The following is a 57671-nucleotide window of genomic DNA, read 5'->3' as shown; positions in this document are numbered from 1 at the left end:
CAGGCCGCTGGTTGCCTGCACAATGCGCTCGGCGGCCAGCTTGCTTGCCCCGTAGTGGCTGAGGGGGTCGGGGATAGCGTCCTCGGTTAGCAGGGCTTCTTCGCCATTGAAGATAAAATCGGTGCTAAGGTGTGTGAGGTGAATACCGAGCTGCGCGCAGGCAGCAGCCAGGTGCGCTACGGCCGTCACGTTCTGCGCCCAGCAGGCGTCTTGGTGCTGCTCGCACTCGTCCACCTGCGTCATGGCGGCAGTGTGCAGGAGGTGGGTAGGGCGCTCGGCGGCCAGCACCTGCTGCACCTGGGCCGCATCCGTCACATCGAGCGGCACGAAGCGGAGCGTGGGGTATAGCTCCGCTAGGCGGTTGCCGCCGCGGGCGGTGGCTACCAGCTCCACCTCGGGCATCGGGTGCAGCAGGGCCACGAGCTTTTGCCCGAGCAAGCCGTTGGAGCCGGTGAGCAGAATCTTCATAAGCAGTTAGTAGATATAGCCGTACAGCTCCGTGATTTTCTTTTTCTTCAGCTTTTCCACTGTCATCGTCATTTTGACGTCGGCAATGGGCCGGTCGCGGCGGTCACGGGGTAAGGCGGCTATCTTATCAAGTACATCCAACCCACTGATTACCTGACCAAACACGGTATAGTCGCCATCGAGAAAATGCGTGCCCTGGTGGTTTTCCACCAAGTAAAACTGACTGGAATTGCTAGCCCGTTGCGGGTTCGCGAAGTCGGCCTGGCGGGCGGCGGCCAGGGCGCCGTAGTCGTGCCGGTGGCCCGCCGCCAGCTCGGCCGGAATTGTGGTATCGTTGGGCGGCCCCTGGCCATCGTTGGCCGGGTCGCTATCCTTGGAGTTGGGGTCGCCGCCCTGCACCATGAAGTTGGGTACGACCCGGTGAAAGGTAGTGCCGTTGTAGAAGCCATCTTGGGCTTTCTTCAGAAAATTGGCCCGGTGCAAAGGCGTGTCGCTGAACAAGATGAGTCGGATAACTCCCAGACTGGTCGTAATCGTCACCACCTCATCCTTCTTATTTTTCTGAGGACTTTCGGCGGCTTGGGCAGCCAGGCTCAGCAGCAGGCAACTTAAAAATAAGACGCGACGCCCGGCAAGTAACAGCTTCATACGCATAAAAGTCAAGGAAGAAAACCGACCCACTTACGAAATCCCTACCCCCTATAGTTCGCCCCGCTGCTCACGAATGCTGGCCAGAATGGCCTCGCCGCCGTGGCCCAGCACGTAGTCGGCCACGGCCATGCCGAGGCCCTCGGCCTGCGCGGCGGGGGCAGTTTGGGTAAAATCGACGTATTCCTCGCCGCTGAGGCTGATGAGGCCGCCGTGCAGGTGCAGGTCGCCGGCTTCGGTGAGGGTAGCCAGCGCAAACGACGGAATACTGCACCCGCCTTCCATGGTGCGCAAAAAGGCGCGCTCAGCCAGCAGGCAGCGGTGGGTATCGGGATGGTCGAGCGCCGCTTTTATCCTTTCTTTCAAGTCACTATCCAAAAACCGGGAGCACTCCACCGCGATGCTACCCTGGCCCACGGGCGGCACAAACTTGTTGCTGGGCAGCACGTGGCGGATAAGGCTGTCGTAGCCCATGCGGTGCACGCCGGCATAGGCCAGCACCAAGGCATCGTACTGGCCTTCTTCCAGCTTGCGCAGGCGCGTCTGGAGGTTGCCGCGCGCCTCGGCCGTGTTGGCCAGGGGGTAGAAGCGACGCAGTAGCGCCTTGCGGCGGGTGCTGCTCGTACCCAGCAGAATGCCAGCTTTTGTGATATCAAAGTCTTTTTGAAAGCTGATAACCACATCGTTGACCTGTTCGCGTTCCAGAAACGCCACCAGCTCCAAATCAGGGGGTAGGGAGCTTTGCACATCCTTGGCCGAGTGGATGGCCAGGTGGGTTTCGTTGCGGCGCAGGCTTTCTTCGAGCTCTTCGGTGAAGACGCCCTTGGCGCCGATTTTGGTCAGTGAGCGGTCCAGCACCTTGTCGCCGATGGTTTGCATGGGCACGATTTCGGTGGGTAGGCCGGCTTGGTTGAGCAGGCTGGCCACGTGCTCGGTTTGCCACAGGGCGAGGCGCGAGGCGCGGGTGGCAAGGCGGATGGGAGTTTCAGACATAAGAGCTATTTCGCACAGAGTGCACGGAGTTAAAAGAGTTTTTAACCTCTGTGAAGCTCGGTGAACTCTGTGCGAGAAAATTAAAATTAATCCTTAGCAACAACTAACGGGTGGAAGCGCAGGCCGCGCAGCCCACTGTATTCCAGGGAGGGGGTAGGGATTTTAAAGAACTGCCCGGCACTGACCAGCGGCTGCGCCAGGGTGCCGTTGAGGCCCGGCAGGCGGGCCAGGCTGATATCGGGCGACACGTAAAATTGCCGGTAGCGGGTGAATTTCACTTCCTTACCCTCAGCGTCGAAGTACGGCGGGTTGGCGTGGCCGCCGGTCATGCCGCTACCGCTGTAGCCCACATCCAGGTTGAGCCAGCGCGGAAACGATGGCCCTACCGGCAGCACCGACGCTATATTGAACGACAGCCAGTATTGCTGGCCATTATAATCCTTTAGCATTTGACTACCAATGCTATGCCCGAGTAAATTGGGCCGATATTGCGGGTAGATGCTCTGGCGCCAGCCGTAGCGCAGGCTCGCCTTTTGCTCGCCAAAACCATACTGCTGACCCATAAACAGGCCAATGCCGCTGAGGTTGGCCACCATGTCGCCCTTCGAAAAGCCCCAGCCCTCGGAGCGGCCATCAAACAGCTCAATAGTAGTCTGGTACAACAGCGCAATGAGGCTGCCTGTGAGCACGGAAGCCCGCTCATTAACGCCGCTCCAGCGAAACAGCTCGTACTCGCCCCGGCTGATGGCGTAGGCCGTGGTGGCGTGGCCCACCTTATCCATTTGCAGCCACTCGCCGTTGTCGTTGAAGGTATGAAACGGCACGCGCTTGGTGTACCAGGTTTTGCCTAAGAAGTAGGAAGTCAGGGCGTAAACCACCGTCGTGCCCACCACTACCCCAATGAAGCGCCCCTGGTGGATACCGACGTTCATGGTCGGGTCGGGGGGTAGGCTTGGCCCCACCTGCGCCCGCGCTGGGTTTAGTATAAGGAGCAGGACTAGGGCAAGCAAGCAGCGCATAGCACAAAGGTCGGCAGGAAGTAGCGCGAAGTTTCCTCTTCGTGCGTGCGCGCAGCGGGCATCGTCGTGCGCGCCGCTCGGTGCCGCCTGCTCGCTTTGCTCGCGCACGTAGTGGAAACTTCGCGCTACAATCAGGCGCGGCGCAGCTGCTGGCCCAGGCGCAGTGAGGCATCTACGAAAACCATGCGCGGGTTGGCGTTGCGCTCGATGTGGTAGTGGGCGGTATTCAGCTCCTCGGTAAGCTGGTCAGCGTTATTGGGGGTCACGAACTTGCTGAAACCCTGCACGAACTGCTGCTCGCCGCTGGGCAGGTGCGGCACCAGCTGCGGGTCGAGGCCGTAGAGCAGCACCTTGCGCAGCAGCCCCAGCGAGAAGCTGAGCTGCTCCTTCTGGTTCTCGCGGCCCATCTTCTGAAACTCGTCAGCCAGGGTCATTACGTCGGTCATTTTCAGCGAGAAGCACTTGCGCATCCACTTGATGAAAAAATCGGCGTAGTCGTGGTCAGCGCTTTGCTCGCGGCTGGCGATGGCCGCACCCAGGTTGCCCTCGGCCAGCTGCGCCACTTGCCGGGCTTTGGCTTCGGGCACGTGGTAGCGCGCCGTGAGGTACGCGGCAATATCATCTTCCGAAAAAGGGCGCACCGCCACCGGCTGCACCCGGCTGATGATGGTGGGCAGCAGCCGCTCGGGCTCGTTGCTGACCAGCAAAAACACCGTGGCGGGCGGCGGCTCTTCCAGCAGCTTGAGCACGGCGTTGGCGGCGGCCGGGTGCATCAGCTCGGGCAGCCAGATAATGACGAGCTTAAACCGCGCCTCAAACGCCTTGAGCGACACCAGCTTGAGTAGCTGGCCGGCTTCCTCCTTCGAGATGCTGCCCTGCTTGTTTTCGGCCCCGATGTGCTGCATCCAGTCGTTGAAGCCCTGGTAGGGGCTCTCGGCCAGGAAGGTGCGCCACTCGGCCATGAAACGGCCGCTGGTGGCATCCTTGGGTACCGCCTTGGTAGTGGTAGTGGGCAGAATAAAATTGAGGTCGGGGTGCGCCAGCTTGCTGATTTTCAGGCAGGCCGGGCAGTGGCCGCAGCTGTCCTGAGCATCATCGGCGCGGCCCTCGCAGTTGAGGTACTGCGCGTAGGCCAGCGCCAGGGGTAGGGCCGCTGAGCCCTCGGCCCCACGAAAGAGTTGGGCGTGCGCCACGTGCCCGCGCTGCACCGACTGGCGCAGCACGTCTTTGAGGACCATTTGGTTGGGGATGTTGGCGAAAGTCATTGTCTGAACCGCGGATTTATCGGATTCTCCGGATTAGTCGGATTTTGGTGGCGATTCTTTTTTTGGTGGCGATTCTTTATGGGTTGTTCTTTTGCTGGCTTTTGATGAAGCGTTTGAAGCGGAGGCTACGCTCGCCGAAATTGATGAGTAAGCCTACTTCAAGCTGGTAGGCTTCGAGGTAGTTTATGATTTGGGCGTAATGCGTTGGGGTAAGCTCGTGGAGTGCTTTCAACTCAACCAAAACCGAATTTCCCACCAGAAAATCTACTCGCCTGGAGCCCACATCAACCCCTTTATAAAACAACGGCATTTCTATTTCTCTGCCAAAAACTACCCCTGCCTTCTCCATCTCAACCGCAAGGCTCCGCTGATATATTACCTCCTGAAAGCCAGTTCCCAGCGTCCGATGCACTTCCATCGCGCAGCCAATAACTACCTCCGTCAGCTTACCGTGTCTATTATCAAGAATCATATACCAAAGTAACAATACTTATCGCCATCATCATCACCAAAATCCGACTAATCCGAAGAATCCGATAAACCCGCGGTTCAGACTTTCTCCCAGACTCGGTCACCGGCCGTCTGCTTGAAAACTTCTTCCATAATTCCTTCTTCCACCTCATCATACGCCAAGCCGCGCCGGCCCATCACGCGCTCGGCCACCTCGGCAAACTTGTTAAGCTTGAATGTTTCGAAGCCCGAAGTGCCGCCCCAGCTGAAGCTCGGGATAAACTGGCGTGGGAAGCCGGCGCCAAAAATATTGGCCCCTACCCCCACCACCGTGCCGGTATTGAACATGGTGTTGATGCCGGCCTTGCTGTGGTCGCCCATGAGCAGGCCGCAGAAGGTTTGACCGGTATCCACGAAGCGGTGGGCGGCGTGGCTCCACACTTTTACCGGGGCGTAGTTGTTTTTGAGGTTGCTCGTGTTGGTGTCGGCCCCGAGGTTGCACCACTCGCCGATAACCGAGTTGCCGAGGTAGCCGTCGTGGCCTTTGTTGCTGTAGGCCATGAGGATGCTATTGCCGATTTCGCCGCCCACTTTGCAAAATGGACCGATGGTATTGTCGCCGCGCAGCCGCACGGCGGCATTGAGCACCGCGCCCTCGCACACGGCCAGCGGGCCCTTCAGGATGGCCCCTTCCTGCACCTCCACGTTCTTGCCCAGGTAAATGGGGCCGCTCTCGGCATTAAGCACGGCGGCCCGAATCTTCACGCCCTCCTCAATGAAGATATTCTCCGCCCCATACACGATGGTGTGCGCGTCGCCCATCGGCTGCGACGTGCGCCCGGCGGTGAGCAGCGCAAAATCGAGCCGAATCTCGGCCCCATTGCGCAGAAACAGCTGCCACGGCCGGTCAATAACCGACACATCTTCCTGCGCCTGCCGCACCACTAGGCCATCCTGAATCAGCTCGACCACTTGGCTGGCGTCGGCGAGGTGGGCCGCCACCAGCAGCTCGCCGCAGTAGAGGCCGTGGCCGGGGGGTAGGGCCAGCACCTGGCGGACCAGCAGGTCGTCGGGGCATACGGCGCCGTTCACCACCAACGCGGCGCCGGTCACGAGGCCATCGGCGCACACCGGGAACTTGGCCTGCAAATAGGGCTGCGTGAGGTAGCCCACGGTGGGCGAAGCCAGCCGGCGCTGCCACTTTTCGGCGATGGTGAGAATGCCGCAGCGCAGTGCCGCCACCGGCCGCGTAAAGGTGAGCGGCAGCAAGTGCGGCCGAATAGCCGGGTCGTCGAACAGCAGTAGGTGCATTTTTTTGAGCTGTTAGCTACTAGCTATTAGCCGTTAGCTTTTTTGGGAGGGGTAGGGAAAGACAAATTTACGCCGGCTGGCAAAGGGCAGGCCATAAAAAAACTCCTTTTGGCGGGGCCAAAAGGAGTTTTTCAGAAAGCTAATGGCTAAAAGCTATCAGCTAATAGCTCAAAAAAGCTATTCTTTGCCCGCGCTGCTCTGCGTTTTGTTGGCGTAGCGGCTGCGGAATTTCTCCACGCGGCCAGCGGTGTCGATGAACATGTTTTTGCCGGTGTAGAAGGGGTGCGAAGCACTGCTTACTTCTATTTTGATGACCGGATAGGTGTTACCATCTTCCCACTGAATCGTCTCGGGCGAGGTCATCGTGGAGCGGGTGATAAACTTGAAGTCCGACGAGGTGTCTTGAAAAACTACCTGGCGGTACTCGGGGTGCGTGTCCTTTTTCATTATCGGGAGGGCCTAGTTACCTGTTAAACCCTGCCGGTTTTGCGGAAGGGATTGCAAAAGTACGGCATAGCCGCCACAAAGTCAACCCACAGCCGCAGACGCACTTGGCTGCGCGGGCTAGTAAGCTACGCCATTGGCCGATTGCCGCCCGTTCCTTCATGCGTTGGGCGTGTGACTTTGGTTTATATTTGATTACCTACCCTCGTGGTGGTAGGCTTTCGCTATGCCCTATCGTCGTCGCTTGTTCAGCATTTCCAGCTTTGGCCTCCGGCTGGGGCTGGGCCTGGCGGTGCTGCTCGGCAGCGCGGGGCTGGCGCTGGCTACTACGCTGCTGCTCTTTCTGGCTACCTACGATGGCACGGCGGCGCACGTAGAATGGGAGGTAGCCACCGAAACCGACCTGCACGGCTTCGACCTGAGCCGTAAAACGCCCGCCGACAGTGACTTCCAGCCACTCGCGACGCTCACGCCCACCGGCCGGCTGCGCTATACGTTTGTCGATAGCTGCCTGGTACAGGGCCGCTCGGGGCTACTGCCGGGGCCCGTACTATACCGCCTCACCCTGCGCGGCCCCGGCCCCGACCAGACCTACACCACTACCGTGGCCGGCACCATGAGCGTGGTGCAGCGCTCGTGGGGCAGCATCAAATTGATGTTCCACTAGCGAGTTGCCAGGGGTGGCGGTAGTGGCCTACCAAGAGTAACCGAGGGGGTAGGGAAGCCAGCCGAGCGGCCAAAAGCGGCGCTGGGCTGTTACTTTATTGAAAATTTTTCAACGACTACTACTATTTTTTCAAACGCTATGCGTCTGTGCTTCGCTTCTAATAATGCCCACAAGCTCGATGAAATTCGGCCGCTGCTGCCCGGCGTGCAGCTGTTGAGCTTGGCCGATATCGGCTGCCACGAAGAGCTGCCCGAAACCCAGCCTACCCTCGAAGGCAACGCCCGCCAAAAGGCGCAGTACGTGTGGGACCACTACGGCGTAGCCTGCTTCGCCGACGATACCGGCCTCGAAGTAGATGCCCTCGGCGGCGAGCCCGGCGTGTACTCGGCCCGCTACGCCGGCCCCGAGCGCGAGGCGGCCGCCAACGTGGCCAAGCTGCTGCACGAGCTCGGCGCCCAGCCCGACCGCCGGGCGCGCTTCCGCACGGTCATCTCCTTGGTAAGCGGCCCCGGCGACGCCCACGCATTCAGCGGCGAAGTGGGGGGTAGCATTGCGGCGGCACCCATCGGCCAGAGCGGCTTTGGCTACGACCCCGTGTTTGTGCCCAATGAAAGCGACGGCCGCACCTTCGCCGAAATGACGCTCGGCGAGAAAAATATGCTCAGCCACCGGGCGCGCGCCGTGGCCGGGCTGGTGGACTTTTTGAGTTTGGAATTAGGAATGGGAAGTTAAGAATTAGCCCGACAGCAATTCTTAATTCCCCATTCCTAATTCCAAATTCAAGAAACCTACCTTTGCCCTCCGTTATGCAGCATCCCTACCTAGTTGGTATCACGGGCGGCAGTGCATCGGGCAAAACTACGTTTTTGCGCCGTTTGCTGGCCGCTTTCCCCGAACGCGACATCTGTTTGATTTCGCAGGACAATTACTATCACCCTCGCCACGAGCAGCTGCGCGACGAGCAGGGGATAGAAAACTTCGACCTGCCCAGCAGCATCGACTCGGCCGCCTACGCCGCCGATGTGCGCCGGCTGCGCGAAGGCCACGAGGTGCGCCGCCAGGAGTACACCTTCAATAATTCTAGTGCCGTACCCGCCGACCTGGTGTTTCGGCCCGCGCCCATTGTAGTGGTCGAAGGCATTTTCGTCTTCTACTTCGAGGAAATCGCCAAGCTGCTCGACCTCAAGGTGTACATCGATGCCCAGGAGCACGTGAAGCTGCACCGCCGCATTGTGCGCGACCGCGACGAGCGCGGCTACGACCTGCAAGACGTACTCTACCGCTACACCAACCACGTGGCGCCCACCTACGAAAAATATATCCAACCCTTTAAGGCCGAGGCGGATATCATCATTCCCAACAACCGGCACTTCGAGAATGGCCTGGCCGTGCTCACCGGCTACCTGCGCGGCAAGGTGGCCGAGGGGGGGTAGGGTAGGGCAGCTTTCGCGGTCACTTGCGTAACTTAGTCTCCTACCCTTCCGGACGCCCTTTATGCCGACTACTTACGAGTTTCCCGAGCTGCCGGTATTGCACGGGGCCGCGCTGACGCGCCTCAGCGACGACGAGTTTTTCGAACTGTGCCAGGCCAATCCCGCGCTGAATTTTGAGCGCAATGCCCACCACGAAATCATCATTATGCCCCCCGCCGGCTCCGACTCCAGCGAATCAAGTTTGGAAAGCCAAGGCCAGTTGTGGCTGTGGAACCGCCGAACCCACTTAGGCCACGTCTACGAGTCGTCGGCGGGCTTCAAGCTGCCCGACCACTCGGTGCGCTCGCCCGATGTGGCGTGGCTGAGCCAAGGCAAATGGGCGCAGCTCACGCCCGAGCAGCGGCGCCGGTTTCCGCCGGTCTGCCCTGAGTTTATGATGGAGATTAAGTCGCCGTCGGATGACATAGCCCTGCTGCAAGCCAAGATGGCAGACTACTTGGCCAACGGGATGCAGCTGGGCTTTCTGCTTGATGTGGAGGCCGAAACGGCCTATGTGTACCGCGCCGGCCAGCCCGCCGAAACCGTGCAGGGCTACGACCGAGAGCTGAGCGGCGAGCCCGTGCTACCGGGCTTCCAACTCGATTTGCGCCCCCTGCGCCGGGCTGCCTAACTTTATCCTAACGTCTTGTATAGCAAAGCCGAAGCCTCCCAGCTCCGCCAGGCCTTCTGGACCACCTTTGGGCAATACATGGCCCCAGTGCTCTCGGCCGAAGGCCTGCCAGTAAGTTGGGTCAATTATAAAACGGGCCTGAAGGGCGTGCAATTCAAGCTGCACGCCGATAACCGGCGCGCCAGCATCGCCATCGAGCTCACGCAACCCGATGCGGGCGTGCGCGAGTTGTTTTTTGAGCAGTTTCTGGCTTTGAAAACGCTGCTGCACGAAGCGCTGGGCGAAACCTGGACCTGGGAGCCAGCCGCCACCAACGAGCACGGCCAGCCGCTAAGCCGTATCTATAAGGAGCTGGCGCCCGCCAACCTGTTCAGCCGCGACGACTGGCCGGCACTGATTTCGTTCTTCAAGCCCCGCCTCATTGCCCTCGATGAATTTTGGAACGACGCGAAATATGCCTTCGAGGAGCTGCGCGAATGGTAGGGGGTAGGGACGGGTGCGGGGCTAAGTCGCGCAGCGCGTTATATTTGTAGCCCTGTCCGAGTTATGCGCTATTCCTTTTCCCAGCTTAAGCAATTGTTGCGCGTGGTGCTTGTGGCACTGCCCGTGCTGCTGTTGCTGGGCCTGAATGGCCGGACGGTGAGCGTGTTGCGCCCTACCCCACCAGCCGGGACGCAAGCCAGCGCTGCGCCGCGCGCCACGGTTATTAAGCAAAAAGTACTGCTCGAAGCGGCCTCGCCGCTGGGCAGCTACGTGGCCCCGGCCTTGGCGCTGGGTTGGCTGCCCCCTACCCCCCTCGCGAGCTGGCAGCCGCGCTTGGTGCGCCGCGCCGTGGCCCTGGCCCCGGTGGGCGCGCCGGCCGCCTTTGTGGCGCAGCTGTGCCGCCAGCGGCTGCTGGTGGCGGCGCTGTCGCCGCAGGCCCCGTAGCGTAAGGCGTTGGCTGCCTTTGCTTTCATAAAAATTAGTACCTTCGCCCAGGGCGGGTTGCAACTAGTTAAGCTTACTTTTTGCCTGATGATGCTGTCTCGACTGCTGGGTATTTGCTGGGGAGGCTGGCTACTGGCTGGCCCATTGGGGACGGCGCTCGCGCAAACGGCCCCGCCGACCGATGCAGCGCTGCTGGCAGCCCACCACACGGTGGCCATCCTACCCTTTGGGGCTACGGTGCAGGTAATGCAGCTGCACGACTTGGTTTACGCCAACAGCACCGCCGCCGCCATTATGAATCCACAGGCGCCGCCACCCCTGGATGCGGCCCAGCAGCAACGGCAGTTGGAAGTAGCCTACCAAATGCAAGGACTCACGATGCAGCAGCTACAAAACCGGCAGCCCAAGCACGGCTACCGCGTGCAGTGGCAGCCGGTGGATGAAACCAACCGCCGCCTGCTGGCCGCCGGCATCACTTACGCCACGCTGGCCCAGCAGCCTCTGAGCCGCTTGCAGCAGGTGCTGGGGGTAGATGCCCTGCTGACGGGGCAAGTGCTGCTCTACCAGCCCATCCCGAAAAACCTGGCGTTAGCGCTGCGGGCGGTCAACCACGAGGGGCTACTTAATAGCTCGTCCAGCGTACCGCCCAGCCAGACGGAAGCCAGCCTAGCCCTCTACGACTGCATCAGCAGCCGCCTGGTGTGGCAGGTCGATTTTGGCCGTACGGGGGCCAATGCCCTCCCGCCAGGGCGCCTAGCCCCACGCCTAATAAAGGCGGCCCTACCCTCCCTACCCTACTGCCAACGATAAATAAATACTAGCTCAGCCGATTTTTCTACCCACGGCTGACTTTCATCTTGCCACTGCCCGCCCAAGCGCGCGCACCGGCTCTCACGCTTTACTTTTCTTTACCCCTTACCTCATGCGCTACAAAGGTCTCATTATCACGCTTACGGTCATCGTTTCGGTGCTGTGCGCGTACTTTTTGTTCTTCACCTACATTTCGCGTGGGGTGCAGGACAAGGCCGTGGCCTACGCCACGCACAACGGCAAGCTGGACGAAAGCCAGCGCCAGCACTACCTCGACTCGGTGTGGCGCGCGCCCGTATTCGGCTCCTACACCTACCGCGATGTGAAGCAGAGCGAGCTGGGCCTGGGCCTCGACCTGAAGGGCGGCATGCACGTGACGCTGGAAGTGTCGCCGGTGGAAATAGTGCGGGCCATGGCCGGCAATTCGAAAGACCCTGCCTTCAACAAAGCCATCGCGGTGGCCCAGGAGCGCCAGAAAACCAACTCGGGCACCGCCTTCACTACCCTCTTTTACCAGGCTTACCAGGAGGCGGCACCCGGCGTACCGCTGAACCGCATCTTCACCAACTCGGTAAATAAGGACCGCAAAATCGACCTCAACACCTCGGATAGCAAGGTGCTGTCGGCTATCAATAAGGAAGAGGAAGACGCCATCGGGCGCTCGTTCGACATCCTGCGCAAGCGCGTGGATAAGTTTGGCGTGAACCAGCCCAACATTCAGCGCGTGAAGGGCACCGGCCGCATTCAGGTGGAGCTGCCCGGCGTAGACAACCCCGAGCGCGTGCGCAAGCTGCTGCAAGGCCAGGCCAAGCTAGAATTTTACGAAGTGTGGGCCCAGAACGAAGTGGTGCCCTACCTCGGCCAGCTCGACCAGGTGCTGACGGCCAAGGAGAAGGCCAACGCTACCGGCCCGGTAGCCGCCGTAAACAAGGCTGACTCGACCATTGCTGCCGCCGCGGGTGATACGACTTCACTGGCCGCTCAGCTCGCCAAGAAAACTCCGGCCGCCAAGGCTAAGACCGACTCGACGGCCACCCAGAAAGGGGGCGTACTGGCCCGCCTGCTCACCATGCCCGGCTCGCTGGGCGTGAACCTGCGCGACACGGCGCAGTTCAACCGCGTGATGCACACCGAGGAAGCCCGCAGCATCCTACCCCCCAACATGGCGCTGCTCTACCTCAACAAGCCGATTGATGCCAACGGCCAGCAGTTTTTGCGCCTCGTGGCCGTGAAGAAGGACCGCACCGGCACCATTGCCGCGCCCATTAGCGGCGAGGTGGTGAGCGACGCCCGCCAGGACTACGACCAGACCGGCCGCCCCGAGGTGAGCATGAGCATGAACCCGACCGGCGCCCGCAAGTGGGGCAAAATGACTGCCGCCAACATCGGCAAGCAAGTGGCCGTGGTACTCGACGACGTGGTGTATTCGGACCCCGTAGTGCAGAGCGAAATCACGGGCGGCAACACCAGCATCTCGGGCAACTTCACCATTGATGAAGCCCAGGACCTGGCGCAGGTGCTCAAAGCCGGTAAGCTCCCCGCCCCTACCCGCATCGTGGAAGAGGCCGTAGTAGGCCCCTCGCTCGGCAAGGAAGCCATCAACCAGGGCCTGTACTCGTCGCTGGCTGGCTTGCTGATTATCATGGTCTTCATGGGCCTGTACTACGGCCGCGCCGGCCTCGTGGCCGATGCCGCGCTGCTCTTCAACATGTTCCTGATTCTGGGCGTGCTGGCGCAGTTCAGCACCGCGCTCACCCTACCCGGCATCGCGGGCCTGATTCTGGTAATTGCCTCGTCGGTAGACGCCAACGTGCTGATTTTCGAGCGAATCCGCGAAGAGCTTGACCACGGCCTATCACTGCACGACGCGGTGAACGCGGGCTACTCGCGCGCCTTCTCGGCCATTTTTGACTCGAACGTGACTACGATGCTCATCGCTATCATCCTGGCCTTCTTCGGCACGGGTCCGGTGCAGAGCTTTGCCGTGACGCTGGGCATTGGCGTACTCACCTCGTTCCTGTCGGCGGTGTACGTGTCGCGCCTCATCATCGAGGCGCTGATTAAGGGCAAGACCACGAGCAGCATCACGTTCTCGACCTTCCTCTCGCGCAACCTGTTCCAGAACCTGAACTTCGACATCGTGGGCAAGCGCAAAATCGCCTACGCGTTCTCGACCATCGTTATCGTGACCGGTTTCGTGCTGATGTACCTGCAAGGCGGCCCCAACCTGGGCGTTGACTTCCGCGGTGGCCGCGCCTACGTGGTCGATTTCAACAAGGACATGGTGGCTTCTGACGTGCGCACCTCGCTGGAGCCGGCTTTCAAAAACACGGGTCTAGAAGTGAAGCAGTACGGCCAGCCCAACCGCCTGCGCATCACCACCGGCTACCTGGCCGAAGATGAAAGCCAGACCGCCGACAAGACCGTAGCCGACGCCCTCAACCAGGGCCTGAGCAAGTACGCCGCCGAGTCGCCCACCATCAAATCGACCTCTAAAGTGGGCGCCACCATCGCCGACGACATCAAGCGGACTTCGTTCCTGAGCCTGGCACTCACGCTGGTGGGCATCTTCGTGTACGTGCTCTTCCGCTTCGAGAAGTGGCAGTATTCGATGGCGGCCGTTATCGCGCTCTTCCACGATGCGCTGCTGGTAATCGCTTCCTACCCCATCGCCCGCGCCTTCGGGGCCAACTACGAGATGGACCAGATTTTCGTGGCTGCCGTGCTCTCCATCATCGGCTTCTCGATGAACGACACGGTCGTAATTTATGACCGGGTGCGCGAATATCTGCGCGAAAACCCCAAGCTGACCTTCGCCCAGGTGGTAAACCCGGCCCTGAACTCGACCTTCTCGCGCACCATGATTACGTTCACCACGGTGTTTCTGGTGGTGCTGGTGCTCTACATCTTCGGCGGCGAAACGCTCCGCTCGTTCTCGTTTGCCATGATTATCGGCATCATCTTCGGCACCTACTCGTCGCTGTTTATCGCCACGCCCATCATCCTCGATACCTATGGTAAGAAGGAAGAGCGCGAGCGCAAAGCAGCTGGCGAAGACGTGTCGGGTCTGCCCGGCGATGCGCCCAAGCTGAGCACCGCTACGGTGTAGCGCTTCGCCCTACCCCCTGCTTGCAAGAAAATCCCGGCCCTAGCGGCCGGGATTTTTTTTGCTTGTTATCACCGACACTAGGCAGCCGGATAGAATTCCCTACCCCCCGCTGCGGTAGCCCAAGCGGCCAAACAAGTTGTGCGGGGCGCTTGGGTTGGCTACGCGGCAGTACGCCGTTGGTACCAGCCAGTCATTCAGCGAGGAAAAGGGAAAGCTGAGCAAAATTTATAGATTTTTCAGGGAGTTAAATCCTATTTTTGAGCTTTAGCGTAGGTTGCTCACGTCTTAAAATTTCCTGTGGTCAACCTTTTGATAATTATATTCATAAGGTCACTTTATAACAAAGTTCAATTAAATGTTAGAAGAATGCTTTTCATTATTAAAATTTCGTTATAACATCTTCCTAGTCAAGCTTGTATGACACTGTATTTTTCAGCATTTTTACCGTAAATTTCCCTAAAATTCATTTCATTATTAACACTCGCTTCTGTGAAATTATCTACTTTTTTACCATTCAGCCAGTGCTTCTTACTAGGACTGGTACTTGCTGGCACAATGCTACTTTCGGCCTGCTCCTATACCACTATTGAGCCGGACGCCTGCACCACAACTTACACGGCAGTAAGCTATAAAACTGATGTTGTGCCTGTATTCAAAGCTAATTGTTACCGGTGCCACGATGCGGCTCACTATCAGTTACCTTCTACGGGTGGCGGCTCTTCTGGAGCGATGAATATGGAATCATTCGCATCAGTAAGCACCTGGACATCATCTTCTACTGGAAGAGGTGGTGTTAGTTATATGGTCGGCTGCATCCGGCAAGATGGCGGCTTTATTGCCATGCCCTTCGACGGCGGCAAACTAAGCCCCTGTGACATTGCGCTCATAAAAGCTTGGGTTGACGCTGGAGCTAAAAACGACTAGATGAGAGTAGGAGTCCTTTCCTGCTATTGGCGTCATATTCCTTCTTTTATCTTACTTATTTGCCCATGAGCAAAACACTACTAAGCGTAGGACGAGCGGGCATAGTCCTGATTTGGACACTACTTGGGCTAGGCAGCTCCAGCCAAGCCTGGGCGCAGGGAAAGTACATGACCAGGGGTGGCCACATCTCGTTCTTTTCGGCCTCTATCATGGAAGATATTGAGGCCCGCAACGATAAGGTAGCCGCAGTCTTTGACGTGGTTACCGGCCAGATTGCCTTTTCGGTGCCGGTGCACGAGTTTCAGTTCAAGCGCACGCTGATGCAGGAGCACTTCAACGAGAACTACATGGAATCGGACAAGTATCCTAAAGCCACTTTCACGGGCCAGGTTTTGAATGCGGCGCAGGTGCTCAAGCAGCTCCCCGCTGCCGGCCAGAATGTGGAGGCCGAGGGCAACATGACCATGCACGGGGTCACGCACAAGATAATTGTGACGGGTACCCTGCAGCTGCGCGACGGCCAGCTGGTGGTGTTTGCCTACTTCAACATCGCGCCGGCCGACTACTCCATTGATATTCCGCTGCTGGTGCGCGAGCACATTGCCAAATCGGTGAGCGTACGCGTCAACCTTACCTGCGATGCGGTTAGCCCGACGCTGGTTTCACAGCCTTAATTTTTATCCCTACCCCCGCTTATAGTTTTATGAAAAAACTACTTACGCTTCTCACTCGCGCTTCTCTGCTAGGCTTGGTATTGACCTGGGCGGCCCCGGCGGCTCACGCGCAAGCCGACCTGCTGGGCCAGCTCGACCAGGAAACCAAAAAGGATGCGCCCAAAGAACTAGTGGATGCTACCTTCAAGAGCACCCGCCTCATCAACGGCCATACCGTGCAAACGCCCGGCGAGGGCACGCTGGTGTTTCTGATTTCGCACCGTATCGGGCCGTTCAACAGCGGGTCTTACGAATTTTTTGGCCTCGACCAGGCCAAGATGCGCCTTGCCCTGGAGTATGCCCTAACCGACCGCCTGGAGATTGGCGTGGGGCGCTCGACGCTCGATAAAACAGTGGATGGCTTCCTGAAGTACCGGGCCATCCGGCAGAGCACGGGCGCGCACGCCATGCCGGTTTCGGTGACGCTCTTCGGCTCGTCGGCCATTACTACCCTGCACTATAACGATAACATCAACCATACGATTGGGCTGCGCACTACCTATTCATACCAGGCCCTGATTGCACGCAAGTTCAGCTCCGACTTGTCGCTGCAATTAATGCCCACGCTTATTCACCGCAACTTGGTGATGAATGAGGGCCAGAAAAACGACGTTTACGCCATCGGAGCCGGCGGGCGCTACAAGCTCACCAAGCGCTTTTCACTCAATGCGGAGTATTACTGCGTGCTCGACAAGTACACGCAAGACCACTACCAAAACTCGCTCGCGGTGGGCGTGGATATTGAAACCGGCGGCCACATCTTCCAACTGCTACTCACCAATTCGATTGGTATGATTGAGAAGCAGTTTATCGCCGAAACAACTGATAACTTCTTCAAAGGCGGCATCTATTTTGGTTTCAACATCAACCGCAATTTCACCTTGAAGCAGCGACGCCTCCACTAAATCGGGCTGCCGGCACATATAGCGTTAGCTCCTACCCCACTTGTTACCCCGCCGCCTGGGCGGCTGCCCCGTTCGCTAGCGCTGGCGGGGTAGCTGCCTGGGCGGCGGGGTATTACAGTATTATACCATTTTGATTGGGTAGCAACGATTACTACTTACCGGCCAGCAGTGATGCATAATGCGCTTGCGGGTGGGCATATTTTAACCTTCGATTTGGGCTATTGATACTTTATTACCATTTTCTTAAATAATAGTGCCAGTTTTAGTAGATGGAGCATAGCAAATGCGGGAATAGTATTAATGCATGATTAAGTAGAAAAGTACCTTTACTGGCATCTTTCTCACCCATCCAGTACATACAATATGAAACCCGTTTTACTCACGGTGCTCTTGATGATGATGCTCTTGGTGCGGCCATTTGGGGCGGCCGCGCAGGAGCAATTAGTACAAGGCACAGTCAAAGACAGCCAGGGCCAGCCCATGATTGGGGCTACCGTCCGGGTGCAAAATGGCACGGCCGGTACCACGGTCGATGCCGATGGCAATTTTAAGCTGGCCGTGCCCAGCAGCCGCGCTACGCTGATAGTCAGCTTTACGGGCATGACTACCCAGGAAGTGCCGCTCAACGGCCAATCGAACGTGAATGTGGTACTGGCCGGCGCCGCCCAGAGCCTGAACGACGTAGTGGTTATCGGCTACGGCACGGCCCGCAAGAGCGACCTCACGGGCTCGGTAGCGTCGGTGACCAGCGCGCAGCTCACGCAGGTAGCTACCTCCGACCCCGTGCAGGCCATTCAGGGCCGCGTGGCGGGGGTAGAAGTTACTTCCAACAGCGGCCAGCCCGGCTCGGGCACTCGCATCCGGGTGCGGGGGGTAGGCACCATCAACAACAGCGACCCGCTGTACGTGGTCGACGGTATTCAAACGGGTGATATCAGCTTTTTGCTGCCCGCCGATATTGAGTCAACCGAGATTTTGAAGGATGCTTCGGCTACAGCCATCTACGGCTCGCGCGGCGCCAACGGGGTAGTGCTTATCACTACCAAGCATGGCAAGGCGGGTCAAACCCGCTTCACCCTGTTTGGCTACACTGGCTTCCAGGAAATCCGCAAGAAGCTACCCCTGACTAATGCCCAGCAGTACGCCACGCTGGTAACGGAAGCTTATGCCAACGGCGGAGGCGCTGTGCCGAGCGACTACTCGGCCCTGTTGCAAAGCGCCGCCACGGGTGGTCAGCCGGGTTTCAACTACCAGGACTTCGTGACGCAGAAAGGGTTGATTCAGAACTACAGCGTGTCGGCTTCGGGCGGCACCGAGCAAAACCGCTACTTGGTGAGCGGCAGCTATTTCCAGCAAGACGGTATTATTCAGGCCACCGGCCTGAAGAAGTACGTGGTACGCCTCAACGACGACGTGGTGCTGACTAAGCGCATCAAGGCCGGCGCCTCGGGCACCTTTACCACGGCTAACCTAACGGGCGCCGGCGACGGCACGGGCGGCGCATTCTACAGCACGGTGCTCCAAAATGCTATTCAGGCCAACCCCATCACGTCGCCTTACAACGCCGACGGCTCCTACTCCTACAACAACATCACGAGCTTCACGCCCAACCTGGCGCGCTACCTCACCGAACAGCAGCTCAACAAGACGCAGACGACGTCGCTGTTCTCGAATGCGTACCTCGATGTGACCTTGCTCAAGGGCCTGACTTTCCGCTCCACGTTTGGCATTACCTACAACAACAACCACCCCAAGCAGTACCAGCCGCAGTACTTTCTGGGTGCCAACGACCAGCGCTCGCAGAGCGCGCTCACCGAGACGCGCATTGAGAACGTGGCCTGGGTATGGTCGAACTACGTGAACTACAACCTGGACCTGGGCGAAAACAGCTCTTTCTCGGCTACGTTAGGTCAGGAATCGCAGCGCAGCTACAGCAATGGTATCGGTATCCGGGCCTTTAATGTGCCGGCCGATGCGTCGCTCCAGTATCTCAACTCGGCGCTCAGCCCTAATTACACGCTTACCACGCCGCTACCCTACGATGCGAGCCTGCTCTCGTACTTCGGCCGGGCCAACTACAACTACCGCGACCGCTACCTCGTGACGGGCACCCTGCGCTTCGACCAGACCTCGAAGTTTCTGCCGGGCAATCGCACGGGCACCTTCCCCTCGGTAGGCGTGGCCTGGAACATCTCCAATGAGGAATTTTTGAAGAGCGTGACGGCTATTTCGCAGCTCAAGCTGCGGGCGAGCTACGGCGCCGTGGGTAACCAGAACGCCGCGCCTAACTACGGCTACGCCTCCACGGCCGTCAACAACCAGAACTACGTGTTCGGGCCCGACAAGGCGAAGAATCCCGGCCTGGCCATCGCCACGCTCAACAACCCGAACCTGAAGTGGGAAACGGCCATTACCACCGACTTCGGTATCGACGCAGCTTTCCTAGATAACAAGCTGACCTTCACCGGCGACTACTTCGAGCGGCGCACCAAGGACATGATTGCCCTGCTGCCGCTGCCCAACTACGTGGGCCAGGCGCCGGCTGCTGCCAATGTGGCTTCGCTCCGCAACCGGGGGGTAGAGCTGGCCTTGAACTACCGCGATGCCATTGGCAAGCTCCAGTACAACCTGGGCGTGAACTTCACCAAGATTAACAACCTCATCACCGACCTGGGCGGAGCTAACCCCATCACAAGCGGCAACGTGCTGTCGCAAATCGGCAACACGACCCGCACCGATGTGGGCCACGAAGTAGCCTACTTCTACGGCCTGCAATCCACGGGCATCTTCCACTCGCAGGCTGATGTTGATAGCTACAAGAACGCGGCCGGCACGGCGCTGCAGCCCGGTGCCCAGCCCGGCGACGTACGCTACCAGGACGTGAACGGCGACGGCAAAATCGACTCTAATGACTACACCTACTTGGGTAGCGCTACCCCTACCTTCACCTACGGCGCGTCGCTGAACCTTACGTATAGCAACTTCGATTTCAAAATTCTGCTATATGGCGTGAAGGGTGCCGAAGCGGTTAATGCCGGCGCTTTCAACCTGTCGAAGTCGAGCAACTTCGCGGGCCTGTGGAACAACTTCTACGCCGACCGTATGGACCGCTGGACGCCCAGCAACCCCAACAGCGACCAGCCCCGCGTGACTTCTAAAGACACCAACAACGGTGGCGGCTACAACGACAAGTTTAGCAGCCGCTATGTGGAGGATGCCAGCTACTTGCGCGCCCGCAACATGGAGCTAGGCTACTCGCTGTCGCCCACGGTGCTCAACAAGATTCGCGTTACCGGCTTCCGGGTGTTTGCCTCGGTCGACAACGTGTTTACCATCACGAAGTACCGTGGCCTCGACCCCGAGATTTCGGCTACGGGTTACTACAACAACCCGCTGGCCTACGGCGTCGACTTCGGCAACTACCCCCAGCCGCGCACCTATCGCCTCGGCTTCAACGTTCAGTTTTAACACTATAACCAACCGCAACAGATGAAAACTGCACAAGCAGCTCGCCTCATAGCGCTTTCGGTAGGCCTGGTATTCGCCCAAGGGTGCAAACAAAGCTTCCTCGATAAACAACCACTGGGCACTATTACCCAAGGCAACCTCTTTAACGACCCCACCAATGCCGTGCAAGCGGTAAATGCCATCTACGACGTTGCTTCCTGGGACCAGGGCCCCAAGTTTGGGGTAGGCGACTACGTGGGCCAGACCTACGAGTGGATGTTTGGGGACATCATGAGCGATGACGCCGAAAAAGGCAGCACGCCCAGCGACTTCACGCCCCTCATCGAGCTAAAAACCTGGACAATGGGACCCGGTAACAGTCCACTCGGCACCCTGTGGGTACACAGCTTTACGGGGGTAGCGCGCGCCAATACGGTTATCAACAACATCGATGCCGGTACCATCGACGCCACCCTGAAGAACCGACTCAAGGGCGAGGCGCTGTTCCTGCGCGCTTATTTCTACTTCAACCTGGTGAAGTCGTTTGGCGGCGTGCCGCTGTTTGACCAAGCTGTGTTGCCGACTGCCGCCGCCGCCGTTACCCGCGCCAGCATTTCGGAGACCTACGCTTTCATCGAGAAAGACTTGAAAGCGGCCCTGGCCCTGCTGCCCGAGAAGAATGCCTACGCCAGCGTCGACCTCGGCCGCGCCACTAAAGGCGCAGCCAACGGCTACCTGGCCCGCGTTATCATGTATCAGCTTGGCACTGACAATACCAACAAGCACACCTGGCAGGAAGTGTACGACCTGACGAGTACCATCATCGCTTCGACCCAGTACAGCCTGCTGCCTAACTACGCCGCCATCCATCAAACACAGGGCGAGAACAGCAGTGAGTCGGTGTTTGAGATTCAGTTTGCTACCTCCAACGACACCTACGGCCCCATCATGACGGGCACGACCAACAACGTGTTCCAGAATAACCGCGTGGCGACCAAGGATGCCAGCGGAAAAAACATACCGGGTACCGGCTGGGGCTACGGCTTCAACAACCCCACTCAGAACCTGGTCAGCGAGTTTGAGGCCAATGACCCGCGCCTGGAGGCTACCGTGTATAAAAATAACGACATCGTACTCGGCATCCCGGAAACCATCGACTTGTCGCAAAATGACACGGGGTACCTGAACCGCAAAGTAGCTATTCTGGTGCCCACTGCCAATCAGGCCGGCCCTCAAAATATCCGTAAGATGCGCTACGCCGACATCCTGCTGATGAAGGCCGAAGCCGCCGCCCAGCTTGGTAAAAGCAGTGAGGCCGTTGTTTTGGTGAACCAGGTGCGCGCCCGTGCCCGCACCTCGACGCGGCCGCCGGGTGCCACCACGGTCGGCACCTCCGACAACTACGCGCCCACCAACGCCCCGGCCAATACCCTGCCCGATATCTCGGCTGGCTTGTCGGGCCAGGCGCTGCTAACTGCCATCTGGCACGAGCGCCGGGTTGAGCTGGCCGAGGAGTCGCTGCGCTTCTGGGACCTCGTGCGCACGGGCCGCTACTTCGGAACGCTGTCCGCCGACGTGGCCGGCCGCGCCCGCCTGCACAGCATCACGACCAACGTGGTGAACCCCATTCCGCTGCTGCCCATCGAGCTGAACGACGCCCAGACCTGGCACCTGCCGCAGAATCCTGGCTTCTAAATAGCTAAATCGGGAGTCCCTACCCCCTCAAAAGAAAGCGACCCGCCTGGCTAGGCGGGTCGCTTTCTTTTGAGGGGGTAAGCAGCTAATTATACCGTAATGCCTTCGGCCACTACTTCTTTCACTTCGGGTACCATGCGCTTGAGCAGGTTTTCAATACCCGACTTGAGCGTGACAGTGGCCGAGGGGCAGCCCGAGCACGAGCCTTGCAGGTTCACGGTCACGATGCCGTCGTGAAAGCTTTTGAAGGTGATGTTGCCGCCATCCTGCTCCACGGCAGGGCGCACGTAGTTGTCGAGCAGGTCGATGATTTTCTGGCTCGTGAAGCCATCCTGCTGGGTGGGGTCGCCGGCGCTGGCGGCCTGGGCAGCCTTCTGCTCGGCGGCGGGGTCCACGATAAACAACTCACCCCCAGCCTCTACGTAGCTCTTGATGAACTGGCGCAGCTCGGGGATAATGCTGGTCCAGCCCAGCTCAGGCTGCGTTTTGGAAACAGTGATGAAGTTTTGGGCAATGAACACCCGGCCCACGTAGTCGAAGTTGAACAGCTCCTGCGCGATGGGCGAGTTGGCCGCCGCCTCCAGGTTGGGGTAATCCACGCTCACGCCGTCGGGCAGCAGGGTAGAGTTGAGCACGAATTTCATGCTCTCGGGGTTTGGCGACGCCTCGGCGTAGATGGAGATGGTAGACATATCGTTGATTTTTAAGGAATTCGCAACAAGTAGCCGGAAGCCAGGCTGGGCAGGCATTCTGGATTCATTCTAAACTAGAACTCCTAACAAGAAATTCCGCACAAGGTTCTACAACTGGTTTGCGCGGGCACGCAGCAGCAGGTCGGCCAGCACGAGCTGGGTCATGGCCTCCACAATGGGTACGGCGCGGGGTAGCACGCAGGCATCGTGGCGGCCAACGCCGGCCAGCTCCACCGCCTCACCGGCCTGGTTGATGGTTTGCTGGGGTTGCAAAATAGTAGCTACCGGCTTGAACGCCACCCGGAAATACACATCCTGGCCGTTGCTGATGCCGCCCTGGCTGCCGCCGCTGTGGTTGGTGCGGGTGCGCACGCGGCCCGCCTCGTCGGTGTAAAACTGGTCGTTGTGCTCCGAGCCGGGCAGCTTGGTCCCGGAAAAGCCCGAGCCAAACTCGAAGCCCTTCACGGCATTGATGCTCAGAAGCGCGTGGCCCAGCACGGCGGGTAGCTTATCAAACACGGGCTCGCCGAGGCCGGCCGGCAGGCCGGTGGCCACGCCGGTTACTACCCCCCCCACCGTGTCGCGGGCGGCCTGGGCCGCGCGAATGCGGGCTTCCATGGCGGCGGCGGCTTCGGGGTCGGGGCAGCGCACGGGGTTGCTGTCGATGAGGCTCAGGTCGAGCGCTTCGTAGGTTTTGCCCACTTCCACCTCGCCCACGGCCGATACATAAGCTTTCACCTCAACCCCAAAATGCGCCAGCAGCGCGGCGGCCACGGCGCCAGCGGCCACGCGGGCGGCCGTTTCGCGGGCCGAGCTGCGGCCGCCGCCGCGGTGGTCGCGGCGGCCATACTTGGCATCGTAGGTATAGTCGGCGTGGCTGGGGCGGTAGGCAGCGGCAATGTGCGAGTAGTCGCCGGAGCGCTGGTCGGCGTTGGGGATAAACAGGCTGATGGGCGTGCCCGTGGTCAGCCCCTCAAACGTGCCTGACTGCACCTGCACGCGGTCGGCCTCCTGGCGGGGGGTAGTGAGGGCCGACTGCCCCGGCCGCCGCCTATCCAGCGCATGCTGAATGGCGGCCGGGTCGAGGGCCAGCCCCGCCGGGCAGCCATCAATGATTACCCCAATCCCTACCCCGTGCGATTCGCCGAAGGTGGTGATGCGAAAAAGTGTTCCGAAAGAATTAGACAAGGCAGCGTGGTAATGACAAGTGATTAATGACTAGAGACTAATGATAAGAGACTAATTGACCTGACGAATTAAAGTAGTCCCTGGTCATTAGTCCCTAGTCATTAAGCATTGCCCCAAAGTTACCCCGCCCGCCACCACCCTACCACGGCCACCACCAACAATGTAGCCAGCAGCACGGCGGCGTAGCGGCCCACCTGCGCATACACATCCAGCGGCTGCAGGCGGGCATCGGCGCGGGCCAGCGCCTGGCCGTAGAACGGGTCATCGGTGGCACTGGCGAGGGGGGTAGGGCGGTCGGCGCCGCTCACCACCAGCCGCAGTTCGGGGCGCAGGGTGTCGTAGCGGGCCGTCTGGGGGTTGAAAAAAGGCAATTGCCAGAGGCTGTCGAGCGCCAGCGGGCCGGGCCGGTGGGCCACCAGCCGGTAGCGAAAGCTCTTGCGGAAGCGCCCGTCGGGCAGGGTTTCGTCGCGAATATCGGGGCCAAATAGTTCGAGGCCAGCGCGGGGCCGCGCGAGCGGTGGGGCCAGCGTGGCTGGGTTGCCGGCGCCCTCTACCCCAAAGGTGTAAGTAAACGCCTCGCCCGTGCGGAAGCGCGTGCCGCTCACGCCTTCGTGCAGCACGTAGTCGCCCACGGGCACGCCGCCCGGTGCGGGCAGCGCGCGCACGGACACCCGCAGCGGGGCCGCCGCGTAGGTTTTATAGATGGCCAGGCGCTCATTATCGCCGGGCTCCGGCTTTTTGAGCAGCTTAAACTTGGTCATGGTCAGGCTCAGGGCCGGAAACTGCAAATCCTGCGCCGTGAGGGGGTAGTAGGTGCCGGCCGCCAGCCGAAAACGCAGCAGCACCTGGCCGCCCGCCTGGCGCACGGTATCGGGCAGGGCCGAGGGGTCGGGGGCGGGCACTTCCCAGGTAGTGGGCTGGCGTAGCTGCCGCAGCAGCTCGGTTAGCTGGTTGTTGAAATCGTAGAAGTTGAGCACTGCCTGGTCGGCCGGCTTCAGGTAGAAATACAGGCTCACGTGCACGCCCTGGCCCACGTACACCTGCTTGTGGTCGGCCTCCAGCACTAGGAAGGCCGCGTCGGGTGGCTCGTAGAAATACTTGGGCTTGGGCTTGCCCAGCAGCTGGTCGAGCACGCCCACGGAGGCGCCGGGCGGCGCGCCCGTCAGGTCGAGCGGCCCGGCGCCTACCTGCACCCGGCCGCCGGGGCTGCGCAGCACCTGCCCGTTTACGGTCAGGCTAAAGGCCGGCACCACGTAGTCGCCCTCGGTGTAGGGCAGGTATTGCTGCGTCACCGTCAGCTCGGTGCGCCGGACGCTGCCGGGCAGCAGGCGCGTCGTTTTGGTAGTAATCAGCTTGCCCTTTCGAAAGCCCTCAATATCCGGAAAGGCCGAGTGGCCGGCCAGCGGTACGCCTTGCAGCCGAAAAGCCAGCGTGAAGGGCTCGGCCAGCGCCACAGTGGCCGGCGGCGGCACCAGCGTGGCAACGCCCACCGCCTGGGCTGGGGCTGGGGCCGGCGCCTGGGCGGGCGGGCTGCCGGGCTGGCTATGCGCCACCAGCGCCAGGCTCAGTAGCCAGCCCAGCAGCAGCCCGCCCGCCCCGCCTATCCTCTTCCAAAAATGCCGCACTACCAATTTTTCGCTGACGTTAAAATCTACTCTTACCCCTGGATTCGTAGCTGGTGTTGCGCGGAGGCGTTGAGGCCTTGCCCATGCTCGTTAGTCATGCTCGTTCACCAGCTACTCTCTTTATACATAACGTTATTTTAGCGCTGCTACCCCGCAGCCGGCCCTGCCTTATCAAGCAGCCTATCTATATTTTTTATTTTATTGCCCAAAAAGCCGGCTTCCCTTGGAGGCCGGTTTTTTATTGGCCAGCGGGCAAGCTTACCCCTGAGGGCCGCCTACTCCTGTAACCGGATAATTGCTTCAGGCAGCTTCTTGAGCAGAGCGCCTGCACAGCGCCGGGCTCGCGGCCGGCGGCCTGGCGCGCTGGCAAGATACTGCCCCGGCTGCGCAGTAGCGCCGCCCCCTACCCCCTGCCGAGCGGCCAACCACGGCCAGCGGCTGATTGGATTGCAGCGGGTTGGCCATGCTTCTTACCCACGAGGTAACCAGTGGGCAAGGCCAATTGCCGGCGCGCCAGCCCAGGGCCTGACCCGCTTCCTGAGCTAAGCTCAACACTAGCCCATAGGCTTCAGGTTTTTACTAATTTTTTTGAATAATGTTAGCTCAGCTTTTCGCTTCAACCAGTTATTAATATTCAGCTTTTTACACGTTAAAACACTGTTATTCTACCCCTTGAAGCCTCTTTTTTTGCTCCACCCCACACGGTTTGGTTGCGTAGAGGGTGCGTGTAGCGGCTGGGAACACTTGAAGCTGTGCGCCTGCGATACGCCTTTTGGCCCTAGGCCTTTACCAGGTTTTTTCTCCTTTTCCACCTTTTCTTTTTTTATGCCCACCACCTTCCCTTCGGATGCTTCGTCGCGGCCAGCTACCTCAGACCAGCCCCTGCTGACGCCCATCAAGCGGCGCTCGTTTTTCATGTACGCTGGCGCCACGGCCGGTGCAACCGCCCTCGTACTGGCCGGCTGCAGCAAAAGCGATTCTTCGCCCGGCACCACCGATGTGGGTTCGGGCGATTTTGGGGTGCTTAACTACGCCTATGCGCTGGAGCAGCTCGAAGCCGCTTTCTATGCACAGGTATTAGCCGGCTCGTACTTCACTAACCTGCCGGCCGGCAGTGCCGAGAAGCAAATCTTCACGGACCTTGCCCTGCACGAAAAAATTCACGCCGACTTCCTGAAAACGGCGCTGGGCACCAACGCCATTAAGGCGCTGACCCCGGATTTTTCCTCCATCACCTTCAGCGACCGCCTGAGTGTGCTCAATGCCGCGCAGGCGTTTGAGGACCTGGGTGTGCAGGCCTACAACGGCGCGGGGCGCTACATCACGAGCGCCGACTACCTCACGCTGGCCGGCAAAATAGTATCGGTAGAAGCCCGCCACGCGGCGCTTATCCGCGACCTGATTTCCTACAACTCTTTTGTGGGCCCGGTGACCGGCGCAACCGTGACCAGCAACGCCGTTATCGACCCCAGCCTCACTTCTGCCACGGCCCGCATGGAGCAGTCCAAGTCGCCGACGGTAGTGCTGGCCACGGCCAATATGTTCCTGGCCCCCGGCTCGAAGCTGACCGCCAATAGCTTTATGTAAGTCCACTGTTCATTTTTATACCTCAACGCTTTAGATTTTAACATGGACTTCTTCCAGATTTTATCCGACATCGAGAAAGTAGACGCCGACGTGTACGCCCGCTTCGACACGCGGCGCCGGGTGTTTAAGCACATGGGTGGCCTGGGCAAAAAGATTACGGCCGCTACCCTACCCGCCGTGCTCAGCACCATGTTCACGAAGGCCTATGGCCAAACCACTGCCCTACCCCAGATTATTGTTGACACGCTGAACCTGGCGTTGAGCCTCGAATACCTGGAGTTTTACTTCTACTCGCAAGGGGTAACCAGCGGCTTGTTTACGGGCAACGACCTCAACGCCATCACCATCATTCGCGATGATGAGCAGGGCCACATTAATGCGCTAAAGGGCGTGTTGCAATCGGCGGCTATTGCTGACCCTACCGCGTTAGCTTACGACTACACTGCCGGTGGCAACCTGACGCCTTTTGCCAGCCCGGCCATGTTCCTGGCTACTTCCCAGGGCTTTGTCGATACGGGCGTGCGCGCCTACAAAGGTGGCGCAGTTAACCTGATGGGCAACAAGGATATCCTGACGGCCGCGCTCAACATTCACTCGGTGGAGGCGCGCCACTCGTCGCACATCCGCTCGATGCGTCGTGGCTACAGCACGGGCGTGGCCAACACCAACGGCACTACCATTGCGGGCCTAGACGGTGGCGGGGCCGGCGATGCGCTGCCCAAAAGCTGGCTGTCGCTGCAAGAAAATGGCGGCCCAAAACCAACCAAGACGGTGGCTAATACCGCCGGGCCGGCGGGTGGCCCCCTCACGGCTGCCGTGTACGCGGCAGGCACCGATGCCACCAAATATCCTGCTGATGATAACGTGATGCAGAGCACCGTAAATGTGCAGTCCAACACTACCCCCCCTACTGGCCTGACCGTCACGGCAGCCGCGGCCTCTGAGGCATTTGACGAGCCACTCGATGCGGCGGCGGTTAAAGCCATTGCCCGCAATTTTATTACGGCCCTGGGTGTGTCAAAGGGCTTGTTCAGTTAATTTTCAATAGTCCAAAATCCAGGCAAGCGCCACTTCCCGTATAGGGGAGTGGCGCTTTTGCATACCGGGACTTTTCTTTTAATTCATTCACAAATAGTAGTGGCAAAATATTTGCCAGCAAGAAATACCAGCAAAACTTCAATTAAGAAGTAACCTAAACAGTACCATCAATCGTAAGGAGCCCGGTAGCTCTGCTAACAGTTCAATTTTCCTTTTTTCCTCCTTTATGTCAACTAAAATAATCTCTAGTTCGCAGCCTCAGATGACTGACCTAGACCAGCCACTGTACACGCCCATCAAGCGGCGCTCGTTCTTCATGTACGCTGGCGCTACGGCTGGCGCTACGGCCCTCATATTGGCTGGTTGCAGCAAGAGTGACTCGGAACCTGGTATTGTTAGCTTGGGCAGTGGCAACCTCGGCGTGTTGAACTATGCTTATGCTCTAGAGCAGCTCGAAGCTGCTTTCTATGCGCAAGTGGTAAAGACGCCCGCCACTGATTTCCAGACTGGTGAGCTAACCTATTTCACGCAGGTAGCTATGCACGAAGCCATTCACCGCGATTTCCTGAAAGCAGCCATCATTAACGTAGCGAAAGCAACGCCAATCATGGACCTGACGCCAAACTTCAGCAGCATCACGTTTACCTCGCGTGCATCAGTACTTGGGGCTGCCAAAGCATTTGAAGACTTGGGAGTAGCCGCTTATAATGGTGCTGGTAAGCTCATTTCGGTCACTGACCCCAATGGCGCTACTTACTTGACGGTAGCCGGTAAAATTGTATCGGTGGAAGCTCGTCACGCGGCCTACATCCGCGACCTGATTACGCCCGGCTCCTTTGCGGCCGATGACCAGGTTGATGCCACCACGGGCCTTGACAAGTCGATGACTCCTGTAGACGTTATCATGACTGCTCAGACGTACATCACACAGAAGCTGGATGCTAGCTCGGTCGGTAAGTAATCTTTTTCCACTCGCAATTTATACATAGCCATGAATTTTCTAAATATTATCAATCAACTGGCCGAAGTTGACGCGGATGTACTTGACCGCCTCGATTCGCGCCGTGCCGTTTTCTCCTCCTTGGGCACTGTAGCCAAGCGCTCGGCCATGGCGGCTACCCCCATGCTGATAGCCTCTATGTTCCAGAAGGCCTACGCTGGCACGAATGCCGGTGACCCAGTAGAAATTTTCAACTACGCCCTGACGCTGGAATTGCTGGAAAACGACTTTTACAATAAAGTAAAAGCCTCTGCTTTCTACACGGCTGCTCCTGCAGCTTCGCAAGCGGCCATCACCCAAATCAGCAAGCACGAAGCTGCGCACGTAGCGCTATTGCAAAAAGTTATTACGGGCATTGGTGGAACGCCAGTAACCAACGTAACCTTTAAGGCATCGACTTTTGCTACGCTAACTTCCTTCGCCGCTCAGCTTCAAGTAGCTCAGCTACTGGAAGACACTGGGGTGCGTGCTTATAAAGGCCGCGCCACCGACCTGCAAGGCATTGGTGATGTAACCATTACGGGCGTAGGCACTATTAACCCGCTCGAATCGGCACTGCGCATTCACTCGGTAGAAGCCCGCCACGCGGCTCACATCCGCATTATGCGTGCCCAAACTCCTTGGATTAGCGGTAGCGGCGACTTGGATGGCGCTGACAACTATAAAGGAGCTACTCCCGAAAGCAACTTTACTCAGGCTGGCTATAACCTGACTACGGCGGGCGTAATTACTCCTGGCGTTACGTATTCGGCTACTGATGTAGCTGCTGCTTTCGACGAGATTCTAACTAAGGCAGAAGTGACAACATTGGTTACTCCCCTTATAGGAGCTTAACCAACCACTGAAGGGTTAACGGTTTTTGCTTAGTTTCGGCCTTGCACAAAGGCTAGGTAGTTAAAATCGCCAACCTGTTCTCGGTTAGCGGCACCTACTTCAATTAATCTTTGCCGGTAATCGCTTTAAGAAAGGCAGCCCCACCGGGCTGCCTTTTTTTGTATACCAGCCTGGTTGCGCCGCTCTAAGGGGGGTAGGGCGCCCTATCGGTTGTTCTTCGCAACGAGCGGGCCGGGCGGCTACACTTTGTTTCCGTGCCAACTTTGCAACCCACGTTTGCCGTAAGCGGGGTGACAGGCGTTGACGCTTTTGATATTGGTTGCTATGCTATTCTCTCGTGTGCTTACTACCGGTTCTGGCGGGCTGCCTTTGCTGGCCCCCATCAAGCGGCGCTCATTTTTGACGTATGCCGGGGCCACTACCCTGGCCCTGGCGGGCTGCCAGAAAAACGACGCTACCCCCGGCGCCACCGACGTAGGCAGCGGCAACATCGGGGTGCTGAATCTGGCGTATGCCCTGGAGCAAGTCGAGGCCACTTTTTATGCCAGCGTGCTGACGGGCGATTACTATACCAAACTGGCCCCTGCCTCGGCCGAGTACCAGATACTGAGCGACCTGGCTCGGCACGAGCAGGTGCACGTCGATTTCTTTCGCACTATTCTCTCCACCAATGCCCTTAAGCAGTTGAACCTGACGCTGAGCGATACCATCAACTTCAACGAGCGCACCACGCCCACCGGCTCCGGCAAGCTGGGCGTGCTCAACGCCGCCCGCCAGCTCGAAGACCTCGGCGTAGGCCTCTACAACGGCGCGGCCCCGTTCCTGCTCTCGGCCGATTACCTCACCGTGCTAGGCAAAATAGTGTCGGTAGAGGCCCGGCACGCGGCCCTGCTACGCGACCTGCTGGCTACCAATGGCTTCGTGGGCACTGATGTGGTAGATGCCACCTCGCGCCAGGAAATTAGCCTCTCCCCCACCGCCGCGCTCGCTCAGCTCAACACGTACCTGGCCGCCGACTCCCAGCTCACCGCCACCAAGCTAACCTAGCTAGCCGCTGCTTATCAATAGCTTATGAACCTCTTCAACTTATTCGCCGACCTAGAGCGGGTAGACCCGGACGTGTACGGGCGGTTCGACTCGCGGCGGCAGGTATTTCGCCACGTCGGCACCGCCGGCAAGGCAATATCGAGCGCCATGCTGCCGGGCCTGCTTAGCGGCCTGTTTCAAAGAGCCTACGGCCAAACGGGCTTATCCGGCGATATCATTGCCGTGCTAAACCTGGCGCTGAGCCTGGAATACCTGGAGGCGTATTACTACCAGGCTGCCTTGAGCGCGAACATTTTGGGCATAGATGACAAGGCTGCCTTCACCACCATTCTGCAAGATGAGCAGGGCCACATTGCCGCCCTCAGGGCCACACTGAGTACCGCCGCCATCGCCGACCCTACACCGGCCGCTTTCGACTTCACGGCGGCCGGCCGGGTAAGCCCCGCGCCCACGGCCAGCCTGGCCAGCTTTCTGGCGGTGGCCCAGGCACTTGAAGACCTCGGCGTGCGCGCCTACAAGGGGGGCCTGGCCGCGCTGCTACCTAGCAAGGACGTGCTCAAAATAGCCCTCGGCATTCATTCGGTGGAGGCGCGCCATGCCTCGCACGTCCGTACGCTGCGCCGCGGGGGGGTAGGCGTGGCCGGCGCCGACGGTGGCGGCCCCAACAACAGCCTGCCCAAAAGCTGGGTATCGCTGCGTGAAAACAATGGCCCGTTGCCGGCCCTCACTACCGCCATCTACGCCGCCGGCACCACCGTCGATAGCCCCGCGGAAGACAATATGGTGCAGGTCAAGCTCAACGTGCAGACCAACTCCGACCCGCCCGGCGCCAACCTGCGCTTGCCCGCCGCCACCAGCGAAGCCTTCGACGAGCCTCTCGATGCTGCCCGCGTCAAAACCATTGCCCTCAACTTTGTGGCGACTGGCAATCCCAAGGGGCTTTTCCTATAGGAGCTAGGGCGCAAGCAATCCTTGCTACGTGCAAAATTTTGGCCTCCACTTTTCGGTTTGCCAAGGTAAATTGAGCCCAAACAGTGCCCCACGAACCCAGAAGCTCACATTCCTTATTTTGCGGGCAGTAGGCAGGGTGCTAAACGACTTATCCGGCAACGTTTGCGGAATTTTTAGTAGTTACTTAGTATACAGAAAGCCATCGGCTTACTTCTTTTACGGATGAGTAGGCGCTAGTTAGGCCGGAGAGTAGCGCCATCAAAAGCCGACTCAAATCGCCTTTTTCTCGTATAAGGATGCCGATTGGTTGCCCCTACTCTCCTTTCCATCTCCCACCCGCTATGCTAGACTACGTAAAATTAATTTTGCTGAAGGTGAGCTTCAGTAAAAAACTCTTCGAGAAAGAGTTGCGCAAAGCCTTGCAGCTGATTAAGCCTGCCGAGCTACTCGAATTCAAAACGTGGTGCTACCAACAGTTTGCCCGCGTATATCGCCGCGTGCTGAAACGGGTTTTTATCCAATATAGCGTCCTACCCCGCCTAACCGCCTAAGTCGAGCTGGCTTTGCCCGGTCACGAACCGGATATTGCGCAGCAGCCCCTCATAGCCGGTGCGCTTAAGCGCCGACTGCTTGAACAACGCCTGAAAGACTTCGTGGGTAATCTCCTGCCAATCGCTGGCCGACAGTTCTTTCAGCCCCGGATGAGGCTGAAACTGCGCCTCTTGCGTGGGCTTGGAAAAGCGGTTCCAGGGGCATACGTCCTGGCAGATGTCGCAGCCAAATACCCAGTTGCCAAACTGCCCGGCCACGTCTTGCGGAATCAGCTGGTCCTTGAGCTCGATGGTGAAGTAGCTGATGCACTTGCTGCCATCGACTACGTAGGGCTCGGTGATGGCCTGCGTGGGGCAAGCGTCGAGGCACTTGGTGCAGGTGCCGCAGTAGTCGCGGATGGCCCCGTCATACTCCAGCTCTACGTCCACAATCAGCTCGGCGATGAAGTAGAACGAGCCCGCGCCCGGAGTGATGAGGTTGCTGTTTTTCCCTACCCACCCCAGGCCGCTCTTTTTGGCCCAGGCCTTGTCGAGTACCGGCGCCGAATCGACAAAGCACCGCCCGCCTACCTCGCCTATGTGGGCCTGCATGTCGGCCAGCAGCGTCTTGAGCTTGTCCTTGATGACGAAGTGGTAGTCGCGCCCGTAGGCATACTTGCTGATTTTTAGCGTATCATCAGGCTGTTGCTGCTCGGCAGGGGGGTAGTAATTGAGGAGTAATGAAATCACCGACTTGGCGCCATCCACGAGCAGGCGCGGGTCGAGGCGCTTGTCGAAGTGGTTTTCCATCCAGCTCATTTTGCCATGCATGCCTTTTTTAAGCCAGTTTTCGAGGCGCGGCGCTTCTTCCTCCAAAAACTCCGCTCTGGAAATACCGCAGGCCATAAAGCCCAGCTCAGCGGCGCGGCGCTTGATGTAAGGAGTCCATTCGGCGTGCAGTAGCATATTTTTCGGTCAATTGAACCACGAAGAAACAAAGAACGCGCCGCTAGAGGCGGCGCGTTCAGGGTATGTAAAACGGAGTGGCACTCCGTTTACGCTCAGAAGTGACCCTAACGGAAACGGAGTGGCACTCCGTTTTACAGGCAACACTTACGACGTAATCTCGCTGAATAAGTCGCCGTTATTGCCGCGCAAGTGGTTGGGCAGCAGGCGGCCAAGGTGCTGGTAGGCCGCCTCGGTGGCCTCCCTACCCCGCGCCGTGCGCTTGATGTAGCCCTCTTGGATGAGGAAGGGCTCATACACTTCCTCGATGGTTTCGCCCTCTTCGCCGCAGGCCGTGGCGATGGTGCTGATACCCACCGGGCCACCCTTAAACTTGTCGATGATGGTGGTGAGGATACGCTTGTCCATATCGTCGAGGCCGCGGGCGTCCACGTCGAGGGCGTTGAGGGCAAACTGCGCAATCTCGACCGTAATGGTGCCATCGCCCTTAATCTGGGCAAAGTCGCGGGTGCGGCGCAGCAGGTTGTTGGCGATGCGGGGCGTACCGCGCGAGCGGCGGGCAATCTCGTAAGAGGCGTCTTCGTGAATGGGCGTGTGCAGAATATCGGCCGAGCGCTGGACAATGGTAGTTAGCAGCTTAGAGTCGTAATATTCCAGCCGGGCCGCGATGCCGAAGCGCGCCCGCAGCGGTGCCGTGAGCATACCCGAGCGCGTAGTAGCCCCAATGAGCGTAAAGGGCGAGAGCGAAATTTGCACCGAGCGGGCATTGGGACCCGAGTCGAGCATAATATCGATGCGGTAGTCCTCCATCGCCGAATACAGGTACTCTTCCACCACCGGGTTGAGGCGGTGAATTTCGTCGATAAAGAGCACGTCATGCGGCTCCAGGTTGGTGAGCAAGCCGGCGAGGTCGCTGGGCTTGTCGAGCACCGGGCCGCTGGTCATCTTAATGCCCGCGCCCAACTCGTTGGCGATGATGTGCGAGAGCGTGGTTTTGCCCAGGCCGGGAGGACCGTGCAGCAACACGTGGTCGAGGGCATCGCCGCGCTGCTTGGCCGCGGCCACGAAGACCTTGAGATTGTCAAGAATTTTATCCTGGCCCGTGAAGTCGTCGAAACTTAACGGGCGCAGGGCTTTGTCGATGTCCTTATCGGTGGCATCAAAGTTTTCGTTGCCGCCGGTGAGATAGGCTTCGCGCATGGTCTTAGGTTAATAGTTGCTCGTTGTCAGTTGCTCGTCGGGAACGGGCTATTAGCTAACCAATTTAGTTAGCAAAAAGCTCCCGGCCGGCCACGCATCCGCAACTTTATTAGCGGGGTAGCAACACTTCTATTTCGAGGTGCAGCCACTCCTCCTCCCAAGCTTTGTGGGCCAGGCGAGCGCTGAGGGGGTAGCCCGCGTCGAGCAGGCGGGCTACGGTTTCGTTGCGGGTTTCGGGCAGGTAGCCCAGCCAATAGCTGGCTTTATCGTCGGCCGCGGCCGAGTGCACTTTCACGGCCCAGTCGTCGTATTTGCTATCAGGCTCGCGCTCCAGGCGCAGCGTCTGGCCCACTTTCAGGTTTTTCTCCTGCGTGGGCAATTCGGGGCGGTGGGAAGTGCCGGCAACCAGGCACTCCAGCAACACGAGGGGCTGGTCCATGGAGCCAGCGGCAGCAGGTTTCTTCATGGGGGCAAATTACGGCGTAGGCAGCATGTTTGGCCAGACTAGCCCCGAGCTTTTTGGGTAAAGCGCTTGCGCAGGGGTAGGGAAGCATCCTTCTTCAACTGGCTAACTACGCAACCTCAACCGAGGGCCTATTCTACGCTTAGTTCAATTTACAGGTAGTATATTATCTCCTGGCAGGCTAACTAGAAAAGCGTGTGACTACGGCTGATTGCGCTGCGAAAAGAGGATGATTAAAAACTAATAAGGTAAAGAGGGTAAAAAAATCGATTTACTACCCATAATTATAATTTTTCTTCCGAAATAACAAGTAAGATTAAGTGTCCAAAACTCCATGCAAAATTGTCTAGGTGTTATTCAAATAATAAAGGTGATTTTTGAAACATTTTTAGTTATTAACAAAATTTAAATGATTACACGGAGGCTATATTTTTTTTATATTTACTTGCTGGTAAATGTATTAATTGCATAACTATTTTCAATTTTCTTCTACTCACTCTCATTGAAACTATTCAACATTCGCTGGTTACAAGCGCTTGTTTACTTTCACAGCAAAGTGAGTTATCGTTCTACTTATTGCTATGCCAAACGCCACTATACTGAATCTATATTTAACAAAAAAATGCAAATTAGCGCCTGTCGGTAGCCTCGCCCTTGTGAGTGGGAGCCGACAGCTCACTTACGCGCAGCTAAACGAGCAGGTAAGTCAGCTCAGCGCGACGCTTTGCCAGCAAGATGGCGATAGCTCATTGGTTGGTATTAGTACAACTCGCGGCCTGGAAACCATCGTGGGTGTGCTGGCAATTTTGCGGGCGGGCAAGGCTTATGTGCCGCTCGACCCCGCCTACCCCACCGGCCGCCTGCGCCAGATGGTGGCCAACGCGGGCCTCACCTACTGCGTGGCGCCGGCCAGCCAGGCGCGCTTGTTTGAAGACCTGGGGCTGCAACTGTTAGTTGCTGACCCCGAGCACAGCCCAGCCAAGGCAATGGCTTCAGAGCCCGCAGCCACTGCCCAGTCTGAGCTAGGCTACGTGCTTTATACTTCCGGCTCGACGGGCGAGCCCAAGGGCGTGTGCATGGGCCAGGCGGCGCTGGTGAACCTGCTGCGCTGGCAAAACGCGCACTCGGCGGCGGGGCCGGGCACCCGCACGCTGCAATTTGCGCCCCTAAGCTTCGACGTTTCGTTTCAAGAAATATTCGCGACGCTCAGTACCGGCGGCACGCTGGTTTTGCTGGATGAGGAACAACGGCTCGACCTCGGGGCGCTGCTTGATTTCATAGAGCAAGAGCAGATTAACCGGATTTTTCTGCCTTTCGTAGCCTTGCAGCACCTGGCCGAGCTGGCCGTGAGCCGCCAGCAGTTTCCGCAGAGCCTAACGGAAATAATGACGGCCGGCGAGCAGCTGAAAATAACGCCCCAGCTGGCAGCATTTTGCGCGGCCCTACCCGCCTGCACGCTGCACAACCAGTACGGGCCCACCGAAACGCACGTCGTGACCCAGCTCACGCTGACCGGCGACCCACATACCTGGGACCGCCTGCCGTCCATCGGCCGGGCCATTGATAACACCACGATTCACCTGCTGGCCCCCGATGGGCAGGCCGCGGTGCCCGGCGAGGTAGGCGAGCTGTGCGTGAGCGGCGCGTGCCTGGCCGAGGGCTACCTCAACCAACCAGCCCGCACGGCCGAAAAATTTGGCGACTGGACCACGCCCGGCGGCGAGGTGGTGCGCCTATACCGCACCGGCGACCTGGCCCGCCAGCTGCCCGATGGCAACCTGGAGTTTTTGGGCCGGCAAGACGACCAGGTAAAAATCCGGGGCCACCGCGTGGAGCTGGGCGAAGTAGAGGCGGTTTTGGCCACGCTGCCGGGGGTAGGGCAAGTAGCCGTGGCGGCGTGGCAAGAAGCCGCCGGCCTCAAAGAGCTGGTAGCTTATATCATACCAAGCGGCACCGCCCCCCTGGCGCCGGCCGCCCTGCGCCAAGAAGCCGCCCAGCTGCTACCCGACTACATGCTGCCCGCCGCCTTCGTGCTGCTCACCGAATTTCCCAAAACGAGCAGCGGCAAAATCAACCGGCAGGCGCTGCCGGCCCCGGCTACGCAGCAGCGCGCGGCGCTGGGCATGCCCTACCAGGCGCCCCGCACGGCCATCGAGCGCGAGCTGGCGGCCGTGTGGGCCCCGCTGCTGCGGCTCGATAAGGTGGGCGCTACCGATAATTTCTTTGAGCTGGGCGGCACCTCGCTGCTGGCCCAAAAGTGCGTAGCGCAGATACTGGCCCAGTTTGGCCACCGGCTGCCCGTCACGAAGCTGTACCAATACCCGACCGTGGCGGCGGCGGCGGCGTACCTGGCGCAGCCGGCCGGCGCGGCCCCTACCCCCCTACTCGAAGTTCAAGCTCTTGGCAGCCAGCCTATGGAAGCTACCGGCGGCGATGTGGCCATTATCGGCATGGCAGGCCGCTTTCCGGGGGCTAATACGGTGGAGGAGCTGTGGGATGTGCTGCGCGAAGGCCGCGAAACCACCCGCTTTTTCAGCGATGATGAGCTGGATGCCAGCATTCCGGCCGCCGTGCGCCACGACCCGCTCTACGTGCGGGCGCGGGGCGTTATCGACCACGCCCAGGACTTTGACCCGGCTTTTTTTGGGCTGAACGCCAAGCTGGCGGTGGCCATGGACCCGCAGCAGCGCGTGTTTTTGGAGGTGGCCTGGGAAACGCTGGAGCAAGCGGGCCACCTGCCGGCGCACTACACGGGCCGGGTGGGCGTGTTTGCGGGCACGGGCAACAACTCGTACTTCATTCAAAATGTGCTGCCCAATAAGGCCGCCGTGGACCAACTGGGTGATTTCCAGGTGATGACGGTGAACGAGAAGGACTACCTGGCCTTGCGCGTGGCTTATACGCTGGATTTGCGCGGGCCCACGGTGAGCGTGTATTCGGCCTGCTCGACCTCGCTGCTGGCCATTGCGCAGGCCGTGCAAAGCCTGCGGGCCGGGCAGTGCGAAGTGGCCCTGGCGGGCGGGGCCAGCATTACGGCTCCCATGCACAGCGGCTATTTATATCAGGAAGGTGCCATGCTGAGCCCCGACGGCCACTGCCGACCATTTGATGCGCAGGCGCAGGGCACGGTATTCAGCGATGGCGCGGGTGCGGTATTACTCAAAAGCCTGACCGCCGCCCAGCGCGACGGCGACGTGATTTACGGCGTTATCAAGGGGGTAGGGATTGCGAACGACGGGCGCGACAAAGGCAGCTTTTCGGCGCCCAGCGCCAAGGGGCAGGCCGCCGCCATTGGCCAGGCGCTGGCCGATGGGCGGGTGGCCCCGGCCACCATCAGCTACGTAGAAGCGCACGGCACCGCTACCCCCCTCGGCGACCCCATCGAGCTCGATGGGCTGCGGCTGGCCTTCGGAGCCGCGGCCGGGCGCGGCACCTGCGCGCTGGGCTCCATTAAGAGCAACCTGGGCCACCTCACGGCGGCGGCGGGCGTGGCGGGCCTCATCAAAACCGTGTTGGCTATGCAGCACCGGCAGCTGCCGGCCTCACTGCATTATACCCAACCTAACCCGCTTCTCGACCTGGAAAGCAGTCCATTCTTCGTGAATACGGCGCTGCGCGACTGGCCGGTGGCGGGCAGCGCGCGGCGCCGGGCGGGCATCAGCTCGTTTGGCGTGGGCGGCACCAACGTGCACGTGGTGGTGGAGGAAGCCCCTACCCCCCTCGAAAACGTCCAAGCCGGCCCCGCGCTGGGCCGGCCCATGCAGCTTGCGGCGTGGTCGGCGCGCACGGCCAGCAGCAGCGCGGCCTATGCCCAGCGCCTGGCGGGCTGGCTGGCGAATACTCCGGCCCCGGCGCTGGGCGATGTGGCGTTTACGCTGCATACAACCCGCGCGCCCTTGGCCGAGCGGCGCTTCGTGGTGGCCGCTTCAACGCCCGAGCTGCGGGCGGCGCTGGTGCCGGAAGGTGCGGCGCTGGCGGCTGTTGCTGCCCGCACGGTGACGGAAGTGCCGGCTACCGTGGCCTTCCTATTTCCCGGACAAGGCGCGCAATACGTGGGCATGGGCCGGGAATTGTATGAGCACGAGCTGGCTTTTCGGGCAGCCGTGGCCGAGTGCGCCGAGCTGCTGGGCGAATGGCTGGATGTGGATATTCGCCAGCTTATCTACCCCGACCCAACGCCAGAAGCCGCCGCGCAGGCCGCGGCCCGCCTGCAAAATACGCGCTACGCCCAGCCGGCGCTGTTCGTGACCGAGTACGCGCTGGCCCGGCTATGGCAAAGCTGGGGCGTGCAGCCCACTGCCCTGTGTGGGCACAGCATTGGCGAGCTGGTGGCGGCCTGCCTGGCGGGCGTGTTTACCCTACCCGATGCTCTGCGACTGGTGGCCGAGCGCGGCCGGCTAGTGAGCGAGCTGCCCGCGGGCCAGATGCTGGCCGTGCGCGCTAGCGCCGCCCAAGTTGCCGCCTTGCTACCCCCCACGCTCGACGTGGCCGCCGTGAACGGCCCCAAAGCGGTAGTAGTGGCGGGCACGGCCGAGGATATTGCCGCATTTGCCGACCTGCTGGGCGCGCAGAATATCCCGTGCCGGGTGCTGGCTACCAGCCACGCGTTTCACTCGCGGCAGCTGGAGCCGGCGGTGGCCGCGTTTGCGCAAGTGGTGGCGCAAGTGCCGCTGGCGGCCCCGCAAGTGCCCATCGTTTCAACCATGACGGGCACTTGGCTAACGAATGCGCAGGCCACTGACCCGGCCTACTGGGCCGCGCAGTTGCGGCAACCAGTGCAGTTTGCGGCGGCGCTGGCTACCCTGCTGGCCGAGCCCGGCGCGCTGCTGCTGGAGGTAGGGCCGGGTGCTACCCTCACGGCGCTGGCCCGCCCGACGGGCGGCGCGGCGCACAGCGCACTCGCCAGCCTACCGGTAGCCGATAGCGGGCAGACTGATTATCAAGCTATTTTAACTACCCTTGGCCAGATTTGGCTGCGGGGCATAGAGCCAGATTGGCACGCTTTTTACGCGGGCCAGTCGCGGCAAAAGCTGCGGCTGCCGAGCTACTGCTTCGACCGCCAGCGCTGCTGGCTTGAGCCAGTGCCACCGGCCGTTAATACTACTATGACTATCGCCTCAGCGGCGCTGGCCCCGATTGAAATTATACCTACGCTACCTCCTCCGCTTCTATCTAGCTATCCTATGCGTCAATCTTTACTGCTGCAAAAAATCCTGGCCATCGTGACCGATGCTGCCGATGTGGACGTGACGGCCGACCAGGCTGGCCAGAGCTTCCTGGAATTGGGCCTCGATTCGCTGCTGCTTACGCAGCTGGCGCTCACGCTCAAAAAAGCATTCAATGTGCCCGTTACTTTCCGGCAGCTGAACGAAACGCTGGCCACGCCCGCCGCCCTGGCCGCCTACCTCGATGCGCAGCTGCCTGCCGAGGCCGCGCCGCAACCGGCTCCCGCGCCCAGCGCTGCACCGGCCGCTATCTCGCCGTTCGCTACTGCCCTACCCCCCCTTGAAGGCCCGGCCGCCGACTCGGCGCTGGGTTTGCTCGCGGCGCAGCTGCAGCTGCTGACGCGGCAAGTAGCCCTATTACAAGGTACCAGCGGCGGCGCGCTCACCAGCGCAATGTTGCCGCCGGCGGCTCCGGCCCTACCCCCCGCCTCCGCGCCGAAGCCGACCCTAACGGCGGCCGAGGCCGTGGAGCACGCCAAGCCGTTTGGGGCCACGGCGCGCATCGAGCGGCAGGTGGCGGCCATGCTCACGCCCCGGCAGCAGGAGTTCCTTAACCAGTTTACCCGGCGCTACACCCAGAAAACGGCCGCCAGCAAGGCTTATGCCCAGGAACACCGGCCGCACATGGCCGACCCGCGCGTGGTGTCGGGCTTCACGCCGCTGCTGAAGGAGCTGACGTACCCGCTGGTAGTGGACCGCTCGGCCGGCAGTCGGCTCTGGGATTTGGATGGCAACGAGTACGTGGACGCGCTCAATGGCTTTGGCTCGTCGATGTTTGGCTATCAGCCCGAATTTATTAAAACGGCCTTGCACGCCCAAATTGAGCGCGGCTACGAAGTGGGCCCGCAGCACGTGCTGGCCGGCGAGGTGTGCCGCCTGATTTGTGAGCTGACGGGCCACCAGCGGGCGGCCCTCTGCAACACCGGCTCGGAGGCCGTGCTGGGGGCGCTGCGCGTGGCACGCACCGTCACGGGCCGCTCGCTGGTGGTGGCGTTCACGGGCTCGTATCATGGCATTAACGACGAAGTTATTGTGCGGGTCACTAAGCAGTTGCAGGCCCGGCCGGCGGCACCCGGCATTATGCCCGAGGCGGTGCAAAACATGCTCATTCTGGACTACGGCACCGACGAGAGCCTGCGCATTATCGCGGAGCGGGCCCACGAGCTGGCCGCCGTGCTGGTGGAGCCGGTGCAGAGCCGCCGACCCGATTTTCAGCCGGCGGCGTTCCTGCGCGAGCTGCGCCGCGTGACGGCCGCCGCGGGCACGACCCTCATTTTTGACGAGGTTATCACCGGTTTCCGGCTGCACCAGGGCGGCGCGCAGGCCGTGTTTGGCGTGCACGCCGATCTGGCTACTTATGGCAAAGTCATTGGCGGCGGGCTGCCCATCGGGGCCATCGCGGGCAGCAGTGCCTTTATGGATGCGCTCGACGGCGGCTTCTGGCAGTACGGCGACCGCTCGGTGCCCGAAGTGGGCGTGACGTATTTCGCGGGCACTTTTGTGCGCCACCCGCTGGCGCTGGCGGCGGCCAAGGCCTCGCTGCGCCACATGCAAGCCGAAGGACCAGCCTTGCAGGAGCATTTGAACGCCCAAACGGCGCGCCTGGCCGCCGAGCTGAACTCGGCCGCCCGGCAGCGCCAGGTGCCGCTGGAAGTCGTGTACTTCGGCTCACTTTGGAAAATAAAATTCACGACTGAGCTACCGTACGGCACCTTGTTATTCACGCTGATGCGGGAGAAAGGCGTGCACATCTGGGACAACTTCCCGTGCTTTCTCACCGAAGCCCACTCGGCGGCCGACGTGCAGCTGATAGTAACGGCTTTCACGGATAGCCTGGCCGAGCTTGCCGCCGATTTCCTACCCCCCACTACTCCGCTCAAGCCGACCGAGCAGCCTGCCACTACCCTCCAGACCCTAAACCGGCCGCCCGCACCGGGCGCCCGGCTGGGCCGCGATGCCGCCGGCAACCCCGCCTGGTTTATGAGCGACCCCGTGCGGCCAGGGCGGTACGTGCAACTTTCCCAAGCGTAATCTATCATGGCCGTAGCTGTTCTTTCGCCACCTGCCCAGGTGGTTGACTTCGACCCTTTTGCCCAATCCGAGATTGCCCTGCTGGTGCCGCTCACGGCGTCGCAGGCCGAAATATGGCTGGCCTGCCAGTTGGGGGGCGACGATGCCAGCCGAGCTTATAATGAATCGGTGTCGCTGCACCTGCGCGGGGCGTTGGAGATAGCGGCCCTACGCGGGGCGCTGACGGCGCTGACCCAGCGCCACGAGGCCCTGCGCGCTACGTGCAGCGCCGATGGCACGGTGCTGTGCATAGCGGAGGAGCTGGCCGTAGACCTGGCATACATTGACCTGGCGGCCGCCGCCGAGCCCGGTGACTACTGGCATACCGAAGCCCTGAGCTACTACGCGGCCCAGCAGGCGCGGCACGTGTTCGACCTAGTGCAGGGGCCGCTGTGGCAGGCTAGTCTGTTAAAATTAGCCGACGGCGAATTTCACTTTACCCTCACGGCCCACCACATTATCTGCGATGGGTGGTCGCTGGGTATGCTGCTGCAAGACCTGGGGCAGCTGTACTCGGCGGCGGTGGGGGGTAGGGCGTCGGGGCTGCCGGCCGCCACGCCCTTCAGCCAGTATGCCGAGCAAGAAGCTGATTTTCAAGCCAGCGCCGCCTACCGCCAGACCGAGCAATACTGGCACGCGGTGTTTCGCAACGGTACCCCAACGTTGCACTTACCCACTGATTTTGAGCGGCCTGCCGAGCGCACCTACCAGAGCCGCCGCCTCGACTACCCCCTCGACCCGGCCCTGGTGGCGGGCTTGCGCACGGTGGGCCGGCAAGTGGGCACCAGCTTCGTAACCACGCTACTGGCGGTGTTTGAAGTAGTGCTGCACAAGCTGACCGGGCAGGATGACCTGGTGGTGGGCCTGCCGGCGGCCGGGCAGTCGGCGGCCGGCCTGGGCACGGTGGTGGGCCACTGCGTGAACCTGCTGCCCCTGCGCAGCCGTCCCAGCGGCCCCAGCCGCTTCGACGACTATCTGCGCACCCGCAAAACGGAGCTCTTTGATGCGCTGGAGCACCAGCAGCTCACCTTTGGCCACCTACTGACCCAGCTGCCGGTGCGGCGCGAGGCTGGCCACCTGCCGCTGGTGGCCGTGCTGTTCAACGTGGACCTGGGCTTTGATGATGGGGTAGCCTTGGCGGGCCTCACCCACGAGCTGGTCAGCAACCCGCGGGCCTTCGAGAACTTTGAGCTGTCGTTGAATGCCAGCGGGAAAGGCGACCAGCTGGTGCTGGAATGCTCGTACAACGTAGCCCTGTTTCGACCCGAGCGCATCGAGCGGCTGCTGGCCGGCTTCACGCGCCTGGCCGAGCAGATTATTGCCAACCCGACCACCCAACTGGCCAACCTGCACCTGGCCGCGCCTACTCTGCCCGAGGCCTACCAACGGCTGAACGCCACCCAGGCGCCCTACCCCGCCACCGCCACGCTGCCGGCCCTCATCGCGGCCCAGGCGCTGGCTACTCCCACCAAAACTGCCGTCAAGTTTGGCAGCGCCGAGCTGTCGTATGCCGAGCTGGACCGCCAGGCCAACCAGCTAGCCGCCTACCTGAAACCCCGGTTGCAACTCGGCGACATCGTGGCCGTGGCTCTGGAGCGTACGCCCAGCCTGCTCGTGGCGCTGCTGGCAGTGCTCAAGTGCGGCGCGGCCTACCTGCCCCTCGACCCCGCGTACCCAACTGAGCGGCTGGAGTTTATGCTAAGTGACTCGGGCGCCCGGCTGCTGCTGACTTCGGCGGGCAACCTCCCGGCCTTACCCGGTGGCCCACCCCGGCTGTTGCTGAATGAGGCCCTAGCGGCAGCCGCCACGCTGACGGGCGCGGCCCCTACCCCCCTTGCCAGCCCCGACGACCTGTGCTACGTGCTCTACACGTCGGGCTCAACGGGCCAGCCCAAGGGCGTGGCCATTACCCACCGCAACGTGGTCAACTTCCTAACCAGTATGCAGCAGGCGCCCGGCATTACGGCAGCTGATAAGCTACTGGCCATCACGACTATCTCGTTTGACATTGCCGGGCTGGAGTTATTCCTGCCACTGGTGAGCGGGGCCACGGTGGTGCTGGCCGATGCCTACTCGGCCCGCGATGGGCGCGCGCTGCTGCACCTGCTTGAAGCGGAGCAGATTACCATGCTACAGGCTACCCCCTCGACCTGGCAGCTGCTGCTGGCCGCGGGCTGGGAAAAGCCCCTGCCCCTGGTAGCGCTGTGCGGCGGCGAGCCCCTCCCCCTGGCCCTGGCCCGCAGCCTTCAGGCCAAGTGCCTGGCGCTGTGGAATATGTATGGCCCCACGGAAACCACCATTTGGTCGTCGGTGCAGCGCATCGAGCCCAACGCGGCTATCATTACGGTGGGCCAGCCCATTGCCAATACGCAGCTTTACGTGCTGGATGCGCAGGGTGAGCCCGTGCCGCCCGGCACGGCCGGCGAGCTCTACATTGGCGGCGTGGGCGTGGCGCGCGGCTACTGGCAGCGGCCGGCTCTCACGTCCGAACGCTTTGTGGCCGACCCATTTACCACCGAAAGCGGCGCTACTATGTACCGCACCGGCGACGCGGCCGTGCTGCTTGCCAACGGCGAAGTGCAGCTGCAAGGCCGCCTCGACGAGCAGCTGAAGCTGCGCGGCCACCGCATCGAGCCCGGCGAGATTGAAGCCCACCTCACCCGGCTCGATGGCGTTCGGCAGGCAGTGGTGGTGGCGCAGGAGCGCACCGCCGGCGACGAGCGCCTAGTGGCTTATCTTATACTTGAGGGTCCGGCGGCTTCTGAGGGGCTGGCGGCCCGGCGTGCCAGCTGGCAGTTGGCTTTGCACGCGCACCTGCCTACTTATTTGGTACCCAGCGAGTTTGTGGTGCTGGATGCCCTACCCCTGCTGCCCAATGGCAAGACCAACCGCCCTGCCCTACGGCAACGGGCTGCCGCACCCACGGCCACGATTACGGCGGCGGTGGGTTTTGTAGCCCCCCGCACCAACGTGGAGCAGCTGGTGGCCGACAGCTGGCGCGAAGCCTTGAAAATCAGCAAAATCGGCGTTTTTGACGACTTCTTTGACCTGGGAGGGCACTCGCTCATTGCCGTGCAGGTGATGGCGCGCCTCGAAAAAGTAACGGGCAAGCGCCTACCCCTGGCGGCACTGTTTAGCCACCCCACGGTGGCCGCACTGGCCCTGCTGATACAGCGCGACGGCAGCAAAGCCATCACCTGGGACTCACTGGTGCCCATAAAGCCCAAGGGCAGCAAAACGCCCCTCTACATTGTGCACGGCGCAGGCATGAACGTGCTACTATTCAATGCGCTGGCGCGAAATATGGACGCCGAGCAGCCCGTTTACGGCTTGCAGGCGCGGGGCCTGAATGGCGTAGACGAGCCGCTGGACCGCATCGAGGACATAGCTGCGCACTACCTGGCGGCCATTCGGGCGCAGAATCCCGACGGGCCCTACGCGCTGGCCGGCTTCTCGTTTGGCGGCCTCATTGCCTTCGAAATGGCCCGGCAGCTGCTGGCGATGGGCAAAGAGGTGCAGTTTCTGGCCATGTTCGACACCTATGCCTATCAGTCGAACTACCACCTACCCTACCTGGAGCGCTTGGCCAAGAATGGCTTTACTACGCTCAAGAAAGGGGTGTATACGCTAGGGCTGCTGGCCAAACAGCCCGGCCGCACCCTGGCCTACCAGCGCGAGCAGCTGCGGTTTAAGCTGGGCGGGCTACTGGGCCGGCTGGGACTCATTGGCAAGTGGCAGCCCAATTTTGGCTACCCCCCCCTGGTCGATTGGATGAATGAGCTGGCCTGGCGGCGCTATACCCTGGCACCGGCCCCCATAGCCATTGAGCTGTTTCGGGCCAGCCGGCGTACTTTCTATATGCCTGATTTTGAGTTCCTGGGCTGGCGGCCGTTTGCGCTGAACGGCATCACCATTCACGAGATGCCCGGCGAGCACAGCTTCATGTTTGCCCCACCCTATGACCAGAAGTTTGCCACTGTTTTACAAGCCCGTTTAAACGCTACCGCTCGCTAATTTGATGCTATCGCTACCCCCTACCCCCCTCTTTGCTACCAATGTGCACGCTGGCTACCAAGCTCCGCAGCTGGCCAATACGCTGGTAGTTTATCGCATTTCGGTGGCCGACTTTACCGAGCGCGAGGCCGCCCTGACCGCCCTACTAACGCCTGCCGAGCAACAGCACGCGGCGCGCTATACCCGCCTCGCCGACCAGCTGCGCTTTCGGGTGGGGCGCGCCTGCCTGCGCTACTTGCTGGGGCAGCGCCTGGGGCAGCCGCCAGCCACCATTGCGCTGCGAGTTGGCAGCTACGGCAAGCCGCAGCTGGCCGAGCCGGCCAGCGTGCATTTCAACGTGGCGCACTCGGGCGACTGGGTGGTGGTGGCGTTGGCGGCCCGCGAGGTTGGCATCGACCTAGAGCAGCTAGTGGCTGATTTTGACTTTAGCGACGTGGCTGCCCAGCGCTTCAGCGACCCCGAGCGGCGCCTATTGTCCCTGAGCCACGAACCGCACATCACCTTCTACCACATCTGGACGCAGCTCGAAGCACGGGCCAAAGCCAGCGGCGTTGGACTAGGCGACGCGGAGCTGCGGCCCGCCGCCAGCGGCTACCCCGCCGCCCAGTGGACCGTGCAAAACTTTGGCCTGATTCCGGGCCACCCCGGCGCACTCGCCTACCCGGCCGACTGGCAGCCGGTCATTCAGTTTCGCAGCCTAGACGCCCGCCTCATCGGCTGATTTGTTGCTAGGCAAGCACAACGCCGCCCCGCCACCTGGTAGTTGGCGGGGCGGCGTTTTTGTTTGGTGCCTGCCGCAACCCGGCGAGCATCTCTGGCCGCTGCTACCAATGGCGGCGGAAGAACGAGTGGCGCGCACGACGAGCGGACAGCTGGCGAAAAGCCGGCAGCCCGCCCCAGCCAATTTGCACAGGGATTTGGAAGCCGCTCTAACTATATGGGGAAGTGACGCAAGATGTTGGCCAGCCACTGCCGAGCTTTTTACGTTATATTACTTCATCATAAGTTCATCTTGAAGCCCATGAAAAGAATCCTCCTTTTTGGCGCCCTCTGCTTGGCTACGGCCGGCTCCTGGGCCTTCTACCCCCACAACACGGCACCCGAAGGCTACATGATGGTAGTGGGCAGCGGCCGGCCGGGCACCACTTCTTCGGTGCCGGAAATCACGGTCATTCAACCCGACGGCCAGCGTCAGGTGCAGCGCCTACCCAAGATAAAAATCGGCACGGAGCGCAACAGTACGGCCGCCGCCACGGAAATACACCGATTTGAGCTCTTGAAAGTCAATAGCTTATTAGCGCAGGGCTGGCGCGTGGCGCACGTTACGCAGAGCACGGTAGGCGTGGGCGCCACCACCGAAACAGTGTATCTGCTGGAGCGACCCTGAGGCCGCTACCGGCTGTATATTAGCCTTATGCTACGCACCGACCTCATTACCATCGACCCGGAAATCACGGGTGGCACGCGGGTGCCTATCCAGGCATTATTCGATTACCTAGGAGGTGATGAGCCGCTCACGATGTTTCTTTACGACTTGTGAGCTGTGAGCAAGCCGCAGGTGTGCTGAAGGCAGCGCAAGAAGTACTGCTACCACCAGCGTTTCACGTGGTGCCCGCGCAGATTGACTTCTCATTCGCTGACAAAGTTCCGCCCCGTGAAGCTGTTGCTTGATAAGCAACTGCCTCGGCGGCTTTCGCATCGTCTGGTGCCAGCCCATGGCCGCTTATCGATATACTGATTACAAAGCGCTGATTTATTGGCATGTATTTATCTTGCTACAGATTTACCATCAACCTAATTGCTCTCTAATCGCTCATGTCTAAGATTCTGTTTGCCTCTGCTCTCACATTGGTTACTCTTGGCTTATGGTCTTTCAATTCTAAAGACGCTAAGCCGGCCCAATACCTAATGATTATCAGGGATATGGAGCGCACGGGTTACAGTGACCAGCCCCGCCCGGCACTAACTGTGATTGAGCCTGATGGCACATTTAAAACAGAAGAGTTGCCGGTTATTAGCTACAATTTTCCGCGCGAAAGCATTAAGGCCACTATTGTTAAGAGTAGCGCTACCGATTCAACTTCCACACGCCTGCGTCGGTTTCGCTACGCTCGCAACTACCTCTACCAGGCTGAAATACGCAAGCTCAATGAGTTAAGCGCTGCTGGCTGGGTGCTTATAAATACCACGCAAGAAACCGGAGCCACGCGCTACTTACTCCGCAAGGATTAATAGCAGGAATTTCGCACGCGAGCAACTTACACAAGTGTTACTTAAACGCCTGAATACCTGTAATATCCGCCCCCGTGATGAGCAGGTGAATATCGTGCGTGCCCTCGTACGTCACCACCGATTCGAGGTTCATCATATGGCGCATGATGGGGTACTCGCCCGTAATGCCCATGCCGCCGTGAATCTGGCGGGCCTCGCGGGCTACGTGCAGGGCCATTTCGACTGAGTTGCGCTTGGCCATCGAGATTTGGGCGCTGGTGGCTTTGCCCTCGTTTTTCAGCACGCCCAGGCGCCAGGCCAGCAGCTGGGCCTTGGTGATTTCGGTAATCATTTCGGCCAATTTCTTTTGCTGGAGCTGGAAGCTGGCGATGGGCTTGCCGAACTGCTCGCGCTGGAGCGAGTATTTCAGGGCCGACTCGTAGCAGTCGATGGCCGCGCCGATGGCGCCCCAGGCAATGCCGAAGCGGGCCGAGTCGAGGCAGCTGAGCGGGCCCTTCAGGCCTTCGACATTGGGTAGGATATTCTCCTTCGGGATGACCACGTTATCGAACACCAGCTCGCCGGTGATGCTGGCGCGCAGGCTCCACTTGTTGTGAATTTCGGGGGTAGTGAAGCCTTCCATGCCGCGCTCCACGAGCACGCCCTTGATGCGGCCCTGCTCATTTTTGGCCCAGACCACGGCCACCTGGCACTCGGGCGAGTTCGATATCCAGAGCTTGGCGCCGTTGAGCACGTAGTGGTCGCCCTCGGTGCAGATGTTGGTGGTCATGCCGCCGGGGTTCGAGCCGTGGTCGGGCTCGGTGAGGCCGAAGCAGCCCAGCCACTCGCCGCTAGCCAGCTTGGGCAGAAACTTCTGGCGCTGTTCCTCCGAGCCGTATTGGTAGATGGGGAACATCACCAGCGAGCCTTGCACGGAGGCCGTGGAGCGCATGCCCGAGTCGCCGCGCTCAATCTCCTGCATAATGAGGCCGTAGCTGATGTAGTCGAGCCCGCCGCCGCCATACTCCTGCGGAATGGTAGGGCCAAATGCGCCCACGTCGCCAAACTTGCGCACGATTTCCGAAGGAAAATGTGCGTCCTGCGCCCACTTCTCGATGTTAGGCGAAATCTCCTTTTTCACGAAATCGCGGATGCTCTGGCGCACCAGGATATTCTCCTCGGTGAGCAGGCCGTCGAGGTCGAAGTAGTCGGTGAAGCCGTTGGCGTTGGTGCTGCCTTTTTGGGCGGTGTGGGCTTTAGCTTCGGGCGAAAGGACGTCGGCAATGGAAGACATGGGCGGGGCGGGGTAGGGTTTAAGCAAAGATACTTCGCGGGGTAGCGCGGGCGCGACCAGGGCCGGAAACCGGCTGCCGCCGCTGGTACAAGAACCCAACCGCGTGCTTTTTAACTCCCGTTTATTTCAACTCTCTCTCCCCAAAAGGGCTATCTTTCCCGTAAACCATCTACACGCTTTTCATTCTACCCTCATCCGCATTTCCCTATGGCCCACGACAAGAAACTCAACGAACTTGAAGCAACGGCCATTTGCGGCAACGATATTTCCTCTTCCTGCCTCTACGTATCGGCCCTGTCCATTGGCTACGCGGGGCAATATGCCTGGGTGGCGCTGCTGCTGGTGGCGGGCCTGCTGTACCTGTTTCGCAAGATTTATGGCGAGGTGGTGGGCGCCCTACCCCTCAACGGCGGGGCCTACAACGTGCTGCTGAACACCACTAGCAAGAGCAACGCCTCCATCGCGGCCTGCCTCACCATCCTGTCCTACATGGCCACGGCGGTGCTGAGCGCGGGCGAGGCCATGAACTACCTCTACCTCATTGCGCCCATTCCGCACGTGCCGGTGCTGTGGGCCACGGCGGGGCTACTCACGTTTTTTCTGCTGCTGACGTCGGCCGGCATGTCGGAATCGGCGATTGTGGCGGTGGTCATTTTTGTGGCGCACCTGGCGGCGCTCACGCTGCTGGTGGGCTCCGGGGCGTGGTTTGTGGCCCAGCACGGGCTTACCACGCTGCACCTCAACTACGCGCAGCCGGTGGTGGGGGGTAGCCTGGCGGTGGCGCTGTTTCTGGGGTTTAGCGCGGCCATGCTGGGCATTTCGGGCTTCGAAAGCTCGGCCAACTTCGTGGAGGAGCAGGCGCCCGGTGTGTTTCAGAAAACGCTGCGCAATATGTGGCTGGTGGTCAGCTTTTTCAATCCTGTTATTGCGCTGCTGGCGGTGGCGGTGGTGCCGCTGGCCACGGTGGGAGAGCACCAGGAAACCCTGCTCTCGTACCTGGGCCAGCAAACCGGCGGTCCCTGGCTGGCCACCGTCATCTCCGTCGATGCCGTGACGGTGCTCAGCGGGGCGGTGCTCACGAGCTTCGTGGGCGTGAGCGGCCTCATCAAGCGCATGGCCCTGGACCGCATCTGGCCGCAGTTTTTTCTGAAGGAAAACCGGCGCGGGGCCAACTACATCATCCTGGCCATTTTCTTCGGGCTGAGCTTGTCCATCCTGGTCATTACGCAGGGCGAGCTGGAAACGCTGGCGGGCGTGTACACCATCTCGTTTTTATCAGTAATGGCGTTTTTTGCCATCGGCAACTTCCTGCTGAAAGTGAAGCGCGGCAAGCTGCCGCGGCCGGTATACGCGGGCGTATTCAGCGTATTTCTGGCCCTGATTGGCGTGCTGGCGGGCCTCTACGGCAACGTGCAGAAGAACCCCGGCTACCTGGTGGTATTCCTGCAATATTTCATTCCGGCGGCGCTCATCGTGTACGCCATGCTGGAGCGCATTGCCATTCTAAACCTGGTGCTGGCAGGTGCCACGTCGTTTTATGAGCAGTTTCGGCGGCTGGCCATTCGCAGCCAGGTCAGTATTCGCCGCCTGGTGCACGAGCTCAATAAACAGGAGTTTGTGTACTTCACCAAGGGCGATAATGTGGCCAACCTCAACAAGGTGATGACCTACGTGGAGGAAAACGAGTTTACCAACCGCCTCAAAATAGTGATGCTGCTGCACGCCGACCAAATCGTGCCCGACGAGCTGCTCACCGACCTGCGCGTGCTCGACCGCGCCTACCCCAACATTCACCTGGAGTTCGTGTCGCGCCCCGGCACTTTCGGCCCCGAAACAATAACGAGCCTGTCGGAGGAGTGGCAAATCCCCAAAAACTTCATGTTTATCGGCTCACCCGGCGACAAATTTCCCTACCAGATTTCGGAGCTGGGCGGCGTCCGGCTGATTATCTGAGGCGCAGGCGCTCACCTCACCCCCTAGCCCCCTCTCCCGTGGAGAGGGGGGACTAGTTTTTAGTTCTAGCTCTATATGCTATGACTAGCGCTAATTCCCCCTCTCCACGGGAGAGGGGGCTAGGGGGTGAGGTGAGCGCCTGCGCCATTAGCCCTCCCCTACCGCAACCGTCAGCGCAATTTCGGCCCCTACCCCCCCCGCGTAACCCGAAGGGGCCGCTACTTCTACCTCGGCGCCGCCGGGCAGCTGCACGCGCAGCCGCCCGGCCGGCAGCACGGCCAGCACGCGGCCGGCCACGGTGGCGGGGGTAGGCGGCGCGGCAGGCAGCCCTACCCCCACCACGCGGCCCAGATCCAGGGTTAGCACGCGATGGGCAAGGCGGGCTATTTCGGCTGGGTCGTGGCTGATGAGGATGGTGGTGAGCGCGAAGCGCCGATGCACGTCGGCCAGCACCTGCTGGAGGCGCAGGCGGGTGGGCAGGTCAAGGGCCGACAGGGGCTCGTCGAGCAACAGCAGGCGCGGGCGGCGGGCCAGGGCGCGGGCCAGCGCCACCCGCTGCTGCTGCCCGCCCGAGAGCAGCGCTGGCCGGCGCGCGGCCAATTCGCCCAGCTCCAGCAGCTCCAGCAGCTCGTTGACCCATTGATTTTTATCAGATTGACCTTCGGCGGCGAAGGCTAGGTTTTCGCGCACCGTCATATTGGGAAACAGCGCGTAGTCCTGAAACACGAAGCCCAGCGGGCGGCGCTGCGGCGGCAGCCACTGGCGGCGTGGGCCGTCGTACCACGTTTGCTCCTCGCAGCGCACGAAGCCCGCGTCGGGCCGGTCGAGGCCGGCCAGCAGGCGCAGCAGCGTGGTTTTGCCGGCGCCCGAGGGGCCGCTGAGGGCCAGCAGCTCGCCGGGGGGTAGGGCCAGGGCCACGTCGAGGGTGCGCGGGCCGGCGGCGGTGTGCAGGGCTTTGGTGAGGTGAAAATCGAGCACGGCAGTTACGACAGGCGGGCGTCGCGCTTACTAAACCAATACAACGCCACCAGAATGGCAAAAGCTACCACCAGCAGCGTAAGTGCGTAGGCATTGGCCTGACCATAATTCAGGCTTTCGACCTCGTCATAAATAGCGATGGAGGCCACGCGGGTGCGGCCCGGCAGGTTGCCGCCAATCATCAGCACCACCCCAAACTCGCCCAGCGTGTGGGCGAAGGTGAGCACCGCGCCGTTGAGCAGGGCGGGCTTCATATTGGGCAGCAGCACGCGCCAGAGCGTGGTGCCGCGCGACTTGCCCAGCGTGGCCGCTGCCTCGGCCAGCGAGCGCGGCAGCTGCCGAAACCCCGCCTGCAACGGCTGCACCATAAACGGCAGGCTATACACCAGCGACCCCGCCAGGATGCCCGCAAATGTGAAGTTCAAGCTCAGCCCCAGTTGGTTAATCAAAAACCGCCCCAGCGCCGTGCTGTCGCTGAAAGCCAGCAGCAAGTAAAACCCGATGACCGTGGGCGGCAGCACCAGCGGCAGGCTCACCACCGCCTCCAGCAGCGGCCGCAGCCGGCTGCGCGAGCGCGCCAGCCCGTAGGCCAGGGGTAGGCCCAGCAGCAGCAGCAGCACCGTGGTGCAGGCCGCCAGCGCCAGCGTGAGGCGCAGGGTTTGCCAGTAGTCAGAGGGCAAGGGGGTAGGGATTATAGGTTACTAAACGGCTGTCCTTGTGAGCGAAGCGCGGCAATCGCACCTGAACGACATCCGCACGATTCTGTTCTGGTGCGATTGCCGCGCTTCGCTCACAAGAACGGATGGCATTTTTTACAACCCGAAACCATACTTCTTCAACGCCTGCTTGGCGGCCGGGCTGGCCATAAAGGTCGCAAACGCCGCGGCCGTAGCGTTGCCGCTGGCGCGCTTCAGCACCACGAAGCTTTGCTGCAAGGGCGAGTGCGCGGCGACCGGAATCAGGTAGAACCGGCCCGCCCGGCGCAACTCGGGGCTGAGGGCCAGCGCGTAGGCCAGCAGGCCCGCATCGGCGGCGCCGGTGGCGGCGTACTGAGCAGCCTGGCCAATATTTTCGCCCAGTACCAGCTTGGGTTTTACCTGGTCGTAGAGGCGGTAGTGGCGCAGTACCTCTTCGGCGAGGCGGCCGTAGGGCGCGTGGGCGGGGTTGGCTACGGCCACGTGCTGCACCTGGGGGGCCAGCAGGGTGTTGATACCTTTGGCGCTGGGGTTCAGCTTCTTGCTCCACAGCACCAGCCGGCCCAGGGCGTAGGGCGTGGGCGCGCCAGTCGTGAGGCCCGCCTGCTGCAAGCGCCGGGGGTAGTCGCTATCGGCCGAGAAGAAGATATCGAACGGCGCGCCGTGGCTCAGCTGCTCGTAGAACTTGCCCGACGAGCCGTACACCGCCGTGACCCTGGCCTGCGGGTGCTGGCGGTTGAAAATCGTGACCAATGAATCGAGCACGTACTTCAAGTCGGCCGCGGCGGCGATGGTGACGCCGGGCGCGGCGGGGGGGGTAGGGGCGGCCGCGGCAGATAACCAGCTACTCAGCAGCAGGCAGGCAGAAAGAAATCGAAGCATGTGGGGGCGGTACCGTTATATCCGCAAAGATACAACCCTGCTTTAGCCCTTGGGTTCCCCTGGCGGTCACCTCATCCCCTAGCCCCCTCTCCTTGGAAAGAGGGGCTAGGGGATGAGGTTGACGCGCAGGGCCGCTACCACCGCAAGTTTACCGAAGCGAGAAAGTTCCGCCGGGCCTGGGGGTAATAGTAGCTGAAATACTGCGCCTGCCCGCCGCTCACGTAGCCGTAGGTGTAACCGTTGTTAACGTAGGTGGCGCCGAGCACGTTATTGAGCACGGCGGCCACTTCTATTTCGCGGAAGCCCAGCCGCTCGGGGTGCCAGAGGTAGCGGGCGCGCACATCCTGCACGTAGTAGGCCGGGATGCTGCGGCTGTCGGTGGCCGTGTTGTCGAGGTACTGGCGGCTGGCGTAGCGGGCCAGCGTGGCCAGGCGCAGGCCGGGCAGCAGCTCGTACTCCAGGGTGTAGGCGAAGGTGAGGGCGGGCGAAAACGAGATATCGGTTTGCTTGAAGGCAGTGCCTTTTTCGCCGCCGTTGTCGTAGTCGGCCAGGTAGTCGGTGTAGTTGTTGATTTTGTTGCGGCTGATGGTGGCCGTAGGGCTGAAGGTGAGGCCTTTGGTCAGCAACGCGGCGGCTTGCAGCTCAATGCCGGTGCGGTACGAGTCGCGCACGTTGGTGTGGATGGGGTTGCCCACATCGTCGAGGTGGCCCGAGAGCACGAGCTGGTCGCGGTAGCGCATCAGGTAGTAGTTGGCCGACCACTGGAAGGCGCCCGTGGTGCGGCGCAGGCCCATTTCCACGTTGTGCAATTTTTCGGCGGTGGGGCGGCGGTCGGCGGGCGTATCGGTGTAGTCGGTGCGGGTGGGCTCGCGCTGGGCCAGAGCATAGGAGGCGTAGGCGGCCACGGCCGGCGTCAGTTGGTAAGTCAGGCCCGCCTTGGGGTTCAGGAAGTTGAAGTTGATGGTCTGCTGGCTCTTGCCGCCGTTGGGGCTGCCATCGGGCGCGAACAGCTCATACCCCACGTGCCGAAACTGCACGTCGCCGAAGGCCGACAGACTCTCGCCGAGCGCTACCGTGGCGCGGGCGTAGGTGTTCACATCGAGCTTGTGGGCGTTGGGCTCGGAGTAGTAAGGCGTGTCGCTTTCGGGGATGTTGTTGCCGCGCTGGGCCCAGGTCAGCTCATCAAAGTGCTGGCCGCGGTAGTTCACTACCGCGCCGCCCAGCGTGGCCTCGGTGAGCACGCCGCCGGCCGTGGGCCGCAGCTGCAAGGCGTAGGTAGCACCGTAGAGGTCGGTTTTGAGCCAACGGCGGCGGATGACGTCGGTGGTCGTAACCGTATCGACCCTACCCCCCGCGCCGGGCTGCAGCACCGGCCCCGAGATGCCGTACTTGGCAAAATCCTGGTTGGCCTTGTACTCCTCGTAGTAGCCGCCGCCGCGCGTCCAGAAGGGCGTCACGCTCAGGTTAAGCCTGGAGTTTAACTGCCTCGAAATCAAGAATTGATAATAATCCTGCTGGTAGTTATCGGTCTGGTTTTTATAGGCCGGCAGGTGCTGGCCCGCGTCGGTGCCGGCCTCGTTGTAGCGGCGGTTTTTGGTTAATAAAGAGTCGGCCAGGCCATACCAGGCCTGGTAGGTAGTCTCATAGCCCGTGATGATGAGGGCGCGCAGCAGCGTCTTTTCATCCGAATAGGTGCCGGCCAGGTACAGCGACTTCAGGTTTGACGAGGCGCGGTCCACGTAGCCGTCGCTCTGCACCCGCGAGGCGCGGGCATCCACCGTGAAGTGGCCGTTGAGGAGGCCGGTGCCGGCGGCCACGGTCGTTTTCCAGGTACCAAACGAGCCGGCTGAGTTGTTGAGCTCAGCGTAGGCCTTGGGCCGGATGCCCAACGTCTCCACGTTCAGGCTGGCCCCGAAGGCGCCCGCGCCATTGGTGCTGGGGCCCGCGCCGCGCTGCACCTGAATGCTCTGGACGGAGCTGGCCAGGTCGGGTAAATCGACGAAGAACACGCCGTGGCTCTCGGCCTCGTTCACGGGCACGCCGTTGAGCGTCACGTTGATGCGGGTACCATCGGTGCCCCGGATGCGCAGGGCGGTGTACCCTACCCCCGTACCGGCGTCCGACGTCGTGACTACGCTCGGCGTCTGGTCGAGCAGGTAGGGCAGGTCCTGGCCAAAGTTGCGGGCCTGCAATTGCTCGCGGCTCACGTTCTGGTAGGTGGTGGCGGTGCGCTCGTTGGCGCGGGTGGCGGTCACCACGGCCTCGGGCGTGAGGTTGCGGGCGGTGAGCAGCGCCAGCGGGGCAAGCTGCTGGGCCTCGGCCTGGCCTTGCAGCGGCTGGCTCAGGGTTTCGAAGCCCACGAAGCGCACTTGCAGGGTGTGCGGGCCGGCGGGCACGGCGGGCAGCCGGAAGCTGCCGCGGGCATCGGTGGTGGTGCCCAGCGTGGGCTGGTCGGTGAGCAGCACGGTGGCGCCGGCGAGGGGCGCGCCGGTTTGGGCATCGGTGAGCTGGCCCGACACGGGGCCCTGCGCCCACGCCGGAGCAGCCGCCAGCGCCAGCAGCGCTACGCCCACCAAAAGGGTAGTTTTCAACAGATAACTGTGGATAAGTGACACGGACCCGCGCGCCAGGGGTCGGCGCGGGGGCAGAAGCGTTTGCGGATTGTTTGTTCCCTGCGCCGGCATTACCCGGTTCAGGTTCGATGGGTGTCATCTCAGCCGCCTCGAAAATTTTTCGAGCCAGCACCCCTAAACATGCTGCAAAGATACGCCCGGCGGCGGGGGCACACTTTTTGGTGAGGAACTGCCCGGCGCTGCTGGCGGTTACTTTAGCATTTGCTGAGTGTCAGCTAACTTAGCTACTGCGTGGGGCGGCGCGCAACGCGGCACCCGGTATTTGCGTTGCCAGCCTTAGGCTCCGCGCATTTTTCCTGGCTCGCGTTTTCCGTCGCTTCTGGCTTCTATATCTACCGTCCTGCCCTATGCATCAGTTACTATTTGCCTTGGTTATGCTTGCGGTGTTTACGCTATTCATGGTGATGCCGCGCCGCCGCAGCCGGCCCCCTACCCCCCCGCCATCGAGCGACGATGACGGCGGCGGCGAGCCCCACGAGCCCGGCCTGCCCGACCTCGACCTGCCCCCCGGTATCTCGCGCCCCATCAACGACTGGGAGCCCGACTACAACCGCCGCCGCCCGGTGGAGGTGTAGCTGGGCCATTCTTAAGTGGCTGAATTATACTCGTCACGAAGTGAGTTGCGCGTCGAGAATATGAAATTTACGGGTTAGTAGGGACGCGAGGTCAGGCCCACACTCAGGAAGCCGGGTGAAAA

The 57671-nt window shown here is 60.8% G+C and carries 47 protein-coding genes and 1 riboswitch (1 of these 48 running past the window's edge); of the genes, 28 read left to right on the top strand and 19 right to left on the bottom strand.

Features of this window, described 5'->3' with window-relative positions; all coding sequences use genetic code 11:
- From E4631_RS00235 to E4631_RS00200, 8 genes are all read right to left on the bottom strand, one after another.
- Positions 1–468 carry the 5' portion of an SDR family oxidoreductase gene (locus tag E4631_RS00235; protein WP_133658103.1) on the bottom strand. 447 nt of this gene lie to the left of the window's left edge, so the window shows 468 of its 915 coding nt (coding positions 1–468); its start codon is at positions 466–468; the stop codon falls past the left edge of the window.
- Between the two features lie 6 nt (positions 469–474).
- On the bottom strand, positions 475–1116 hold the full coding sequence (locus E4631_RS00230; RefSeq protein WP_133658102.1) for a peptidylprolyl isomerase: 642 nt from the start codon (positions 1114–1116) through the stop codon (positions 475–477).
- Between the two features lie 51 nt (positions 1117–1167).
- The gene (gene hemC, locus E4631_RS00225; protein WP_133658101.1) at positions 1168–2109 is read right to left on the bottom strand and encodes a hydroxymethylbilane synthase; all 942 of its coding nucleotides are present in this window, start codon (positions 2107–2109) and stop codon (positions 1168–1170) included.
- 86 nt (positions 2110–2195) lie between these two features.
- A complete protein-coding gene (locus E4631_RS00220) occupies positions 2196–3128 on the bottom strand; it encodes a DUF2279 domain-containing protein (RefSeq protein WP_133658100.1) in 933 nt (310 codons plus the stop codon).
- 131 nt (positions 3129–3259) lie between these two features.
- Positions 3260–4393 (bottom strand): DNA polymerase III subunit delta, encoded by a 1134-nt coding sequence (locus tag E4631_RS00215; RefSeq protein WP_133658099.1) that lies wholly within the window; start codon positions 4391–4393, stop codon positions 3260–3262.
- Positions 4394–4469: 76 nt separating this feature from the next.
- Positions 4470–4865 (bottom strand): GxxExxY protein, encoded by a 396-nt coding sequence (locus E4631_RS00210; protein WP_133658098.1) that lies wholly within the window; start codon positions 4863–4865, stop codon positions 4470–4472.
- A gap of 77 nt (positions 4866–4942) precedes the next feature.
- A complete protein-coding gene (locus E4631_RS00205) occupies positions 4943–6154 on the bottom strand; it encodes a GlmU family protein (RefSeq protein WP_133658097.1) in 1212 nt (403 codons plus the stop codon).
- A 177-nt stretch (positions 6155–6331) separates the two neighbouring features.
- A complete protein-coding gene (locus E4631_RS00200) occupies positions 6332–6601 on the bottom strand; it encodes a type B 50S ribosomal protein L31 (protein WP_133658096.1) in 270 nt (89 codons plus the stop codon).
- Between the two features lie 223 nt (positions 6602–6824).
- Here E4631_RS00200 and E4631_RS00195 point away from each other — a divergent pair, with 223 nt between their 5' ends.
- From E4631_RS00195 to E4631_RS00135, 13 genes are all read left to right on the top strand, one after another.
- Positions 6825–7265 (top strand): hypothetical protein, encoded by a 441-nt coding sequence (locus tag E4631_RS00195; RefSeq protein ID WP_133658095.1) that lies wholly within the window; start codon positions 6825–6827, stop codon positions 7263–7265.
- A gap of 138 nt (positions 7266–7403) precedes the next feature.
- Complete coding sequence (gene rdgB, locus E4631_RS00190; RefSeq protein ID WP_133658094.1) at positions 7404–7997, top strand: RdgB/HAM1 family non-canonical purine NTP pyrophosphatase; 594 nt, start codon at positions 7404–7406, stop codon at positions 7995–7997.
- A gap of 74 nt (positions 7998–8071) precedes the next feature.
- On the top strand, positions 8072–8698 hold the full coding sequence (locus E4631_RS00185; RefSeq protein ID WP_133658093.1) for a uridine kinase: 627 nt from the start codon (positions 8072–8074) through the stop codon (positions 8696–8698).
- 61 nt (positions 8699–8759) lie between these two features.
- A complete protein-coding gene (locus E4631_RS00180; protein WP_133658092.1) occupies positions 8760–9368 on the top strand; it encodes a Uma2 family endonuclease in 609 nt (202 codons plus the stop codon).
- Between the two features lie 15 nt (positions 9369–9383).
- Positions 9384–9851: a DUF4268 domain-containing protein gene (locus tag E4631_RS00175; RefSeq protein ID WP_133658091.1), complete on the top strand. Its 468-nt coding sequence runs from the start codon at positions 9384–9386 to the stop codon at positions 9849–9851.
- A 63-nt stretch (positions 9852–9914) separates the two neighbouring features.
- A complete protein-coding gene (locus tag E4631_RS00170; protein WP_133658090.1) occupies positions 9915–10295 on the top strand; it encodes a hypothetical protein in 381 nt (126 codons plus the stop codon).
- Between the two features lie 87 nt (positions 10296–10382).
- Positions 10383–11105, top strand: coding sequence for a hypothetical protein (locus E4631_RS00165; protein ID WP_133658089.1), 723 nt, complete (start codon positions 10383–10385; stop codon positions 11103–11105).
- 112 nt (positions 11106–11217) lie between these two features.
- A complete protein-coding gene (secDF, locus tag E4631_RS00160; protein WP_133658088.1) occupies positions 11218–14214 on the top strand; it encodes a protein translocase subunit SecDF in 2997 nt (998 codons plus the stop codon).
- Between the two features lie 489 nt (positions 14215–14703).
- Entirely contained in the window at positions 14704–15138 is a 435-nt protein-coding gene (locus E4631_RS00155) for a hypothetical protein (protein ID WP_133658087.1), read from the top strand.
- A 209-nt stretch (positions 15139–15347) separates the two neighbouring features.
- A complete protein-coding gene (locus E4631_RS00150; protein ID WP_240734549.1) occupies positions 15348–15812 on the top strand; it encodes a YceI family protein in 465 nt (154 codons plus the stop codon).
- A gap of 29 nt (positions 15813–15841) precedes the next feature.
- Positions 15842–16756 carry a DUF5777 family beta-barrel protein gene (locus tag E4631_RS00145; RefSeq protein ID WP_133658085.1) on the top strand — a complete coding sequence of 305 codons (915 nt, stop codon included), beginning with the start codon at positions 15842–15844 and terminating at the stop codon, positions 16754–16756.
- Positions 16757–17119: 363 nt separating this feature from the next.
- Positions 17120–20224 (top strand): TonB-dependent receptor, encoded by a 3105-nt coding sequence (locus E4631_RS00140; protein WP_133658084.1) that lies wholly within the window; start codon positions 17120–17122, stop codon positions 20222–20224.
- A gap of 21 nt (positions 20225–20245) precedes the next feature.
- A complete protein-coding gene (locus tag E4631_RS00135; RefSeq protein ID WP_133658083.1) occupies positions 20246–21898 on the top strand; it encodes a RagB/SusD family nutrient uptake outer membrane protein in 1653 nt (550 codons plus the stop codon).
- An 89-nt stretch (positions 21899–21987) separates the two neighbouring features.
- Here E4631_RS00135 and E4631_RS00130 read toward each other — a convergent pair whose 3' ends face one another.
- The 3 genes from E4631_RS00130 to E4631_RS00120 form a co-directional block, all read right to left on the bottom strand.
- Entirely contained in the window at positions 21988–22590 is a 603-nt protein-coding gene (locus E4631_RS00130) for a NifU family protein (protein WP_133658082.1), read from the bottom strand.
- Positions 22591–22698: 108 nt separating this feature from the next.
- Positions 22699–23778, bottom strand: a complete 1080-nt coding sequence (gene aroC, locus E4631_RS00125; protein ID WP_133658081.1) for a chorismate synthase — start codon at positions 23776–23778, stop codon at positions 22699–22701.
- 119 nt (positions 23779–23897) lie between these two features.
- Positions 23898–25403, bottom strand: a complete 1506-nt coding sequence (locus E4631_RS00120) for a BatD family protein (RefSeq protein WP_133658080.1) — start codon at positions 25401–25403, stop codon at positions 23898–23900.
- Between the two features lie 825 nt (positions 25404–26228).
- Between E4631_RS00120 and E4631_RS00115 the strand changes: the two genes are divergently transcribed.
- The 7 genes from E4631_RS00115 to E4631_RS00085 all read left to right on the top strand — a co-directional run bounded on the left by E4631_RS00115 (position 26229) and on the right by E4631_RS00085 (position 32411).
- Positions 26229–26990, top strand: a complete 762-nt coding sequence (locus E4631_RS00115) for a ferritin-like domain-containing protein (protein ID WP_133658079.1) — start codon at positions 26229–26231, stop codon at positions 26988–26990.
- Between the two features lie 42 nt (positions 26991–27032).
- Entirely contained in the window at positions 27033–28028 is a 996-nt protein-coding gene (locus tag E4631_RS00110; RefSeq protein WP_133658078.1) for a ferritin-like domain-containing protein, read from the top strand.
- Between the two features lie 262 nt (positions 28029–28290).
- The gene (locus E4631_RS00105) at positions 28291–28989 is read left to right on the top strand and encodes a ferritin-like domain-containing protein (RefSeq protein ID WP_133658077.1); all 699 of its coding nucleotides are present in this window, start codon (positions 28291–28293) and stop codon (positions 28987–28989) included.
- 30 nt (positions 28990–29019) lie between these two features.
- Positions 29020–29862: a ferritin-like domain-containing protein gene (locus E4631_RS00100; RefSeq protein WP_133658076.1), complete on the top strand. Its 843-nt coding sequence runs from the start codon at positions 29020–29022 to the stop codon at positions 29860–29862.
- A 324-nt stretch (positions 29863–30186) separates the two neighbouring features.
- Positions 30187–30909, top strand: coding sequence for a ferritin-like domain-containing protein (locus E4631_RS00095; protein ID WP_133658075.1), 723 nt, complete (start codon positions 30187–30189; stop codon positions 30907–30909).
- Positions 30910–30933: 24 nt separating this feature from the next.
- A complete protein-coding gene (locus tag E4631_RS00090) occupies positions 30934–31860 on the top strand; it encodes a ferritin-like domain-containing protein (protein ID WP_133658074.1) in 927 nt (308 codons plus the stop codon).
- A gap of 341 nt (positions 31861–32201) precedes the next feature.
- Positions 32202–32411: a hypothetical protein gene (locus E4631_RS00085; RefSeq protein WP_133658073.1), complete on the top strand. Its 210-nt coding sequence runs from the start codon at positions 32202–32204 to the stop codon at positions 32409–32411.
- Here the strand turns inward: E4631_RS00085 and queG are convergent.
- The 3 genes from queG to E4631_RS00070 all read right to left on the bottom strand — a co-directional run bounded on the left by queG (position 32400) and on the right by E4631_RS00070 (position 35022).
- On the bottom strand, positions 32400–33356 hold the full coding sequence (gene queG / locus E4631_RS00080; protein ID WP_133658072.1) for a tRNA epoxyqueuosine(34) reductase QueG: 957 nt from the start codon (positions 33354–33356) through the stop codon (positions 32400–32402). The genes E4631_RS00085 and queG overlap by 12 nt on opposite strands.
- A 147-nt stretch (positions 33357–33503) precedes the next feature.
- On the bottom strand, positions 33504–34556 hold the full coding sequence (gene ruvB, locus E4631_RS00075; RefSeq protein ID WP_133658071.1) for a Holliday junction branch migration DNA helicase RuvB: 1053 nt from the start codon (positions 34554–34556) through the stop codon (positions 33504–33506).
- Between the two features lie 109 nt (positions 34557–34665).
- Entirely contained in the window at positions 34666–35022 is a 357-nt protein-coding gene (locus tag E4631_RS00070; RefSeq protein WP_133658070.1) for an HIRAN domain-containing protein, read from the bottom strand.
- Positions 35023–35600: 578 nt separating this feature from the next.
- Between E4631_RS00070 and E4631_RS00065 the strand changes: the two genes are divergently transcribed.
- The 6 genes from E4631_RS00065 (at position 35601) to E4631_RS00040 (ending at position 48560) form a co-directional block, all read left to right on the top strand.
- Positions 35601–42275: a polyketide synthase gene (locus tag E4631_RS00065; protein ID WP_133658069.1), complete on the top strand. Its 6675-nt coding sequence runs from the start codon at positions 35601–35603 to the stop codon at positions 42273–42275.
- A gap of 6 nt (positions 42276–42281) precedes the next feature.
- Positions 42282–46328 (top strand): amino acid adenylation domain-containing protein, encoded by a 4047-nt coding sequence (locus E4631_RS00060; protein ID WP_133658068.1) that lies wholly within the window; start codon positions 42282–42284, stop codon positions 46326–46328.
- Between the two features lie 4 nt (positions 46329–46332).
- On the top strand, positions 46333–47049 hold the full coding sequence (locus E4631_RS00055) for a 4'-phosphopantetheinyl transferase superfamily protein (RefSeq protein ID WP_133658067.1): 717 nt from the start codon (positions 46333–46335) through the stop codon (positions 47047–47049).
- 300 nt (positions 47050–47349) lie between these two features.
- Complete coding sequence (locus tag E4631_RS00050) at positions 47350–47715, top strand: hypothetical protein (protein ID WP_133658066.1); 366 nt, start codon at positions 47350–47352, stop codon at positions 47713–47715.
- Between the two features lie 27 nt (positions 47716–47742).
- The gene (locus E4631_RS26380) at positions 47743–47868 is read left to right on the top strand and encodes a DUF433 domain-containing protein (protein ID WP_217362661.1); all 126 of its coding nucleotides are present in this window, start codon (positions 47743–47745) and stop codon (positions 47866–47868) included.
- A gap of 275 nt (positions 47869–48143) precedes the next feature.
- Positions 48144–48560 (top strand): hypothetical protein, encoded by a 417-nt coding sequence (locus tag E4631_RS00040; protein WP_133658065.1) that lies wholly within the window; start codon positions 48144–48146, stop codon positions 48558–48560.
- A 37-nt stretch (positions 48561–48597) separates the two neighbouring features.
- On the opposite strand, the gene E4631_RS00035 is transcribed toward E4631_RS00040, so the two are convergent.
- Positions 48598–49833, bottom strand: coding sequence for an acyl-CoA dehydrogenase family protein (locus E4631_RS00035; protein WP_240734546.1), 1236 nt, complete (start codon positions 49831–49833; stop codon positions 48598–48600).
- Positions 49834–50040: 207 nt separating this feature from the next.
- Here E4631_RS00035 and E4631_RS00030 point away from each other — a divergent pair, with 207 nt between their 5' ends.
- Positions 50041–51786 carry an APC family permease gene (locus E4631_RS00030; protein ID WP_133658064.1) on the top strand — a complete coding sequence of 582 codons (1746 nt, stop codon included), beginning with the start codon at positions 50041–50043 and terminating at the stop codon, positions 51784–51786.
- A 147-nt stretch (positions 51787–51933) separates the two neighbouring features.
- On the opposite strand, the gene E4631_RS00025 is transcribed toward E4631_RS00030, so the two are convergent.
- The 4 genes from E4631_RS00025 to E4631_RS00010 form a co-directional block, all read right to left on the bottom strand.
- Positions 51934–52764, bottom strand: a complete 831-nt coding sequence (locus E4631_RS00025) for an ATP-binding cassette domain-containing protein (protein WP_133658063.1) — start codon at positions 52762–52764, stop codon at positions 51934–51936.
- 5 nt (positions 52765–52769) lie between these two features.
- Positions 52770–53444, bottom strand: a complete 675-nt coding sequence (modB, locus tag E4631_RS00020; RefSeq protein ID WP_133658062.1) for a molybdate ABC transporter permease subunit — start codon at positions 53442–53444, stop codon at positions 52770–52772.
- A gap of 132 nt (positions 53445–53576) precedes the next feature.
- Entirely contained in the window at positions 53577–54341 is a 765-nt protein-coding gene (gene modA, locus E4631_RS00015; RefSeq protein WP_133658061.1) for a molybdate ABC transporter substrate-binding protein, read from the bottom strand.
- 134 nt (positions 54342–54475) lie between these two features.
- Complete coding sequence (locus E4631_RS00010) at positions 54476–56932, bottom strand: TonB-dependent receptor (protein ID WP_240734544.1); 2457 nt, start codon at positions 56930–56932, stop codon at positions 54476–54478.
- A gap of 59 nt (positions 56933–56991) precedes the next feature.
- A riboswitch (TPP riboswitch) is annotated at positions 56992–57100 on the bottom strand.
- Positions 57101–57321: 221 nt separating this feature from the next.
- On the opposite strand from E4631_RS00010, the gene E4631_RS00005 reads away from it, so the two are divergent.
- Positions 57322–57549, top strand: a complete 228-nt coding sequence (locus tag E4631_RS00005; RefSeq protein ID WP_133658060.1) for a hypothetical protein — start codon at positions 57322–57324, stop codon at positions 57547–57549.
- The last annotated feature ends 122 nt before the right edge of the window (positions 57550–57671 follow it).

It is taken from the genome of Hymenobacter sp. UV11 (assembly GCF_004684095.1).
Taxonomy (GTDB): Bacteria; Bacteroidota; Bacteroidia; order Cytophagales; family Hymenobacteraceae; genus Hymenobacter.
Note: the sequence above shows the minus strand (reverse complement) of the source record. Positions and strands in the feature narration are given on the sequence as shown.

What these genes read in the sequence shown, in the direction of transcription:
- E4631_RS00050 (WP_133658066.1), top strand. Translation starts at nt 47,350, where the DNA reads ATGAAAAGAATCCTCCTTTTTGGCGCCCTCTGCTTGGCTACGGCCGGC.
- E4631_RS00130 (WP_133658082.1), bottom strand. Translation starts at nt 22,590, where the DNA reads ATGTCTACCATCTCCATCTACGCCGAGGCGTCGCCAAACCCCGAGAGC.
- E4631_RS00095 (WP_133658075.1), top strand. Translation starts at nt 30,187, where the DNA reads ATGCTATTCTCTCGTGTGCTTACTACCGGTTCTGGCGGGCTGCCTTTG.
- E4631_RS00210 (WP_133658098.1), bottom strand. Translation starts at nt 4,865, where the DNA reads ATGATTCTTGATAATAGACACGGTAAGCTGACGGAGGTAGTTATTGGC.
- E4631_RS00070 (WP_133658070.1), bottom strand. Translation starts at nt 35,022, where the DNA reads ATGAAGAAACCTGCTGCCGCTGGCTCCATGGACCAGCCCCTCGTGTTG.
- E4631_RS00135 (WP_133658083.1), top strand. Translation starts at nt 20,246, where the DNA reads ATGAAAACTGCACAAGCAGCTCGCCTCATAGCGCTTTCGGTAGGCCTG.
- E4631_RS00060 (WP_133658068.1), top strand. Translation starts at nt 42,282, where the DNA reads ATGGCCGTAGCTGTTCTTTCGCCACCTGCCCAGGTGGTTGACTTCGAC.
- E4631_RS00150 (WP_240734549.1), top strand. Translation starts at nt 15,348, where the DNA reads ATGGAAGATATTGAGGCCCGCAACGATAAGGTAGCCGCAGTCTTTGAC.
- E4631_RS00195 (WP_133658095.1), top strand. Translation starts at nt 6,825, where the DNA reads ATGCCCTATCGTCGTCGCTTGTTCAGCATTTCCAGCTTTGGCCTCCGG.
- E4631_RS00165 (WP_133658089.1), top strand. Translation starts at nt 10,383, where the DNA reads ATGATGCTGTCTCGACTGCTGGGTATTTGCTGGGGAGGCTGGCTACTG.
- E4631_RS26380 (WP_217362661.1), top strand. Translation starts at nt 47,743, where the DNA reads ATGCTACGCACCGACCTCATTACCATCGACCCGGAAATCACGGGTGGC.
- E4631_RS00110 (WP_133658078.1), top strand. Translation starts at nt 27,033, where the DNA reads ATGGACTTCTTCCAGATTTTATCCGACATCGAGAAAGTAGACGCCGAC.
- E4631_RS00185 (WP_133658093.1), top strand. Translation starts at nt 8,072, where the DNA reads ATGCAGCATCCCTACCTAGTTGGTATCACGGGCGGCAGTGCATCGGGC.
- E4631_RS00145 (WP_133658085.1), top strand. Translation starts at nt 15,842, where the DNA reads ATGAAAAAACTACTTACGCTTCTCACTCGCGCTTCTCTGCTAGGCTTG.
- E4631_RS00040 (WP_133658065.1), top strand. Translation starts at nt 48,144, where the DNA reads ATGTCTAAGATTCTGTTTGCCTCTGCTCTCACATTGGTTACTCTTGGC.
- E4631_RS00100 (WP_133658076.1), top strand. Translation starts at nt 29,020, where the DNA reads ATGAATTTTCTAAATATTATCAATCAACTGGCCGAAGTTGACGCGGAT.
- E4631_RS00220 (WP_133658100.1), bottom strand. Translation starts at nt 3,128, where the DNA reads ATGCGCTGCTTGCTTGCCCTAGTCCTGCTCCTTATACTAAACCCAGCG.
- E4631_RS00230 (WP_133658102.1), bottom strand. Translation starts at nt 1,116, where the DNA reads ATGAAGCTGTTACTTGCCGGGCGTCGCGTCTTATTTTTAAGTTGCCTG.
- E4631_RS00030 (WP_133658064.1), top strand. Translation starts at nt 50,041, where the DNA reads ATGGCCCACGACAAGAAACTCAACGAACTTGAAGCAACGGCCATTTGC.
- modA (WP_133658061.1), bottom strand. Translation starts at nt 54,341, where the DNA reads ATGCTTCGATTTCTTTCTGCCTGCCTGCTGCTGAGTAGCTGGTTATCT.
- E4631_RS00105 (WP_133658077.1), top strand. Translation starts at nt 28,291, where the DNA reads ATGACTGACCTAGACCAGCCACTGTACACGCCCATCAAGCGGCGCTCG.
- E4631_RS00215 (WP_133658099.1), bottom strand. Translation starts at nt 4,393, where the DNA reads ATGACTTTCGCCAACATCCCCAACCAAATGGTCCTCAAAGACGTGCTG.
- rdgB (WP_133658094.1), top strand. Translation starts at nt 7,404, where the DNA reads ATGCGTCTGTGCTTCGCTTCTAATAATGCCCACAAGCTCGATGAAATT.
- ruvB (WP_133658071.1), bottom strand. Translation starts at nt 34,556, where the DNA reads ATGCGCGAAGCCTATCTCACCGGCGGCAACGAAAACTTTGATGCCACC.
- E4631_RS00085 (WP_133658073.1), top strand. Translation starts at nt 32,202, where the DNA reads ATGCTAGACTACGTAAAATTAATTTTGCTGAAGGTGAGCTTCAGTAAA.
- E4631_RS00065 (WP_133658069.1), top strand. Translation starts at nt 35,601, where the DNA reads ATGCCAAACGCCACTATACTGAATCTATATTTAACAAAAAAATGCAAA.
- queG (WP_133658072.1), bottom strand. Translation starts at nt 33,356, where the DNA reads ATGCTACTGCACGCCGAATGGACTCCTTACATCAAGCGCCGCGCCGCT.
- E4631_RS00115 (WP_133658079.1), top strand. Translation starts at nt 26,229, where the DNA reads ATGCCCACCACCTTCCCTTCGGATGCTTCGTCGCGGCCAGCTACCTCA.
- E4631_RS00180 (WP_133658092.1), top strand. Translation starts at nt 8,760, where the DNA reads ATGCCGACTACTTACGAGTTTCCCGAGCTGCCGGTATTGCACGGGGCC.
- secDF (WP_133658088.1), top strand. Translation starts at nt 11,218, where the DNA reads ATGCGCTACAAAGGTCTCATTATCACGCTTACGGTCATCGTTTCGGTG.
- E4631_RS00200 (WP_133658096.1), bottom strand. Translation starts at nt 6,601, where the DNA reads ATGAAAAAGGACACGCACCCCGAGTACCGCCAGGTAGTTTTTCAAGAC.
- E4631_RS00140 (WP_133658084.1), top strand. Translation starts at nt 17,120, where the DNA reads ATGAAACCCGTTTTACTCACGGTGCTCTTGATGATGATGCTCTTGGTG.
- E4631_RS00090 (WP_133658074.1), top strand. Translation starts at nt 30,934, where the DNA reads ATGAACCTCTTCAACTTATTCGCCGACCTAGAGCGGGTAGACCCGGAC.
- E4631_RS00005 (WP_133658060.1), top strand. Translation starts at nt 57,322, where the DNA reads ATGCATCAGTTACTATTTGCCTTGGTTATGCTTGCGGTGTTTACGCTA.
- E4631_RS00205 (WP_133658097.1), bottom strand. Translation starts at nt 6,154, where the DNA reads ATGCACCTACTGCTGTTCGACGACCCGGCTATTCGGCCGCACTTGCTG.
- E4631_RS00170 (WP_133658090.1), top strand. Translation starts at nt 9,915, where the DNA reads ATGCGCTATTCCTTTTCCCAGCTTAAGCAATTGTTGCGCGTGGTGCTT.
- E4631_RS00055 (WP_133658067.1), top strand. Translation starts at nt 46,333, where the DNA reads ATGCTATCGCTACCCCCTACCCCCCTCTTTGCTACCAATGTGCACGCT.
- hemC (WP_133658101.1), bottom strand. Translation starts at nt 2,109, where the DNA reads ATGTCTGAAACTCCCATCCGCCTTGCCACCCGCGCCTCGCGCCTCGCC.
- E4631_RS00035 (WP_240734546.1), bottom strand. Translation starts at nt 49,833, where the DNA reads ATGTCTTCCATTGCCGACGTCCTTTCGCCCGAAGCTAAAGCCCACACC.